Origin of the sequence: Pseudomonas sp. ICMP22404, assembly GCF_006227205.1 — a bacterium.
Taxonomy (GTDB): domain Bacteria; phylum Pseudomonadota; class Gammaproteobacteria; order Pseudomonadales; family Pseudomonadaceae; genus Aquipseudomonas.
Map to the genome: position 1 here is coordinate 55,864 of NZ_VCNG01000012.1, position 56,164 is coordinate 112,027.

Annotated in this window: 57 protein-coding genes (1 of these 57 cut by a window edge); 28 read left to right on the forward strand and 29 right to left on the reverse strand. The window is 60.1% G+C overall.

The window, feature by feature from the left end; all coding sequences use genetic code 11:
• Window positions 1-55 precede the first annotated feature (55 nt).
• Complete coding sequence (locus tag FGE05_RS20420; protein WP_024779525.1) at window positions 56-349, forward strand: co-chaperone GroES; 294 nt, start codon at window positions 56-58, stop codon at window positions 347-349.
• Between the two features lie 50 nt (window positions 350-399).
• Window positions 400-2,043: a chaperonin GroEL gene (gene groL / locus FGE05_RS20425; protein WP_024779526.1), complete on the forward strand. Its 1,644-nt coding sequence runs from the start codon at window positions 400-402 to the stop codon at window positions 2,041-2,043.
• Window positions 2,044-2,246: 203 nt separating this feature from the next.
• Here the strand turns inward: groL and FGE05_RS20430 are convergent, their stop codons facing one another.
• Both FGE05_RS20430 and FGE05_RS20435 read right to left on the reverse strand, forming a co-directional pair.
• The gene (locus FGE05_RS20430; protein WP_139647767.1) at window positions 2,247-2,990 is read right to left on the reverse strand and encodes a phosphatase PAP2 family protein; all 744 of its coding nucleotides are present in this window, start codon (window positions 2,988-2,990) and stop codon (window positions 2,247-2,249) included.
• A gap of 53 nt (window positions 2,991-3,043) precedes the next feature.
• Window positions 3,044-4,993, reverse strand: a complete 1,950-nt coding sequence (locus FGE05_RS20435; protein WP_139647769.1) for an LTA synthase family protein — start codon at window positions 4,991-4,993, stop codon at window positions 3,044-3,046.
• Between the two features lie 243 nt (window positions 4,994-5,236).
• Between FGE05_RS20435 and colR the strand changes: the two genes are divergently transcribed.
• The 5 genes from colR to FGE05_RS30155 all read left to right on the forward strand — a co-directional run bounded on the left by colR (window position 5,237) and on the right by FGE05_RS30155 (window position 8,914).
• Complete coding sequence (colR, locus tag FGE05_RS20440; protein WP_024779529.1) at window positions 5,237-5,920, forward strand: two-component system response regulator ColR; 684 nt, start codon at window positions 5,237-5,239, stop codon at window positions 5,918-5,920.
• On the forward strand, window positions 5,910-7,187 hold the full coding sequence (locus FGE05_RS20445; protein WP_139647770.1) for a HAMP domain-containing sensor histidine kinase: 1,278 nt from the start codon (window positions 5,910-5,912) through the stop codon (window positions 7,185-7,187). The genes colR and FGE05_RS20445 overlap by 11 nt, the downstream gene beginning before the upstream one ends.
• Before the next feature lie 113 nt (window positions 7,188-7,300).
• Window positions 7,301-7,969, forward strand: coding sequence for a class I SAM-dependent methyltransferase (locus FGE05_RS20450; protein WP_139647772.1), 669 nt, complete (start codon window positions 7,301-7,303; stop codon window positions 7,967-7,969).
• A 4-nt stretch (window positions 7,970-7,973) separates the two neighbouring features.
• Entirely contained in the window at window positions 7,974-8,684 is a 711-nt protein-coding gene (locus FGE05_RS20455; RefSeq protein WP_139647774.1) for a lipopolysaccharide kinase InaA family protein, read from the forward strand.
• Window positions 8,685-8,686: 2 nt separating this feature from the next.
• On the forward strand, window positions 8,687-8,914 hold the full coding sequence (locus tag FGE05_RS30155) for a hypothetical protein (RefSeq protein ID WP_139647776.1): 228 nt from the start codon (window positions 8,687-8,689) through the stop codon (window positions 8,912-8,914).
• Between the two features lie 110 nt (window positions 8,915-9,024).
• Here the strand turns inward: FGE05_RS30155 and FGE05_RS20465 are convergent, their stop codons facing one another.
• The 11 genes from FGE05_RS20465 to FGE05_RS20515 form a co-directional block, all read right to left on the reverse strand.
• Window positions 9,025-12,051: a multidrug efflux RND transporter permease subunit gene (locus FGE05_RS20465; RefSeq protein WP_139647778.1), complete on the reverse strand. Its 3,027-nt coding sequence runs from the start codon at window positions 12,049-12,051 to the stop codon at window positions 9,025-9,027.
• Between the two features lie 13 nt (window positions 12,052-12,064).
• A complete protein-coding gene (locus FGE05_RS20470; RefSeq protein ID WP_139647780.1) occupies window positions 12,065-13,213 on the reverse strand; it encodes an efflux RND transporter periplasmic adaptor subunit in 1,149 nt (382 codons plus the stop codon).
• 151 nt (window positions 13,214-13,364) lie between these two features.
• Complete coding sequence (locus FGE05_RS20475) at window positions 13,365-14,462, reverse strand: DUF1513 domain-containing protein (RefSeq protein ID WP_139647782.1); 1,098 nt, start codon at window positions 14,460-14,462, stop codon at window positions 13,365-13,367.
• Between the two features lie 2 nt (window positions 14,463-14,464).
• The gene (locus FGE05_RS20480) at window positions 14,465-15,529 is read right to left on the reverse strand and encodes an imelysin family protein (protein ID WP_139647784.1); all 1,065 of its coding nucleotides are present in this window, start codon (window positions 15,527-15,529) and stop codon (window positions 14,465-14,467) included.
• Window positions 15,530-15,555: 26 nt separating this feature from the next.
• Window positions 15,556-16,992, reverse strand: coding sequence for a di-heme oxidoredictase family protein (locus tag FGE05_RS20485; RefSeq protein ID WP_139647786.1), 1,437 nt, complete (start codon window positions 16,990-16,992; stop codon window positions 15,556-15,558).
• Between the two features lie 231 nt (window positions 16,993-17,223).
• Window positions 17,224-18,564, reverse strand: coding sequence for a cell wall metabolism sensor histidine kinase WalK (locus FGE05_RS20490; protein WP_139647788.1), 1,341 nt, complete (start codon window positions 18,562-18,564; stop codon window positions 17,224-17,226).
• Between the two features lie 66 nt (window positions 18,565-18,630).
• On the reverse strand, window positions 18,631-19,068 hold the full coding sequence (locus FGE05_RS20495) for a Spy/CpxP family protein refolding chaperone (protein WP_139647790.1): 438 nt from the start codon (window positions 19,066-19,068) through the stop codon (window positions 18,631-18,633).
• Window positions 19,069-19,361: 293 nt separating this feature from the next.
• The gene (locus FGE05_RS20500) at window positions 19,362-20,039 is read right to left on the reverse strand and encodes a response regulator transcription factor (RefSeq protein ID WP_139647792.1); all 678 of its coding nucleotides are present in this window, start codon (window positions 20,037-20,039) and stop codon (window positions 19,362-19,364) included.
• A gap of 7 nt (window positions 20,040-20,046) precedes the next feature.
• Window positions 20,047-20,457 carry a hypothetical protein gene (locus tag FGE05_RS20505; protein WP_055137744.1) on the reverse strand — a complete coding sequence of 137 codons (411 nt, stop codon included), beginning with the start codon at window positions 20,455-20,457 and terminating at the stop codon, window positions 20,047-20,049.
• A gap of 113 nt (window positions 20,458-20,570) precedes the next feature.
• Complete coding sequence (locus FGE05_RS20510) at window positions 20,571-20,870, reverse strand: YciI family protein (protein ID WP_139647795.1); 300 nt, start codon at window positions 20,868-20,870, stop codon at window positions 20,571-20,573.
• Window position 20,871: 1 nt separating this feature from the next.
• Window positions 20,872-21,468, reverse strand: coding sequence for a septation protein A (locus tag FGE05_RS20515; protein WP_139647796.1), 597 nt, complete (start codon window positions 21,466-21,468; stop codon window positions 20,872-20,874).
• Window positions 21,469-21,555: 87 nt separating this feature from the next.
• On the opposite strand from FGE05_RS20515, the gene FGE05_RS20520 reads away from it, so the two are divergent.
• The 5 genes from FGE05_RS20520 (at window position 21,556) to rluB (ending at window position 26,339) form a co-directional block, all read left to right on the forward strand.
• Window positions 21,556-22,419 carry a PHP domain-containing protein gene (locus FGE05_RS20520; RefSeq protein ID WP_139647798.1) on the forward strand — a complete coding sequence of 288 codons (864 nt, stop codon included), beginning with the start codon at window positions 21,556-21,558 and terminating at the stop codon, window positions 22,417-22,419.
• A gap of 13 nt (window positions 22,420-22,432) precedes the next feature.
• Window positions 22,433-23,062: an L-threonylcarbamoyladenylate synthase gene (locus FGE05_RS20525; RefSeq protein WP_024779546.1), complete on the forward strand. Its 630-nt coding sequence runs from the start codon at window positions 22,433-22,435 to the stop codon at window positions 23,060-23,062.
• Window positions 23,063-23,194: 132 nt separating this feature from the next.
• A complete protein-coding gene (locus FGE05_RS20530; RefSeq protein ID WP_173668659.1) occupies window positions 23,195-23,893 on the forward strand; it encodes a ScpA family protein in 699 nt (232 codons plus the stop codon).
• 11 nt (window positions 23,894-23,904) lie between these two features.
• Window positions 23,905-24,843 (forward strand): SMC-Scp complex subunit ScpB, encoded by a 939-nt coding sequence (gene scpB / locus FGE05_RS20535; RefSeq protein WP_139647800.1) that lies wholly within the window; start codon window positions 23,905-23,907, stop codon window positions 24,841-24,843.
• 278 nt (window positions 24,844-25,121) lie between these two features.
• Complete coding sequence (gene rluB, locus FGE05_RS20545; protein ID WP_139647804.1) at window positions 25,122-26,339, forward strand: 23S rRNA pseudouridine(2605) synthase RluB; 1,218 nt, start codon at window positions 25,122-25,124, stop codon at window positions 26,337-26,339.
• A gap of 221 nt (window positions 26,340-26,560) precedes the next feature.
• On the opposite strand, the gene FGE05_RS20550 is transcribed toward rluB, so the two are convergent.
• Window positions 26,561-27,526: a leucyl aminopeptidase gene (locus FGE05_RS20550; RefSeq protein ID WP_139647806.1), complete on the reverse strand. Its 966-nt coding sequence runs from the start codon at window positions 27,524-27,526 to the stop codon at window positions 26,561-26,563.
• 90 nt (window positions 27,527-27,616) lie between these two features.
• Entirely contained in the window at window positions 27,617-27,754 is a 138-nt protein-coding gene (locus tag FGE05_RS29910; RefSeq protein ID WP_003178782.1) for a hypothetical protein, read from the reverse strand.
• Between the two features lie 634 nt (window positions 27,755-28,388).
• Here FGE05_RS29910 and FGE05_RS20555 point away from each other — a divergent pair.
• Window positions 28,389-29,798: an amino acid permease gene (locus tag FGE05_RS20555; RefSeq protein WP_139647808.1), complete on the forward strand. Its 1,410-nt coding sequence runs from the start codon at window positions 28,389-28,391 to the stop codon at window positions 29,796-29,798.
• Between the two features lie 212 nt (window positions 29,799-30,010).
• Complete coding sequence (gene arfB, locus FGE05_RS20560) at window positions 30,011-30,424, forward strand: alternative ribosome rescue aminoacyl-tRNA hydrolase ArfB (protein WP_024779552.1); 414 nt, start codon at window positions 30,011-30,013, stop codon at window positions 30,422-30,424.
• Window positions 30,425-30,470: 46 nt separating this feature from the next.
• Here arfB and FGE05_RS20565 read toward each other — a convergent pair whose 3' ends face one another.
• From FGE05_RS20565 to FGE05_RS29915, 3 genes are all read right to left on the reverse strand, one after another.
• Window positions 30,471-31,670, reverse strand: a complete 1,200-nt coding sequence (locus FGE05_RS20565; protein WP_139647810.1) for an MFS transporter — start codon at window positions 31,668-31,670, stop codon at window positions 30,471-30,473.
• A gap of 93 nt (window positions 31,671-31,763) precedes the next feature.
• Entirely contained in the window at window positions 31,764-31,958 is a 195-nt protein-coding gene (locus tag FGE05_RS20570; RefSeq protein WP_139647812.1) for a hypothetical protein, read from the reverse strand.
• A 216-nt stretch (window positions 31,959-32,174) separates the two neighbouring features.
• On the reverse strand, window positions 32,175-32,318 hold the full coding sequence (locus tag FGE05_RS29915; RefSeq protein ID WP_162843596.1) for a hypothetical protein: 144 nt from the start codon (window positions 32,316-32,318) through the stop codon (window positions 32,175-32,177).
• 340 nt (window positions 32,319-32,658) lie between these two features.
• On the opposite strand from FGE05_RS29915, the gene FGE05_RS20575 reads away from it, so the two are divergent.
• Window positions 32,659-34,284, forward strand: a complete 1,626-nt coding sequence (locus FGE05_RS20575; protein WP_139647813.1) for a methyl-accepting chemotaxis protein — start codon at window positions 32,659-32,661, stop codon at window positions 34,282-34,284.
• Window positions 34,285-34,322: 38 nt separating this feature from the next.
• Here FGE05_RS20575 and FGE05_RS20580 read toward each other — a convergent pair whose 3' ends face one another.
• From FGE05_RS20580 to FGE05_RS20590, 3 genes are all read right to left on the reverse strand, one after another.
• The gene (locus FGE05_RS20580; RefSeq protein WP_139647814.1) at window positions 34,323-35,345 is read right to left on the reverse strand and encodes a transporter; all 1,023 of its coding nucleotides are present in this window, start codon (window positions 35,343-35,345) and stop codon (window positions 34,323-34,325) included.
• 170 nt (window positions 35,346-35,515) lie between these two features.
• A complete protein-coding gene (locus tag FGE05_RS20585; protein ID WP_053148111.1) occupies window positions 35,516-35,821 on the reverse strand; it encodes a PepSY domain-containing protein in 306 nt (101 codons plus the stop codon).
• Window positions 35,822-36,046: 225 nt separating this feature from the next.
• Window positions 36,047-37,174, reverse strand: coding sequence for a glycerophosphodiester phosphodiesterase (locus tag FGE05_RS20590; RefSeq protein ID WP_139647815.1), 1,128 nt, complete (start codon window positions 37,172-37,174; stop codon window positions 36,047-36,049).
• Between the two features lie 241 nt (window positions 37,175-37,415).
• Here FGE05_RS20590 and FGE05_RS20595 point away from each other — a divergent pair, with 241 nt between their 5' ends.
• Window positions 37,416-37,742, forward strand: a complete 327-nt coding sequence (locus tag FGE05_RS20595) for a DUF2025 family protein (protein WP_139647816.1) — start codon at window positions 37,416-37,418, stop codon at window positions 37,740-37,742.
• 125 nt (window positions 37,743-37,867) lie between these two features.
• Here FGE05_RS20595 and FGE05_RS20605 read toward each other — a convergent pair whose 3' ends face one another.
• Entirely contained in the window at window positions 37,868-38,182 is a 315-nt protein-coding gene (locus tag FGE05_RS20605) for an antibiotic biosynthesis monooxygenase (RefSeq protein WP_139647818.1), read from the reverse strand.
• Window positions 38,179-38,889: a CTP synthase gene (locus FGE05_RS20610; protein WP_139647819.1), complete on the reverse strand. Its 711-nt coding sequence runs from the start codon at window positions 38,887-38,889 to the stop codon at window positions 38,179-38,181. The genes FGE05_RS20605 and FGE05_RS20610 overlap by 4 nt, the downstream gene beginning before the upstream one ends.
• Before the next feature lie 14 nt (window positions 38,890-38,903).
• Between FGE05_RS20610 and FGE05_RS20615 the strand changes: the two genes are divergently transcribed.
• Window positions 38,904-39,851, forward strand: coding sequence for a LysR family transcriptional regulator (locus FGE05_RS20615; protein WP_139647820.1), 948 nt, complete (start codon window positions 38,904-38,906; stop codon window positions 39,849-39,851).
• Window positions 39,852-39,938: 87 nt separating this feature from the next.
• Window positions 39,939-40,472 carry a DUF1003 domain-containing protein gene (locus FGE05_RS20620; protein ID WP_139647821.1) on the forward strand — a complete coding sequence of 178 codons (534 nt, stop codon included), beginning with the start codon at window positions 39,939-39,941 and terminating at the stop codon, window positions 40,470-40,472.
• A gap of 28 nt (window positions 40,473-40,500) precedes the next feature.
• Here FGE05_RS20620 and FGE05_RS20625 read toward each other — a convergent pair whose 3' ends face one another.
• Window positions 40,501-41,109, reverse strand: a complete 609-nt coding sequence (locus tag FGE05_RS20625) for a TetR/AcrR family transcriptional regulator (RefSeq protein ID WP_139647822.1) — start codon at window positions 41,107-41,109, stop codon at window positions 40,501-40,503.
• Window positions 41,110-41,295: 186 nt separating this feature from the next.
• On the opposite strand from FGE05_RS20625, the gene FGE05_RS20630 reads away from it, so the two are divergent.
• Window positions 41,296-42,354, forward strand: coding sequence for an MBL fold metallo-hydrolase (locus FGE05_RS20630; RefSeq protein WP_139647823.1), 1,059 nt, complete (start codon window positions 41,296-41,298; stop codon window positions 42,352-42,354).
• Between the two features lie 20 nt (window positions 42,355-42,374).
• Here FGE05_RS20630 and FGE05_RS20635 read toward each other — a convergent pair whose 3' ends face one another.
• Window positions 42,375-42,692, reverse strand: coding sequence for a helix-turn-helix transcriptional regulator (locus FGE05_RS20635; protein WP_024779566.1), 318 nt, complete (start codon window positions 42,690-42,692; stop codon window positions 42,375-42,377).
• Window positions 42,693-42,840: 148 nt separating this feature from the next.
• Between FGE05_RS20635 and FGE05_RS20640 the strand changes: the two genes are divergently transcribed.
• Window positions 42,841-43,191 carry a hypothetical protein gene (locus FGE05_RS20640; protein ID WP_139647824.1) on the forward strand — a complete coding sequence of 117 codons (351 nt, stop codon included), beginning with the start codon at window positions 42,841-42,843 and terminating at the stop codon, window positions 43,189-43,191.
• A 22-nt stretch (window positions 43,192-43,213) separates the two neighbouring features.
• Window positions 43,214-43,909, forward strand: a complete 696-nt coding sequence (locus FGE05_RS20645; protein WP_139647825.1) for a hypothetical protein — start codon at window positions 43,214-43,216, stop codon at window positions 43,907-43,909.
• A 45-nt stretch (window positions 43,910-43,954) separates the two neighbouring features.
• Here the strand turns inward: FGE05_RS20645 and FGE05_RS20650 are convergent, their stop codons facing one another.
• From FGE05_RS20650 to FGE05_RS20665, 4 genes are all read right to left on the reverse strand, one after another.
• Window positions 43,955-44,941, reverse strand: a complete 987-nt coding sequence (locus tag FGE05_RS20650) for a hypothetical protein (protein ID WP_139647826.1) — start codon at window positions 44,939-44,941, stop codon at window positions 43,955-43,957.
• A 201-nt stretch (window positions 44,942-45,142) separates the two neighbouring features.
• Window positions 45,143-46,390, reverse strand: coding sequence for a ribonucleotide-diphosphate reductase subunit beta (locus FGE05_RS20655; protein WP_024776511.1), 1,248 nt, complete (start codon window positions 46,388-46,390; stop codon window positions 45,143-45,145).
• 486 nt (window positions 46,391-46,876) lie between these two features.
• Entirely contained in the window at window positions 46,877-47,092 is a 216-nt protein-coding gene (locus tag FGE05_RS20660; protein ID WP_139647827.1) for a hypothetical protein, read from the reverse strand.
• 32 nt (window positions 47,093-47,124) lie between these two features.
• Window positions 47,125-47,388, reverse strand: coding sequence for a DUF2790 domain-containing protein (locus tag FGE05_RS20665; RefSeq protein ID WP_139647828.1), 264 nt, complete (start codon window positions 47,386-47,388; stop codon window positions 47,125-47,127).
• 463 nt (window positions 47,389-47,851) lie between these two features.
• On the opposite strand from FGE05_RS20665, the gene acs reads away from it, so the two are divergent.
• The 7 genes from acs to FGE05_RS20710 all read left to right on the forward strand — a co-directional run.
• The gene (gene acs / locus FGE05_RS20670) at window positions 47,852-49,807 is read left to right on the forward strand and encodes an acetate--CoA ligase (protein WP_139647829.1); all 1,956 of its coding nucleotides are present in this window, start codon (window positions 47,852-47,854) and stop codon (window positions 49,805-49,807) included.
• Between the two features lie 665 nt (window positions 49,808-50,472).
• Window positions 50,473-51,246, forward strand: coding sequence for an ABC transporter substrate-binding protein (locus tag FGE05_RS20680; RefSeq protein WP_047701101.1), 774 nt, complete (start codon window positions 50,473-50,475; stop codon window positions 51,244-51,246).
• 90 nt (window positions 51,247-51,336) lie between these two features.
• Window positions 51,337-52,026, forward strand: coding sequence for an ABC transporter permease (locus FGE05_RS20685; RefSeq protein ID WP_025215109.1), 690 nt, complete (start codon window positions 51,337-51,339; stop codon window positions 52,024-52,026).
• A complete protein-coding gene (locus tag FGE05_RS20690; RefSeq protein WP_041023510.1) occupies window positions 52,023-52,721 on the forward strand; it encodes an ABC transporter permease in 699 nt (232 codons plus the stop codon). The genes FGE05_RS20685 and FGE05_RS20690 overlap by 4 nt, the downstream gene beginning before the upstream one ends.
• Window positions 52,722-52,777: 56 nt before the next feature.
• On the forward strand, window positions 52,778-53,542 hold the full coding sequence (locus FGE05_RS20695) for an ABC transporter ATP-binding protein (RefSeq protein WP_018612663.1): 765 nt from the start codon (window positions 52,778-52,780) through the stop codon (window positions 53,540-53,542).
• Window positions 53,543-53,655: 113 nt separating this feature from the next.
• On the forward strand, window positions 53,656-54,636 hold the full coding sequence (argR, locus tag FGE05_RS20700; RefSeq protein WP_139647831.1) for a transcriptional regulator ArgR: 981 nt from the start codon (window positions 53,656-53,658) through the stop codon (window positions 54,634-54,636).
• A gap of 377 nt (window positions 54,637-55,013) precedes the next feature.
• Window positions 55,014-56,164, forward strand: partial view of an aspartate aminotransferase family protein gene (locus FGE05_RS20710; RefSeq protein WP_139647832.1) — the 5' portion only. It continues 70 nt past the right edge of the window; only the first 1,151 of its 1,221 coding nucleotides appear in the window; the start codon lies at window positions 55,014-55,016; its stop codon lies off the right edge, out of view.

The window sequence follows — 56,164 nt, forward strand, 5'->3', positions numbered from 1 at the left end:
TAAACCCGCCGGGACTACACCGGCCGATGAAAACCAAAATTAGGAGAGATCGACAATGAAGCTTCGTCCTCTGCATGACCGCGTCGTCATCCGTCGCAGCGAAGAAGAGAAGAAATCCCTTGGCGGTATTGTCCTGCCAGGTTCGGCTGCCGAGAAAGCCAACCACGGTGAAGTTCTCGCTGTAGGTACCGGCCGTGTGCTGGACAACGGTGAAGTGCGTGCGCTGGCCGTGAAAGTGGGTGACAAGGTCGTGTTCGGCCCTTACTCCGGCAGCAACACAGTAAAAGTCGACGGCGAAGAACTGCTGGTCATGGGCGAGAGCGAAATCCTCGCTGTTCTCGAAGGCTGATTTCCCCGCTCATCTTCCCGCTACTACACAGTATTTAAGGAATATCGATCATGGCTGCTAAAGAAGTTAAATTCGGCGATTCCGCCCGCAAGAAAATGCTCGCCGGTGTCAACGTCCTGGCTGACGCAGTAAAAGCGACCCTGGGCCCGAAAGGCCGTAACGTAATCATCGAGAAGAGCTTCGGCGCTCCGACCATCACCAAGGACGGCGTTTCCGTAGCCAAGGAAATCGAGCTCAAGGACCGTTTCGAAAACATGGGCGCGCAGCTGGTCAAAGACGTTGCTTCCCGTGCCAACGACGACGCCGGTGACGGCACCACCACCGCCACCGTCCTGGCTCAATCGATCGTCAACGAAGGCCTGAAAGCCGTCGCTGCCGGCATGAACCCGATGGACCTCAAGCGCGGTATCGACAAGGCGACCATCGCCATCGTCAAAGAGCTCAAGGCCCTGTCCAAGCCGTGCGCTGACTCCAAGGCCATCGCCCAGGTAGGCACCATCTCGGCCAACTCCGACAACTCCATCGGCGACATCATTGCCGAAGCCATGGAAAAAGTCGGTAAAGAAGGTGTGATCACCGTTGAAGAGGGTTCGGGCCTGGAAAACGAACTGTCTGTCGTGGAAGGCATGCAGTTCGACCGTGGCTACCTGTCGCCATACTTCGTCAACAAGCCGGACACCATGGTTGCCGAGCTCGACGGCCCGCTGATCCTGCTGGTCGACAAGAAGATCTCCAACATCCGTGAAATGCTGCCAGTGCTGGAAGCCGTTGCCAAAGCCGGCCGCCCACTGCTGATCGTGGCCGAAGACGTTGAAGGCGAAGCCCTGGCGACCCTGGTTGTGAACAACATGCGCGGTATCGTCAAGGTGGCTGCCGTCAAGGCACCAGGCTTCGGCGACCGTCGCAAGGCCATGCTGCAGGACATCGCCGTCCTGACCGGCGGTACCGTGATTTCCGAAGAAATCGGCCTGAGCCTGGAAAGCACCACCCTGGAGCACCTGGGTAACGCCAAGCGCGTCATCCTGTCCAAGGAAAACACCACCGTGATCGACGGTGCCGGCGTTGAGACTGACATCCAGGCTCGCGTTGCCCAGATCCGTGCACAAGTAGCCGAGACTTCCTCCGACTACGACCGTGAAAAACTGCAAGAGCGTCTGGCCAAGCTGTCCGGCGGTGTTGCTGTCATCAAGGTTGGCGCCGGTTCCGAAGTTGAAATGAAAGAGAAGAAAGCCCGCGTTGAAGACGCCCTGCACGCCACTCGTGCAGCCGTCGAAGAAGGCGTGGTACCTGGCGGTGGCGTGGCGCTGGTTCGTGCCCTGCAGGCCATCAGCGAGCTGAAAGGCGACAACGCCGATCAGAACGTAGGTATCACCCTGCTGCGTCGCGCTGTCGAAGCACCGCTGCGCCAGATCGTTGCCAACTCCGGTGACGAGCCAAGCGTCGTGGTCGACAAGGTCAAGCAGGGTTCGGGTAACTACGGTTACAACGCTGCTACCGGCGAATACGGCGACATGATCGAAATGGGTATCCTGGACCCGGCCAAAGTGACTCGTTCGGCTCTGCAGGCTGCGGCCTCCGTTGCCAGCCTGATGATCACCACCGAGGCGATGATCGCTGAAATCAAGGAAGACGCTCCAGCTGGCGGCGGCATGCCAGACATGGGCGGCATGGGTGGCATGGGCGGCATGATGTAAGCCAGCCTTACCCCTGCACTGAAAAACCCCGCCTGCGCAAGCAGGCGGGGTTTTTTATTGGCTGGCTTTGGAAGTACTTTCGTTATTCAGCCAACTACTGTGGGAGCCGAGCTTGCTCGCGATAGCGGTGGATCCGTTTGCAATGATGTCGGACATCCCGCTGTCATCGCGAGCAAGCTTGGCTCCCACAGGTCCGATGCTGCTCAGGCATTGACCGGTTGTGCTTCGGCCAGGGGCTCTGCCCTCGTGGCCGGCCGATAGAGGACGAAGTAATAACACCCCAGGCTAATCAGCCAGCAGAACACCGCTGTCCACACGTTGTGCGAGAAGAAGTGTGCCCCTTGCATCATCCGGCCCACGGAGAACACCGTTCCCAGGGTGAAGGCAAGTATGAAGGCCCGTCGGGCCAGGCGCGGCTTGCGGTCGCGCAGTACGAAGAACAATGCGAACAGTGTAAATCCGGTGGCCGCATGGCCTCCGGGCCAGCATCTGCCCGGTTTGTGGGTGTCTGGCCGCGGGCTCAGCAGTTCACTGTAGGTTTCCTTGCCACCGAACTCCTTCAGGCTCCAGGGGCATTGCACCGCCGTCACCGCTTTCATCGGTGTGACGAAAGATGTCGCCAGCGCCAGGGAGAGCACCAGGCAGCCCAACTCACGTTTGAAGGGTTTAAGTCGGGTGACAAAAAAAGCGCTGATGAAGCCGATGACGGAAAACACCGAAAAGGCGATGACCACTTGTTTCGCCCGGTCATGGAGGATGTCTTCCAGGAAAAAACTGTGTCGTCCAATGAAGTCGCCAGCGGCCGGGTCATAGAACAGCTGGGCAAGGTTCATGTCCAGGTCGGTCCATTCCAGCAAGATCAGAATGATCGCCGTAACGACGGGAATACCCAGATATAGCCAGAAATTCAGGGGGCGAGGGGAAGAGCGTGGAACGCTTGACGGCATGACGGATCCTGCACAAAGAAAGCGCCCCAGGCCATCCTCCCGGGGCAGTTTGGTTAACGTTCGCTGACTTGCTCGGCACCCTCCATGGGTGCTCTCCAGCCAAGCAGCTGTTGCTTGAAGCCATAACTGGCGGTTTGGTAATACGTAATGGCGCGGCCGATCAAAGGATCGTCACTGGTTGCCCGGGACTCGCGGCTTTCGGTCAGTGCATCATCATGCCGACGCAGGCCCTGACGCGGGCTGAGGATCGCCAGATCCTTGCCGTCGAACAAGCCCAGATGCTGGTAATTGCCGACGACGACGCGGGGCGGTAACGGATTGTCCTGTAACAGGTTGCGACCGAAGAAGGTCGATCTGTAGTCCAGATTCAGCAACCCGAGCAAGGTCGGAGCCAGGTCAATCTGACTGGCGAGTTGGGCGTTTTCCCGTGGCTCGATCAGCTTTGGCGCGTAAATGAACAGCGGGATCTGATAGTTACTGATGGGCAGGTCTTCCTTGCCGGCGCTGCCAGCGGTGTGGTCGGCCACGAAGACGAAAATCGTATTATCGAACCACGGTTTCTGCCGTGCCTGTTCCAGGAACTGACCAATTGCATAGTCGGTGTACTTGACCGCTCCATCCCGTCCGTTGCCGGATTTGATATCGATCCGGTTATCCGGGTAGGTGTAGGGGCGATGGTTGGAGGTCGTCATCAATTGCAATAGAAACGGCTGCTGCTTGGCATAGTTGGCGTCGGCCAGTTTCAACGTCTGCGTGTACAAGTCCTCATCGGCCATGCCCCAGGCATTCTTGAAGTGGATTTCGGACTCCTCGACGCTGCTCTGATCGACGACACGATAACCGTTGCCGCTGAAAAAAGCGTTCATGTTGTCGAAGTAGCCGCGGCCACCGTAGACGAACACGCTGTCGTAACCGATCGCGCTCAATTGTTGCCCCAGGCTGGCAAAGCCGCTTTCCCGGCCGATCCGCTTGACGATCGAACGTCCTGGCGTCGGCGGAATGGCCAGGGTAATGGCTTCCAGGCCACGGTCGGTACGGGTACCGGTGGCGTAGAAATTACTGAAATACAGGCTTTGCTTGCGCAAGGCATCCAGGTTGGGGGTCAGGTCGCGTTTGTCACCGTTGCTGCCCAGGTACTTGGCGCTGAGGCTTTCGATGGTCACCAGCACAATGTTCGGTTTGCGGAGGGTGCCGGGATTGTCGATCATCCGCCGGATGTCTTGTGGGTCTTCACCGATGAAACGTGTATTGGGCTCGTTCAGTTCGGCGCGAATATGTTGGGCGACGGTCGCCGGGGCCAAGCTGCTGTAGAACTGTCCGTAGTCCAGTTCGTTGTTACGGAACGCAGCGAAGAACTGGTATGGCCCGTTGCTCGCCAACTCGTTCTGATAGGCGTTGCCGCCCTGGGCGCGTGGCGCATCCTGGCTGAGTAATTGCAGGCTCAGGCCGGCGACGGCGAGCAGGCCCAAGGCATTGACCAGGCGTCCGCGAACAGCGGGCAATGGGGCGTCCAGCGCGGCCTTGAGCGGTTTGCGCAAGGCCAGGCTCAAACCCACCGCCAGTACGGCGAGAATCGTCAGCAGGGTGCCGATCGGGTAGGACTCCAGTACGTTGTTCAACACCTCATCGGAATAGACCAGGTAGTCGACGGCGATGAAGTTGAAGCGCACGCCGAACTCATCCCAGAACAGCCATTCGGCCACCGAGGTGAACAGCATGGCGAACAAACTGACCGTCAACAGTCCCTGAAGAAACCAGCGATGGCCGCGACGGCGCCACAAGGCCGCAGGACAAAGCAATAGATACAGGCCCAGCGGCAGGATTGCGTAGGCGAGGAAGCCCAAGTCATACAACAGGCCAATGCCGAAGACCGAAAGGGCGCCACCACCGGATTCATCCAGGTGTGCCAACAGCAAAACGGTTCGGGTCAGCAGAAACACCACCAGCCAGGCGCCGGTGATCAGCAGCAAAAAGCGCATGGGCGCCATTTTCAAAAAGTCCATTTACTACATTCCCTATAGATCAAATCGATAGCGCGAAAGTGTTGCGCCCTCACTGTAGTCAGGTTGTGAACCGATAGTGAAAACTTCATCAATAATGTGATCGTCCGAAGCCGTTGACGCATGTCGTTTCCGGTCCGTGTGCCGAGTGGGCGCACGAATTAGCCACATCACTGGTCCTGAGTCTTCATTGGCCGTAAGCTGCGCGGGCCAAGACGGCCGTTAACCGTATACGCAGAGGTGCCCATGCGAATTCTATTGGTCGAAGACAACCGTGACATCCTGGCCAATCTGGCCGATTACCTGGGCCTCAAGGGCTATACCGTCGATTGCGCCCAGGACGGTCTGTCGGGCCTTCACCTGGCTGCGACCGAGCATTACGACCTGATCGTGCTCGATATCATGCTGCCGGGCATCGACGGCTACACCTTGTGCAAACGCCTGCGCGAAGATGCCCGGCGCGATACGCCGGTGATCATGCTCACCGCCCGGGATCAACTGGACGACCGCCTGCAAGGCTTCAAGTCCGGGGCCGATGATTACCTGATCAAACCCTTCGCCCTGTCGGAGCTGGCGGCGCGGATCGAAGCGGTCATGCGCCGGGCCCAGGGGGGCGGGCGGCGTGCGTTGCAGGTCGGCGATCTGAGTTATGACCTCGATACCCTGGAGGTGACCCGCGAGGGCAAGCTGCTCAAGCTCAACCCGGTCGGCCTGAAGTTGCTGGCGGTACTGATGCAGAAGAGTCCTCACGTGTTGCGTCGGGAAATCCTTGAAGAAGCCTTGTGGGGCGATGACTGCCCGGACAGCGACAGCCTGCGCAGCCATGTCCACCAACTGCGCCAGGTGATCGACAAACCGTTCGAAAAACCATTGCTGCATACCGTGCACGGTGTCGGTTATCGCCTGGCCGAGGGCCGCGATGGAGTTTAAGCAGAGCCTTGCCCAACGGATCATCATCGCGTTTGCCTTGATGAGCGCATTGGTGGCCGGAGCGTTCGCCATGGGAATCGTGGCAACGGTGCACCTGGTGGAGGAGAAGTTGATTTCCTCCGGGTTGGGCGGCGATCTGCAACGCCTGTTGCTGATGGACAGTGTCTCGGACTGGAATCATCGTCCGGAACCTGACCAGTTGTTCTATTTCAGCGGCGGCCAGGGTGATTTCGAACTGCCCAAGGATCTGCGCCATCTGGAGCCCGGCTTCCACGAGGTGTTTCGCGAACAATTGTCCTATCACGCCATGGTGGAGATCGTTGACGGCCGGCATTACGTGTTGCTGCAGGACCAGAGCGACTTCGAAGAACGCGAGCGGGTGCTGTTCGCCGTGGTGCTGGTGGGCTTCGTGCTCAGCCTGGCCTTGGCGGTGTTCCTCGGCTGGATCCTGGCACGCCGGGTGATGGCGCCGGTGGTGCGCCTGGCCCGGCAAGTGCGGCACCGCGACCAGCTCCTCGGACTCGCCCCTCCGTTGGCGCCTGATTATGCCGCCGATGAAGTGGGTGAACTGGCGGTGGCGTTCGACGCGACACTGGGGCGTTTACGCCAGGCCTTGACCCGCGAGCGGTTGTTTACCAGTGATGTCAGCCATGAATTGCGCACGCCGTTGATGGTCTTGGCGACCTCCTGCGAACTGTTGCTGGAAAACCCGGCGCTGGATCAACGTGGTCGTACCCAGGTCGAGCGCATCAGCCGCGCCAGTGAAGAGATGCGTGAGCTGGTGCAAACCTTCCTGATGCTGGCCAGGGCTCAGCGCGAAGATAGCGGCATGTCGCCTCGCCTGACCCTTGGTCAGGTGGCGGAAAATCTCCTTGGCGCATGGCGTGCGGCCATCGAATCCAAAGGCCTGACGCTGATTTTCGAGCCGGGCCAGCCTGTGGATACGCCCTATAACGCCACGTTCCTGACGGCGGTCATGGGCAACCTGCTGCGCAATGCCTTGCACTACACCGACCAGGGCTTCATTCGCCTCACGCTCTGTGGGACTGGATTCGTGGTGGAGGACAGCGGTGTGGGCATTCCCGAGGAGAAGCGCGAGGCGATGTTCGAACCGTTCGTGCGCGGCAATGAAAAGCGCGGCGAGGGTCTTGGGTTGGGGTTGTCGCTGGTGCAGCGGATTTGCGAGAACCAGGGGTGGGTGGTGAGCCTCAGCACGATGGAGCCTAACGGCTGCCGTTTTGAAGTGGAATTGAATCCGAAGGGGTGAGTGCGTTCTTGTAAAATCCTGTAACCATTGAGAAGGTTGCATGACTTTTTTTTCACAAAGCGATGACACACCGATTTATAAGGTTGGACCTGTCTGAAATGGAGGTCTCCTTAATGTCCAAACCCGTCAAGCTCGATTTTTCCGAAAAGTACGACGAGCAGCATGCCCAGAAATACTTCCATAAGCATCGAAGCGGCTTGAGTCGCCGTCTCTCCAATTGGCGAGATCAACAACTGGCCAAGCGTGCATTGGCACTTGCCGGTGACCCGGGGCTGGTATTGGATCTGCCTTGCGGTGCCGGACGCTTCTGGTCCTTGCTGGCCGAAAAACCGAATCGCGTTATCATCGGCGCGGACAATTCCGAGGCGATGATCAAGACTGCAATGGAGTCTCAACCCGCTGATGTCGTAAAACGGGTACAACCCTTGCACACATCTGCGTTTGACATCGCCTTGCCTGATAACGCCGTCGACAGCATTTTTTGCATGCGTCTGCTTCATCACATTGGTGAACCTGCGCATCGACTGGCCATTCTGAAGGAGTTCGCGCGTGTCAGCCGCGACAGCGTGATTATTTCATTGTGGGTCGATGGCAATTTCAAGGCCTGGAAACGCAAGCGTCAGGAGCGTAACCGTGGGCAGAAAGACTACCAGAATCGATTTGTGTTACCGGTCGCTACAGTAGAGGAAGAGTTTCGGCAGGCTGGGTTTCGTATCCAGGAACAACTGGACTTCATACCGCTCTATGCCATGTGGCGAGTTTATGTATTACGCAAGAGGTAACAGCATGGTTGCGCAGGTAGCAAACACCCAGGAGATTTCCCGCAACAGTTTCGACCATTTCTGGAGCATGCAAGGTGAGTGGGTAGAGGAGCCCAATGTGCGCCGTGGCGGCGAAAGTGGTGTACAGCGGATCATCGGCAAGGACGGCGAGCTGCTTTACGCCAAGCGCCAGACTGGACACATTTATCGCAGTTGGCTGCATCCGTTCGGTCGTCCGACCGTGCTGCGTGAACAGGACGCGCTCCTGGCGTTGCCTCGACTCAACGTCCGGGTACCCGAGCTGGTTTTCTGTGCGGCCCAACCGGACCCGGACCATAAATGGCGGGCGTTGCTGGTGACTCGTGCGCTTGAAGGTTTCGAGGAGATCGAGCACTGGTATGCCGGCGGCGGTCGCGAGCGTCATGGCGAAGCGGTGCATGACCAGATCCTTCGGGACCTTGCCGAAAACCTGGCCCGCATGCACAAGGGCCGATGGCAACACAGCTGCATCTACATCAAGCATGTTTTTGTGCGTGTGACCGGGGAAGGCGAAGCGGCGAAACCCGAAGTCGCCCTGTTGGATCTGGAGAAGTGTCGCCAGCGCCTGACTGCCCGACGGGCTGCATCCCATGACATGAAGCAGCTACGGCGCCATTCGTCGTTCAGCGATTCTGACTGGAAAAAACTCGTCTACTTTTATGAGACGGCGTTTGGCAGCGCTATCAAAGGCTTATAACGATGAAACTTGAAATTGCTAGAGGTGTGTTTTTGGTTGGAGCCCTGGCAGTTGCATCGATGGCGGTGGCTGTGTGGGAACAGCCCCGTTCTCAGGTACTCAGTGCCTCCAACTCTGACGCTCACTGCCCCTTACCGCGGGTGGCCAAGGCCAGCGAGGTCATCCGGCCGGATAATGACCTGTTGCTGTTCATGTTCAGTCTTTCCCAAGGCGTGAGGCCACAGAGTTGAGAGTTTCGGAGCCCAAATAAAGGCTGCCTTCGGGTAGCCTTTTTTATGTCTGGTTACTTATTGGGAAGGCAATTGTGGTGATGTGGCGAGGGGATCCTCTTCAATAGGGGTCAGGCTTTATCCGGCTTGGCCAGCAGCGTGTAGATGCAAGGCAATACGAACAGCGTGAACAGGGTGCCAATCGACATGCCGGTGGCAATGACCATGCCGATGTCGAAGCGGCTCACCGCTCCGGCGCCGGTGGCCAGGATCAGCGGCACCATGCCAAACACCATTGCGGCAGTGGTCATCAGCACCGGCCGCAAACGAATCGACGCGGCTTGCTCCACGGCTTCCCGTGGCGTCAGGCCCTGTTCCTTGCGCAACTGGTTGGCAAACTCAACGATCAGAATCCCGTGCTTGCTGATCAGGCCGATCAGCGTCACCAATCCCACCTGGGTGTATATGTTCATGCTCGACCAGCCGAGGAACAGCGGAATCAGTGCGCCGCAAATGGACAGCGGTACCGTCACCAGGATCACCAGGGGGTCACGAAAGCTCTCGAACTGGGCAGCCAGCACCAGGAAAATGATCGCCAGCGCCAGGGTAAAAGTGACCCACAAGGCACTGCCTTCCTGGACGAACTGACGCGAGGCCCCGGCGTAATCGAAGGCAAACCCTACCGGTGCTTCTTCATGGGCGATCTGGCGGACGGTCTGGATGGCCTCGCCCATGCTCACGATGGGGAAGCCGGAAATTCTCACCGCATTGAGTTGCTGGAACTGATTGAGTTGCCGCGGGCGGGCCCGGTCGCTGACCTTGATCAGCGTCGATAGCGGTAGCGATTCACCCTTGGCATTTTTCACGTAGTAATTGTTCAACCAGGCAGGATTGTCCCGGAATGGCCGTTCGACCTGGGCAATGACCTTGTAGCTGCGCCCTTCGAGGGTGAAGCGGTTGATCTCCGACTCCCCCAGCAAGGTGGCGAGGGTTCCGCCCAAGTCCTGCATCGAGACGCCCATCTGGGCTGCCTTGTCACGATCGATGTCGACGACGACTTCGGGCTTGTCGAAGGCCAGGTCAATGTCCATGAACGCGAACTTTCCGGTTTCCACTGCGCGTTTCTTGATCCTCTCGGCCACTTCCAGAAGCGTCGCGTACTCCTTCGGGGAGTTGATCACGAAGTCAAAGGGCAGGCCTTCACCGGTGCCGGGCAGGGAAGGGAGGTTGAAACCGAAGATCTGCAGGCCCGGGATGCTTTCCAGCTTGGCCTGGACATCAGGCAGGATTTCCATCTGGGTGCGGCTGCGTTCGTTCCAGGGCTTGAGCAGGAAACCGCCGATGCCGGATTGCACGCCGTTGTAGCCGTTGATCTGGAACGAAGAGTAGTACTCCGGGAATTCCTTGAAGATTTCGAGGAAGTGGCCCGTGTAGGTGTTCAGGTAGTCGAGGTTGGTCGGCTGCGGCGCCGTAGCCATCATGAAAATGATGCCCTGGTCTTCGTCGGGAGCCAGTTCGGATTTGGTAAACATGAGCAGTACCGGAATCAGCAACAGAACGATCACGGCGAACACCAGCACCACCGGCCGGGTATTGAGCGTGCCATGAAGCATGCGCTGGTAACGGGTCTTCAAGCGTTCGAAAACCATGTCCAGTCGATGGGCCAGCCCCGAAGGGTTCTCGTCGTGGCGCAGCAGCATGGCGCACATCATGGGCGACAGGGTCAGGGCGACGATCCCGGAGATCACCACGGCCCCGGCCAGGGTCAGGGCGAACTCCTTGAACAGGGCGCCGGTCAGGCCTTCGAGCAGGCCGATCGGCGCATACACCGCCGCCAGCGTGATGGTCATCGAGACCACCGGCATGGCGATTTCCCGAGCACCTTCCAACGCAGCATCGAACGGGCTTTTGCCTTCCTCGATATGCCGGTGGATGTTCTCCACGACGACGATGGCGTCGTCCACCACCAGGCCGATGGCCAACACCATGGCGAGCAGCGTCAGCAGGTTCATCGAGTAGCCCATCAACTGCATGAAGAACATCACGCCGATCATCGACAGCGGGATGGTCACCACCGGGATGAGTACCGAACGCAGGGCGCCGAGAAACAGGAACACCACGACGATGACGATCAGCACCGCTTCGAACAGGGTTTTCACCACCTCATCGATGGATGCCTGGATGAACAGGGTCGCATCGTAGGCAATCTCGGCCTTGAGGTTCACCGGCAACTGGGCCTCCATTTCCGGCATGATCTTGCGCACTTCCCGGATCACATCCAGCGGGTTTGCGCCGGGCGTGGCCTTGATCCCGATGTACACCGAGGGCGTACCACCGAAGGAGCTGATGGTGTCGTAGTTCTCGGCACCCATTTCCACCCGGGCCACATCCCGCAGCAAGACCCGGCTATCACCGTCGGTCTTGAGCGGTATCGCGGCAAAGGCCTCGGCGGATTTGAGTTCGGTGTTGGCATTGATGCTGGTGACCACGTATTCGCCCTTCACCTCGCCAGCCGCCGAGAGAAAGTTGTATTGGCGCACGGCGTTGGTCACGTCGGCGGCGGTCAGGCCGAATCCGGCGAGCTTGGCGGGGTCGAGCCACAGGCGCATGGCAAAGTCCTGGTTGCCAAGGATTTCCGCTTCAGCCATGCCCGGGAGTGTCGCCAGCTTGGGCTGGATCACCCGTGACAGGTAGTCGGTGATCTGCGGGTTGTTCAGTTCCTTGCTGAAAAAGCTGATGTACATCAGGGCCGAGGCATCGGCGGCTTCCCGGCTGAGCACCGGGTCCTCGGCATCCTGGGGCAGTTGGTTCTTGACCTCGTTGGCCTTGGCCAGCAGTTCGGTGAAGAGCCGGTCGCTGTTGGAGCCGATGCGGGCGTGGACTGATATCACCGAGAAGTTCTGGCGGCTGACCGAAGTCATGTAGTCGATGCCCTCGGCGCTGGCCAGGCTCTGCTGCATCGGCTGGGTGATGTAGCCCTGGATGGTCTCGGCGTTGGCCCCCGGGTAAGCGGTGGTCACCGTGATCAGGGCGTTTTCCATCTGTGGGTACTGGCGCAGGGGCAGCTTGCTCCAGGCCTGGAAGCCCAACAGCACGATCAACAGGCTGACCACGGTGGCGAGCACCGGGCGGCGGATGAACGGATCGGTAAAAGCCATGGGGATTCCTTGATCAGTCCGCGCGGCGCGGGCTGTTCTGTTCGGTCAGGGTCTTGTCGTCGCTGATGGCGATGTGGGTACCGTTATCCAGTCTGATCTGGCCGGCGATCACGACCTGTTCGCCGCTCTGTATGCCCTTGGTAACCAGCACCAGCCCGTCACGACGTTCGCCGGTCTCGACGAAGCGCCGTTCGACAATCAGGACCGGCTGGCCCTTGTCGTCCTTCTCGACACTGCCGTCGGCGGCTTTTTTCTGTGTGACCACGTACATGGAGTTGCCATAGAGGGTGTAGGTCACGGCACTCTCCGGCACGACAATTCCGGCCGCCACGTCCGGCAGGATCACCTGCAGGTTGGCGAACATGCCGGGCAACAGCTTGCCATCGGGGTTGGCGAGGGTGGCGCGTACCAGCACATTGCGGGTGCTGTCCTCGACCTTGGGGTTGATGGCACTGATGGCGCCGACGAACGTCTGGCCGGGGTAGGCCGAGACGCCGACGTTGACCGATTGGGCAACAGCCAGCCTTGGCACCGTTTGCTCGGGGACGTAGAAGTCGACGTAGAGGCTGCTGAGGTCTTGCAGGGTGGCGATGACCGTGCCGCTGGCAAGGTAGTCGCCGACATCCACCTGGCGAATGCCGATGGTGCCGCTGAACGGCGCGACGATGCGTTTCTTGTCCAGAGAAGCCTTGAGCTGATTGACCGTGGCCTGGTTCTTTTTCAACTGCGCCGAAAGTCGGTCGAATTCACCCTTGGAGATCGCCTGGCTGCCCACCAGTTGCCGGCCGCGGCCGAAGTCCAGTTGTGACAGGCCCAGGTCGGCCTCGGCGGTTTCCAGCAGGGCACTTTCGACCTCGCTGTCCAGTTGCAGGAGCGGCTGTCCGGCCTTGACCTTCTGTCCGGACTGGAACAGCACCTTCTGCACGGTCCCGGCAATCTCCAGGCTCAGGTCCACGCCTTGCAACGCCTTGAGACTGCCAACGGTAGGCAGCCGGCTCTGCCAGGGCTGCTCGGCGGCACTGGCCACGGCAACACCGATGGGTGGTTTCGGTACAGAAAACGACTGGATCTGCTGGTAGATGGAGAAGGCCTTGTAGCCGCCCAATAACAGCACCACCAACAGGACAACACCCAACATGATCAGCATGCGGCGTCGCAGCATGTTCCACTTCCTTGGACAGGCGTTTAAAAAGACATTCAGGCCGGCACATTACTCTGAGTGTGCGGGTGATTCCAGATCCTGCAAGGCCTACGTCGCGTAGGAATATTCCTGAAATACAGGGGGCTGCATCGATAGCTTCGCCCCCATTCAATCAGGCCAGATGCAAATGGTTGTCCCAGAGCCCCGCCGGCAGGTCCAATGGCTTTGCTACCAGTTGGGCCTGTCGGCAATCGTAATAGCGGCAACGCCCCTGACCCGAGGTCACGACGAAGCCATCCGCCACCGCACCCACCCCGGCGCAATCCGGCAGAGGGGCATCCAGGCGGACTTCACCACTGTCCAGGTCCCAGATGAAAAAGCGATTGCCACGAGGGGCCGTCAGGGCGACCAGGCGCAGGTCGCTGTGCACGGCGACACTGGCGGTGTAGTGCCCCATGGCTTGCAATTGCTGTTCGGCCACCGGAAACGCCTTGAAGGGCTGGCCCGGACGCTTGATCGCCACCAGCTCCGAGGATTCGTGGGCGTCCCCCATGAACTGCTGGCCGGAAACGATGGTGCCGTCACTGGCGATGCCCAGGTGGCGCACGCTGTTCATCTGCTGGGGGAGGGTCTCCTTGCTCAACAGCGTGCCATCGCGCTGCATGAGCACCAGGCTGGGCTCCATGGCGTCGAGGTTCATCTCGACCCGGCTCTCGGCTTCGGTGCGGATGCCGCCGTTGGCCACTACCAGGGTTTCGCCGTCGGGCATCCACGACACCTGGTGCGGGCCGATGCCGTGGGTGGGGATTTCGCCGCTGTGCACCAGCCGATCGCCTTCGAAGCGGTACACGCCCAGCAGGCCGCGTCCGGGATCCGAGGTGTCATTCTCAGTGGCGTACAACCACTCGCCGCTGCGATGGATCACCGCATGGCCGTAGAAATGCCGGTTCGGCAAGGACGTGATGGTCTGCAGCAATGTCCCGTCGCGCAGATCGATCAGGTAGCTTTTGGTGCCCGGGCGACGGGCAACGAACAGCGCAACCGGCTGCGATGGATGATTGACGATGTCATGGCAACGCTGGTCGACCTGGGTGGCAAACACCCGTGTGCCGTCCAGTCGATAACCCACGGCGTAGTGCTTGCCGTCGCCATCGTCCCGTGCCGAAAGCAGCAGCGCAGGGGTGTCCTTTTGCTTGAACAGCGTCCAGCCACCCAGGGTAACGGCGCCGAGCAGCAAGCTGCCCAGCGCCAGAGCCTGACGTCGAAACATGATCAGTCACCGTCGTTGGCATTGAAGCCCAGTTGGATGCCCAGCGCCTTGGCCAGTTCGCCTTCATGCAGGCGATGGACGACGTTGAGGCTGTCGTACAAATCATTGAGCTGCTGACGCCCGGCGTCGTCGTTGAGCATTTCGGTCAGCGAACGCTGGGTGCTGGCGAACAGCTTCAACGATGCGTCATAGGCGGCGTCGATCTTGTCGGCCAAGGGCTTCTGGTCGCTTGGCAACAGACCGCGCAGGCCTTTGTTATCAACACCGACCCAGACCGTCCTCGCCGCGTTGAGGCTGGCTTCCAGGCCTTGCAGCGACGACTGGCTGCGCCAGGCGTCGGCCTGGAAAGGTTGCGGCACGCCTTTGGTCTGACGGCCCATCGGGGTGCCGAGTTTCTTCTTCAATGTGTCGAGGGCAGTGACCTGGACCCGCAGCAGATCGGCGATCGCTTCGTGGGAATCGGCGTAGCGCTGGTTCGGGAACTTGCTCATCTGGGCGAGCATGCCGTCGTTGGTGTTCCAGCGCGACAGGATCTCTTCGGCCAGTTGCTTCTGACGTTCACCGATGGCCATCAGCAGTGGGCAATACTTGGCTTTCTGCGCGCTGTCGGCCATGTCGATCTTGGCGTCGAACAGCAGGTATTCGTAGGCCGAGAGGCCCTGGACCACGACGCTGGATTTGGCCAGGGCGGCGGCATCGATCTGTGGCTGGCTTTCGACCAGTTGCTCGACCTGACGGCCCACCAGGTTTTTCTTGTCCGGCCAGAACTGTACCTGCCAGGCGCGGTTGCCCTCGGCCAGCGGACCGATCAGCAGCGGTTGCAGCTCGGCCCAGGCCTTTTGTGCCTTGAGGAAGTCGGCGCGGGCGGTGTCCAGGTTTTCCTTGCCTTGGCAGAACGCCAGGGCGCTGCTCGCCAGTTGCCGGTCGGCATCGACCCAACGGCTGTAGGTCGGCAGGATCACTTGCTTGGCGATGGCGGCCGACGTGACGGCTTGCGGGTCCTGCGGCGAGCAGGCGCCGAGGGCGATGGCGGCGAGGCTGGTGAACAACAGCTTGGGACGGAACATGTCGGACTCCCGTTTCGGAAAATTGTTTAAAGGGAATTCAGGAAAGCCAGCAACGCGGCGCGTTGCTCGGCATTGAATGCTAAAACCTGGCGCTGTGCCGCTTGCGCTTCACCGCCATGCCACAGCACGGCTTCGAGCAGGTTGCGGGCGCGCCCGTCGTGCAGGAATTGGGTGTGGCCGCTGACGGTTTCGGTCAAGCCGATACCCCACAGCGGCGGGGTCCGCCAGTCACGGCCACCGGCCTTGAATTCGCTGCGGTTGTCGGCCAGGCCTTCGCCCATGTCGTGCAACAACAGGTCGGTGTAAGGACGGATGACCTGGTTCGCCAGCTCCGGCTCGGCGGCGTTCGGGGACGTGGTGTATTTCGGTGTATGGCAGGACTGGCAACCGACCTGGAAAAACAGATTCTTGCCGGCCAGCACCTGGGGTGAACCCACGTCCCGGCGCGCCGGTACGGCCAGGTTGCGACTATAGAACAGCACCAGCCGCAGGATGTTGTCGCTCACCTCTGGTTCGCCGTCCGGGCCGTTGCCATTGGGCGCGCGCTTGCAATCGACCTGGGCCTCGGTGCAGTCGTCGAACGGCCGCAGGCTTGTCGTCAGGCCCATGTCGCCGGAGAACGCGTGGACGTTCTGCTGGTTGAGGTTGGGTTGTCCGGCTTTCCAACCGAAACGTCCCATGACGGTTTTCTGCTGGGCATCGTCCCAGACCTGATTCGGTCGACCGGCAATGCCGTTCTTCTCCCGCGCCTGGGCCGCGGCGTTCGCCAGGATGGCTTCATCGGGAATGGCTTCCAGCAATCCCAGGCCGATCATTGGCGGCGCGACCCGGGCGGATAATCGTGTGTCAGGGTGCATCGGACCGTAGCCCAACTGGCTGATCTGCAGGCTCGGCTTGCGCAGTTCCACCACCGTGCCGTCGTTGAAACGCACCGGGACAGGCGCGTAGTCAACCCGCACCTTGCCTTCCGGGGCGACGCCGGGGACGGACATATCCTGTAGCTGCCCGCCGTAGACCGGCTCCGGCACCACGCCCAGGTGCTCGATGACCTTGGCGTAGGGCGGCGCATCGGGGATCGACAGGCGCACCAGCATCGACACCGCATTGGCCGTGTCCGGCGTTGGCGGATGGCCGCGACCGTCCTTGATATGGCAGTTCTGGCAGGCATTGGTATTGAACAGCGGCCCGAGGCCATCCCGGGCAGTGGTGGTCGACGGTGCGATCACCCAGGGGCTGCGGAAAAAACTGTTGCCGACGCTGAAGTCCACGCGCCGCGAAGGCGGGAGGTTGGCCGAGGGCAGGGAGAATGCGTTCTGGTCGGCCTTGCGTACCGTCGCGGCGCCGCCAGACCGGGCTTCACCGGGCTCGGCCTGGGTAAAGCGCGGCGCATCGTCGCAGGCACTCAGGCCCATGGCCGTGGCCAGTGCCATGAACAGCGCGCATAGAAGAGGCAACGACGGCATCGAGCATCCCGGAAGACGAGTGAAACGAGGGCGCAAAGTCTAACAGGATGGGGGACTTTGAATAAGAGGAATTATCGTTTGGTTTTGGGGCGGCAGTCCTGTCGCCACAATCCTGTGGGAGCGAGCCTGCTCGCGAGACGATGGTTCAGTCGATGATGATGTTGACTGACACGACCCCTTCGCGAGCAGGCTCGCTCCCACAATTGTTTTGCGGTGACTGCGGGCATGGGCTTAAGGCTGGACAACCGCCCCCGGCACCAACGGCAGTTCCAGGCTTGCGATGAACCCGCCCCCGGGATGATTGGCCAGTATCAACGTACCACCGTGGCGTTCGGCGGCACGGCGCGCAATGGCCAGGCCCAGGCCATGACCGGCGGCAGTCTGGCCCGGCGCACGATAGAACGGTTCGCCCAATTGGCCCAAGTGTTCGGCTTCCACGCCCGGGCCATGGTCGCGCACACTCACCATGACTCGTTCGCCCTGGCGCACCGCGCGCATCTCGATGGGTTGTCCGGCGGGATTGAAGCGCTGGGCGTTGCGCAGCAGGTTGTCTACTGCTCGCTCGATCATGGTCGGCCAGCCCTTTAGGGTCAGGTTCGGCTCGGCGTTCAGTTGTACGCTTTGCTCGGGAGAGGCCAATTGCGCATCTTTTTGCAGGGTGACCAGCAAGCCATTGAGGTCCACGTCTTCGGCGCTGGCGTTGTCGGCATCGACCCGGGCCAGTACCAGGATTTCACTGATCAACGCTTCCAGGCGATCGCATTCGCGGGTCAGGCGCGGCCATAGCGCTTCGCGCTCCTGTGGGCCGGCCCGCTCCGCCAATGCCAGGGCGATGCGCAGGCGGGCCAGGGGCGAGCGCAGTTCATGGGACACGTCCCGCAGCAACTGTCGCTGGCTGCCGATCAGGCTTTGCAAGCGCGCGCCCATGCGGTTGAAGTCTGTCGCCAGTACACCGAATTCGTCGCGGCGGTTGGCCAGTTTGGCGAGGCTGTTCTGCTGGTAGGTGGTCTGTCCCAGGTCATGCACGGCGCCGCGCAGTCGGTTCAACGGGCGAGTGATGGAGAGGGTCACCAGCAGACTGAACACGGTCAGTACCACCAGGGCGATCCCCAGGGCACTGAGGGGCCAGAGCAGGCTGTCACGGTGCCAGGCGTCCAGCTCGGGATGGGGGATGCGGTAGATGAACAGGTAAGTGTCGCCGGTCTTGGCGCTGGTGAACTCGTCGGTCAGGCGCCGCCAGGGCAGGCGTCGGTCGTCGTTGTTCTGTCGTGCCTCGAAGGCGGCCGCGCGATGGGGAAACGTGCCGCGCACCACCGGGTCGCCACTCTCGTTGAACACCTGAACGTCGATGTGATACTGGCGTTTGCGCTGCTGCAGAATATCCTGGGCGGCGTCTTCGCCCTGGCTTTCGTAGGTTTGCGTCCACTCTTCGGGCAGGGTGTTGAGCCCCGGATGGCGGCTGAGAATCCAGGCGTCCTGGTTCAGCATGTGCCCCAGCAGGATGGAGAGCCCAGCAACCAGCGTGATGGCCAGCCAGAAACTGGCCAGGATGCGCCAGAACAATGAACGCACGGTAAATCCTCGAAGACAGGGAAAACCCAGCGGCGCGCAGCCGCTGGGCTGGGGAGTATCAGCGCATTATTGCGCTTTTTGCGGCTGTTGCGCCTTCCAGGCCTTGAACTCCGCCCACTCGGCGCGACGCTCGGCCTGTTTCTTCTGGATCGCGTCGAACTCTTTTTGCTGCTCGGGTTTCAACAGACCACGGATCTGGGCGTCGACTTTCTGATGGCGGGCTTCCATTTCATCCTGCATGGCCTTCTGGTCGGCCGGCGACAGTTTCGCCAGGTATTTTTCTACCAGCTCCTGACGTTCATGGCGCTGTTCGCCCATGATCCTGCGGATCTGCTGACGTTGTTCGTGGGTCAGGTCCAGTTGGCTGTACGGGCCTCTGTCGTGCATCTGGCCGCCGTGACGCGGGCCGTCCATCGGCCCCATCGGACCAGCGCCTTCCGGCATGGCCATGGCCACGGTTGGCAGGGCGGCAGCGAACATCAGAGCGGTAAGGGTCTTGCGCATGGTGTGTCTCCTTGTCTCGTTCCCGGTCATTCCGGATGTGTGCAGATTACGGAGATCAAGGTCAGCGGCGGTCAGGGGTGGGTAAAGCTTGGGTAAAGAGGTTTTGGCGCGATCCTGACAAAAAGTCAGTGAAGTGAATGGTTTCTTTGTGGCGAGGGGATTTAGCGAAACGTCGCACCGCCCCGTTGGGGTGCGAAGCGCCCCCAAGTCTGTCTGCCACCGCGTGACATCAGATAGATCTTAAGGGGGCTGCTGCGCACCCCAGCGGGGATAAATCCCCTCGCCACAGGGGGTTAGAGGCTGTAGTAGTAACCCCGGCTGCGCAACGCCACGATGCGCGGGCGGCCGTCGGGATGGGGGCCGATTTTCTTGCGCAGGTTGCTCACGTGCATATCGAGGCTGCGGTCGTACAAGGTCAGCTTGCGGCCCAGGGCGATCTGCGCCAGCTCCTGCTTGTCCAGCGGCTCGCCCGGCTGCTTGAGCAGCGCTTCGAGCAGGCGGCTCTCGGACACGGTGAGGGTCTGTTCCTGTTCATCGATGCTGACCACACCACGTACCGGGCTGAAGGTCAGGTCGCCCAGTTCGATCTGGCTGGACACCGCCGTCGGATGACTGCGGCGCAGCACGGCGCGCAGGCGGGCGGTCAGTTCCCGTGGGTCGCAGGGTTTGGCCAAGTAGTCGTCGGCGCCCAGTTCCAGGCCAAGGATGCGGTCCAGCGGCTCGCCGCGGGCCGACAGCATCACCACCGGCAGTTCCGGATGGTCGTTGCGCAATTGCTTGAGCAATTCCAGGCCACTGCCGTCGGGCAGCATCACATCCAGCACCACCGCCGCCGGAGCGGTTTCGGTCAGGGCTTTGCGGGCACTTTGGCCATCGTGGCAGGCCCGTACCTGGAAACCTTCCTGACCCAGCCAACTGCCGAGGAGCTCACACAGCTCCTGGTCATCATCAATCAGTAACAGCTCGCTCATGAATCACTCAATTTAGCCATTGCCGACGCTGTCTACGTCCACCGCTGGCAAAGATACCGCAGAGTAGGGCCAATAGCGCTACCCCGGCGCCAATGACGAACCATTGCTGTTGATCGGTCAACAGGCGCGGCAGCGGGCTTGACTGGGCTTCCTTGAGTTGCAGCTTCAGACGCTGGTTCTCCTGGCGCAACCGGCTCACCAGTGCGGTTTCACGCTCGCCGTTGGCGTTCTGCAATTGTTGGGTCAGTTCTTCGCGCAGGCGTTCGCTGTCTTTCAAACGTTGCTGCAGCTCGGTGATCTGGCCGCCTGCGCTCAGGGACAAGGGGGTCGAATGACTGCCCTCGGTGCTTTCTTCGCCATGGGCAGGTGCCCCGATCGACAACATGACCCATAACAGGCACAACGGACCTTTGCGCATTGTCACTCCTGAATTCCAATCGAGACTAGACAGATTAGACAGGTTGTCGGCAGGCAAACGGGAACAATGAGCAGTTGAGCGCAATGAGCCATGAAGGCTCATTGCGCCGCGGGTTACGGCAGGACTTGCTTGAACGGCTTGACCACGACATTGGCGTAGACGCCGGCGGTCACGAACGGATCGGCCTCGGCCCAGGCTTGTGCGGCGCCCAGGGAGTCGAACTCGGCGACGATCAGGCTGCCGCTGAAACCTGCGGCGCCTGGGTCGTTGCTGTCCACCGCAGGGTGCGGGCCAGCCAGCACGATACGGCCTTCGGCCTTGAGCTGCTGCAGGCGCGCCAGGTGTTCGGGGCGGGCGGCCAGGCGTTTTTCCAGGGAGTTGGCGACGTCGGTGGCAATGATTGCGTAGAGCATGTCAGTCCTCGGTTTTTTGCGTGGGGGTGTCGGCATCGTGCAGATGACGGGACAGGTAGATGCCCTGGCCGATCAGGAACAGCAGCGTCATGCCCAGGCTGCCGAAGACCTTGAAGTCGACCCAGTAGTCCTGGAACGTGAACGCGACGAACAGGTTGGCGCCGCCGCAGAACAGGAAAAAAGCGATCCAGGCGATGTTCAGGCGGGTCCAGATCACGTCCGGCAGACTGACGGCATGACCCATGATGCGCTTGATCAGCAGGCTGTCGCCGATGAAATGACTGCCGATAAAGGCCAGGGCGAACAGCCAGTTGACCACCGGCGCTTTCCATTTGAGGAAGGTGTCGCTGTGGAAGGCCAGGGTCAGGCTGCCGAACACAAGGCAGGCAATCAGGGTCAGCCACTGGCTTTTTTCCAGCTTGCGCTGGGAGATGAACAACGCGCCGTAGACCACCAGGGAACTGATGATGAGCACCGCGGTGGCGCTGTAGATACCACCTACTGTGAGGGTCTGACCGGCAATGTCGACGGTGCGAGGGTCAAGTTTATAGGTGATGAAAAACAGCAGAAGCGGGATGAAGTCGATGAATTGTTTCACAATGGCAGCCAGAAGCAGGATGTGACGGCATAATAACAAACATCCCAGGCCGCGATAGGGCCAGCTGATTTGAGGTAACAAACCCCCGTGAATGTTGATTTGCACTGCCATAGCACGGCGTCCGATGGCGCCCTGGCGCCTGCAATTGTGGTGGCGCGGGCGTTCGAGCACGGCGTGCGAGTCCTGGCCCTGACCGATCACGACACCCTTGAAGGCCTCGACGAGGCCCGCTGCGCGGCGACGGCGTTGGGCGTGCAACTGGTCAACGGGGTCGAGTTGTCCTGCACTTGGGGTGGGGCAACCATCCATGTGCTGGGCTACGGTTTCGATGTCGATGCGCCGCCGCTGGTCCAGGCCATCGCCGAATTGCGCGACGGTCGCTGGCTGCGTGCCGAGGAAATCAGCCGCAAGCTGGCCCTCAAGGGCATGCCCGGTGCGCTGGAGGGCGCCCGGCAGATCCAGCAGGAGCTGGGAGACAGCGGCAATGCGCCGGCCCGGCCGCACTTCGCCGACTGGATGGTGCGCGAAGGTTTCGTCAAGGACCGTGCTGAAGCGTTTCGCAAATGGCTGGGGGCCGGCAAGCTGGGGGACGTCAAGCAGCATTGGCCTACGCTGGAGCAGACGGTTGAAACCCTGCGGGCCGCCGGGGCCTGGGTCAGCCTGGCGCATCCGTGGCACTATGATTTCACCCGCAGCAAACGTCGCCGCCTGATAGCCGACTATATTCAAGCAGGGGGCCACGCCATTGAGGTGGTCAATGGCCATCAGCCGGCCGAGCAGGTCGGCAGCCTGGCGATTCTGGCCCGGGAGTTTGGCCTGCTGGTCACGGCCGGCAGTGATTTCCATGGCCCTGGAGGCTGGTCCGAGATCGGCGAGTACCGCCCGTTGCCCGAAGATCTGCCACCGCTTTGGTGTAGATTCAAACATGATCTTGTTACCGACGCCGTCTGAACAGGTAGAACACGTGAGTCAATTTTTCCAGATTCATCCGGAAAACCCGCAAGCGCGCCTGATCAAACAGGCGGTGGAAATCATTCGAGGTGGTGGTGTGGTGGTCTATCCCACCGACTCCTCCTACGCCATCGGCTGCCAGATCGGCGACAAGAATGCCGTGGAGCGGGTCAGGCGCCTGCGCCAGTTGGACGACAAGCACAACTTCGCGCTGATCTGCAGTGACCTGTCGCAACTGGGCCTGTTCGCCAAGATCGACACCGGCACCTTCCGGCTGCTCAAGGCCCATTTGCCGGGCCCCTACACCTTTATTCTCAACGCCACCCGCGAAGTGCCGCGACTGTTGCTGCACCCGAAGAAACGCACCATCGGCCTGCGGGTGCCGAGCCATCCGATTGCCCTGGCGCTGTTGGCGGAACTGGGTGAGCCACTGATGAGCGTGACGCTGATCATGCCCGGTGAAACCGATCCCCTGACCGATCCCTACGAAATGCGTCAGTTGCTCGAACATCAAGTCGACCTGATCATCGACGGTGGTTACGGCGGTATGAAGGCCTCCACCGTGATCAACCTGGCCGACGGCGAGCCGCAGGTGGTGCGCGTCGGTTGCGGCGATCCAGCGCCGTTCCTGGTCGAGGCCTGAATGTCCGCCGTGGAAACCGTGGTGGACAGTGTGGACAGTCAGGCCGGCGCCCAGCAGGAGCTGCCGTTCGCCATGGTCTATGGCCAGGCGGTCACCGAAATGCCCCTGGACCTGTACATTCCGCCGGACGCCCTGGAAGTGTTCCTCGAAGCTTTCGAGGGCCCGCTCGACCTGCTGCTGTACCTGATCCGCAAGCAGAACATCAATATCCTCGACATCCCCGTGGCGGAAATCACCCGTCAGTACATGGGCTATGTCGAGCTGATGCAGTCGGTGCGCCTTGAGCTGGCGGCCGAATACCTGGTGATGGCGGCCATGCTGGCCGAGATCAAGTCACGGATGCTGTTGCCGCGTTCGGCCGAGGTCGAGGCGGAAGAGGACGATCCCCGCGCCGAACTGATCCGTCGCTTGCAGGAGTACGAGCGCTTCAAGGGTGCTGCCGAAGGCATCGATGGCTTGAGCCGGGTCGGGCGCGACGTGGTGGTGCCCAAGCTCGATGCTCCCGAGGCTCGGGCACGCAAGTTGCTGCCGGACGTGAGCCTGGAAGAGTTGCTGATGTCCATGGCTGAAGTCCTGCGCCGGGGCGACATGTTCGAAAGCCATCAGGTCAGCCGCGAAGCGCTGTCCACCCGCGAGCGCATGAGCGATGTGCTGGAACGGCTCAAGGGCGGCGGTTTTGTACCGTTCGTCGAGCTGTTCACCGCCGAGGAAGGGCGGTTGGGGGTGGTCGTCACGTTTATGGCGATCCTGGAGCTGGTCAAGGAATCCTTGGTCGAGCTGGTGCAGAATGAGCCGTTCGCAGCGATTCACGTGCGGGCACGAGCCGAATAACGAGCAAATCAATGAATCTGACTGAACCCCGCGAGCTGGCCCCCTTGCTTGAAGCTTTCCTGTTGGCCTCGGGAAAGCCGCAATCGATGGAGCGTCTGTTCGAGCTTTTCGAAGAAGGCGAGCGGCCGGAGCCGGCCGTGTTCAAGAAAGCCCTGACCCTATTGGGTAAGTCCTGCGAGGGGCGGGCTTTCGAACTCAAGGAAGTGGCCTCCGGTTATCGCCTGCAGATCCGCGAGAAATTCGCGCCCTGGGTCGGGCGTCTGTGGGAAGAGCGGCCCCAGCGTTACTCCCGCGCCATGCTCGAAACCATGGCCTTGATTGCCTACCGCCAACCGATCACCCGTGGCGAGATCGAGGACGTGCGGGGCGTGGCGGTGAACAGCCACATCGTCAAGACGTTGCTGGAGCGCGAGTGGATCCGAGTCGTCGGCTACCGCGACGTGCCGGGTAAACCGGCGATGTTCGCCACCACCAAGGCTTTCCTCGATCATTTCAACTTGAAAAACCTCGATGACCTGCCGCCGCTGGCCGAACTGCGGGAGTTGGAGCCCGAGCCGATGCTCGAGTTCGACGACGCCCCGGTGCCCCAGGGGTTGCAAGACCTGGCCGACGCCAGTGCCGAACCGGAGGAGCCCAAGGAAGAAACCAGCTTTCATTCGTTGCTGCTGGAACTGGACACCATGGAGGAGGGGCTCAAGACCGATTTCGACGACTTGCTGCGTGACGGTCCGGAACCTGAAGGCGAGGCGCCTGATCATGCAGTTGAACCCGCGGCCGAGGCTGAACCCGAAGAGGACATTCTCGGGGTTGCCGAAGCCCGGGAAAAACTGTTGGCTGCTGTTGCTGCCCTTGAGCCGCACGTACCCGAGCCTGAGTTGAGCGACGAAGAAGCCGAAGCCCGGGCGCTGGCTGAAGCGATCGAAAACGAACGTCGCCAGTTTGAGGATTGATCCAGCTGACATCGCCCCCCATGTGGGAGCGAGCCTGCTCGCGATTGCGGTCGTTAAGCTTGCATCAACGTTGGACATGCAGCCGCCAGCGCGAGCAGGCTCGCTCCCACAGGAGAATGCAGGGACGGTAGACCACCGATCGGCGGAAAAACCACTGAGCACCCATCGATCAACTAGTCTCTGATGCGCAAACCCCTCAACGGGCGTATGATTCGCGACCCTTTGGCGAACCCTTCGCCAAACGACCCTTTTCAAGACCACACCGGGAGGTGCCCAGCATGAAAGACCAAGACCAGAACGACAGCCACGAAATCGGCCCCGCAGGCGAGAAACTGCAGAAAGTCCTCGCCCGTATCGGCGTCGGCTCGCGCCGTGACGTGGAAGCCTGGATCACTCAGGGCCGGATCAAGGTCAACGGCAAAGATGCCACCTTGGGCCTGCGCGTCGACATGCACGACGCCATCACCATCGATGGCAAGGTGATCAAGCGCGAAGAGGCCGCCGAAACGGTGCGCCGCGTGATCATGTACAACAAGCCCGATGGCGAGATCTGCACCCGTGACGACCCGGAAGGCCGTCCGACCGTGTTCGACAAGATGCCGCGTCCGAAAGAAGGTCGCTGGATCAACATCGGTCGCCTGGACATCAACACCACCGGTCTGCTGATGTTCACCACCGACGGTGAACTGGCCAACCGCCTGATGCACCCGTCCTACGAGATGGACCGTGAGTACGCCGTGCGTGTACGCGGTGAAGTCGACGACGAGATGATCGAGCGCCTGAAGGCCGGCGTCGTACTGGAAGACGGCCCGGCGCGTTTCACCGACATCAAGCAGGCGCCGGGTGGTGAAGGTTTCAACCACTGGTACCACTGCGTGGTGATGGAAGGCCGTAACCGTGAAGTGCGTCGTCTGTGGGAATCCCAGGGGTTGGTGGTCAGCCGTCTGAAGCGCGTGCGTTTCGGCCCGGTGTTCCTCAACTCCGACCTGCCGATGGGCCGCTGGCGCGAAATGAGCCAGCAGGAAGTCGACATCCTGTCGGCCGAGGTGGGCCTTGCGCCTGTGGCAATGCCGCAGATGACCGCCAAGAGCAAGGACAAGCTGGAGCGGATGCAGCGTAAATCCTCGCGTCCGATGGGCAAGACCGAGCGCGTGCGGACTTTGCGTCCAGCGGCTGAGGGCGCGGCGCCTGGTCCACGAGCTCCCCGCCAGCCGCAGATCGAAGGCGAACGTCCGGCCCGCAAGCCGGGCCCACGTCAGGATGGCGAACGCGGCCCACGCACGCCACGCCCGGCCAACGGCCGGACTGAGCGTGGCGACGGTCGCGGTACGCCGGTGGCTGAACGTCCGGCCGACGTCAAGCGTCCGGCCAAGCCGACCTCGAAGAAACGCCCGGCCATTACCTTGGTGGATCGCGATGCGCCGTCGGGCAAGCGTCGTGGTGCACCGGCGGGCTCGGGGCAGCGTCCGGGGTTTGGTCGTCGTAAGCCGGAATGAGGCCGCTTTGAGTTTCTAGCGGCAAGCGGCAAGAAAAAACGCCAACCCTAGGGTTGGCGTTTTTTTTGGTCTGGCTTTAGTGATGGGGTGTAGCTGAGACCGCCATCGCGAGCAGGCTCGCTCCCACAGGGGAATGGTGACGAGCACAAGTTTTCCATTCAGTTGTGGGAGCGAGCCTGCTCGCGAAGAGGCCGGCATCACCAACCACAATCCCCAGCGGACTAAAGCACAAACCGCCCATCAAACATCGGCTCATTATCCAGCGCCAGCACACCGCTCTCGAAAATCAGATCCAGGTGATGACTGCCCTTGGCGCCGCCACCCAGTCCCAGGTGCAGGCCGCAATGGCGCTCCTCGAACCCGGCGTTTCGCGCATACAGGCTCTTGACCCCTTCGTTGGTGCCAATCCCCAACTCCTCGATGCGCCGGTTGGACGGGTTGGCGTCCAGGTATCGGTTGAAGTCATGTTCCAGGCCCGGCACTTCGGTGGCGATTTTCTGGATGGTGGAGTCTTCGATCCACAGTTCCAGCGGCGACTGCAGCACGCCATATTTGCGGGCGAACGGGATGGTGCTCAGGAATGTGCCGACGAAACTCACCCGACCATTGATGGTGTCGCTGTGGGTCGCGATTTCGCCGGGGGCCAGGTCGTAGTTGCCGAGGCCGTTGATGTCGGTCCACTTCTTGACGCTGTCCAGGGACGTGTCGAAGTACGAGCCGTGCTGGTCCTGGAAGCTCAATGTGCTGGCCTGGGACATGCGCTGGATGAGATGGCTGTTGAGCCCGGCGATACGTTGCGGGATGACGCTGAAGGTATCGTAGAAATAATCGCCGTAGTCCTTGAACAGCAGCGATTTCTTCCAGTTGTCCGCCATCACGGCTTGCAGGGCGCGGACAAAGTCCGGGCCGTCAGGCCGTGGATTAGGCAGGGTGGAAGAGTCGTAGAAGAAAATATACAGATCGCTGTCGGCGATGGCCTTGGACAAGCGCTCGGTGGGTTCAAGGTCCAGGCGCATGGCGCTGAACCGGAAGGGCGAGCCGCTGCCTGCCTGTTCGGCGATGGCGCCGGTCAGTGCTTCGTAGTCGGCGGTATGGCCGAGCAGTACCTTGGCGGGCTGGATACCGGCCAGGGCAGGGTGGTGTTCGAGGTAGTAAAGGAAATGAGAGATGGCTCGTTGTGTGTCCATACTTGTTTTCTTCCCTGATCGATTAGCGTCCCGGACAACCTGCTAAAAGTGGCGGAGCCGACCGGCCGGATCAACTCCGCCGGGTTGCGCTTACAGAGGCCACATCGCCGTGCCGAATGGAACGACGGCATCGGCTTGCATCATTTCTACGGCGGCTTCATGGGTTGGCGCTTCAAACCATTCGTCCAGTTGCAGTTCGGTTTCCAAGTCTTTGTCCAGTGCTTGCATAGTGAATCTCCTAGATGACTTTTACGGAAAGTTGCGGGCAATCCGGTGAGTGAAAGCTGACCGTAGATAGCACCGCAGAGGCTTGCCGGCACGATGCCTGGGCAAGTCGCTAAAACCTAGTCGACGGGTTTTTGGAATGCAAAAAATAATTTTATTTTTTTGATATGAACTTTTTGTTCTATTTTTCGCGGATTTTTTTACCTATTTAAAACAGCCACCTGCAAGGTTTATTGAATAGGAAGCTTCCTACCGTCAATTTGTAGACGGCTTACAGAAAATTCCTACATGGAAAAAATTCGTTACGCATCGTAAAGAAAAGCTGACGAAAAGGAGGCGGGCGCCCGGTTAGAAATTCTCCTTCATGTGAATGTAAGAAAAACCTTCCAGCCGGCCTTCCACGCGTTGTGTCAGAGGGTGTTGGCCGGCTTGTTTCCAATCGATGAGGAGGGTCAGATGCGCCTCATACCTTGTCAGGGTGTCTGGCAGCCAAGGGTCGGCGGTGTACAATGCGCCGCGTTTTACTGTGACCCTTCGCGTACCCACGCACCTTCAAGGTTATCCGCCTTGCTCATTCCGCCACGTCACAAGCGTGTCGGGTTCGATTTCGTCACAGATAAAAACAAACAGGTGACGCATGACCGGTGTAAATACAGGCGAGCTGAAACGCGGCCTGAAAAATCGACATATTCAATTGATCGCCCTCGGCGGCGCGATCGGTACCGGCCTTTTCCTGGGCTCGGCAGGGGTGCTGAAATCAGCCGGCCCGTCGATGATCCTGGGCTACGCCATCTGCGGTTTCATCGCCTTCATGATCATGCGCCAGTTGGGCGAAATGATCGTCGAAGAGCCGGTGGCCGGTTCTTTCAGCCATTTTGCCCACAAGTACTGGGGCGGTTTCGCCGGGTTCCTGTCGGGTTGGAATTGCTGGATTCTGTATATCCTGGTGGGCATGTCCGAGCTGACGGCGGTGGGCAAGTACATCCATTACTGGGCGCCGGACATTCCGAGCTGGGCTTCGGCGGCGGCGTTTTTCATCCTGATCAACGCCATCAACCTGGCCAACGTCAAAGTCTTCGGTGAAGCCGAGTTCTGGTTCGCGATCATCAAGGTCGTGGCGATTGTCGGCATGATTGCCTTGGGTAGCTACCTGCTGGTCAGTGGTCACGGCGGCCCGCAAGCGTCGTTGACCAACCTGTGGTCCCATGGCGGGTTCTTCCCCAATGGCGTGAGCGGCCTGGTGATGGCGATGGCGATCATCATGTTCTCCTTTGGTGGTCTGGAAATGCTCGGCTTCACCGCCGCCGAGGCCGACAAGCCGAAAACCGTGATCCCCAAGGCCATCAACCAGGTGATCTACCGGATCCTGATTTTCTACATCGGTGCCTTGGTGGTGCTGTTGTCCCTGACTCCTTGGGACAGCCTGCTGGCCACCCTCAATGCCTCCGGCGATGCCTACAGCGGCAGTCCGTTCGTGCAGGTGTTCTCGATGCTGGGTAGCAACACGGCGGCGCACATCCTCAACTTCGTGGTGCTGACCGCCGCGCTGTCGGTGTACAACAGCGGTACCTACTGCAACAGCCGCATGCTGCTGGGCATGGCCGAGCAGGGCGATGCGCCCAAGGCCCTGGCCCGGATCGACAAGCGTGGCGTGCCGGTGCGTTCGATCCTCGCTTCGGCGGCGGTGACGCTGGTGGCGGTCTTGCTGAACTACCTGATCCCGCAACATGCGCTGGAGCTGTTGATGTCGCTGGTGGTCGCGACCCTGGTGATCAACTGGGCGATGATCAGCTACTCGCATTTCAAGTTCCGCCAGCACATGAACCAGACGCGCCAGGTGCCGCTGTTCAAGGCGCTGTGGTACCCCTATGGCAACTACATCTGCCTGGCGTTCGTGGTGTTCATCCTGGGCGTGATGTTGATGATTCCCGGCATCCAGGTTTCGGTTTACGCGATTCCGGTGTGGCTGGTGTTCATGTGGGTGTGCTACGTGATCAAGAACAAGCGCAGTGCCCAGCATGAGTTGGCCGTGGCGGCTGCCAAGTAAGCATCCTTGAAATACCCCAAACCCGGCCGAGTGCCGGGTTTGTTTTTTCTGATTCACCCTCTGTGGGAGCGAGCCTGCTCGCGATGGCGTCGGGTCATAAGCGTCAATGGTGGCTGGCACACCGCAATCGCGAGCAGGCTCGCTCCCACAGGGATTGAGCGTTGTCCCTGGGATTCGGAGTATTCTGTGGGGCCTGATACCGGACACTTTTCATGCTGGCGATTTCCAACAACGTGCACATCCCCGATGCCGAGATCGAGCTGACGGCCATCCGCGCCCAGGGTGCCGGGGGGCAGAATGTCAACAAGGTGTCCAGCGCCGTGCACCTGCGCTTCGACATCCCGGCTTCGTCATTGCCCGAGTTCTATAAGGAGCGGTTGCTGGCCCTGCGTGACAGCCGCATCACCAGCGACGGCGTGTTGATCATCAAGGCCCAGCAGTATCGGACACAGGAACAGAACCGGGCCGATGCATTGGAGCGCCTGGTCGAACTGATCCTCAGTGCCACCAAGGTTGAGAAGAAGCGCCGCCCGACCAAACCGACCCTGGGGTCGAAGACGCGTCGCCTGGAATCCAAGAGCAAGCGTGGCTCGATCAAGGCCGGGCGGGGCAAAGTAGACTTCTAGTGGCCTGTGTGGCTAATTCGCGTACTCGAATTAACCGTACAGGCCACTAGCTTCTGCTCCTTTCCTCGCGATACCTCGGCGCCTGCCGGTACAGGTAGATGCTCAATCCCAAGCCGCCGATCGCTGCCAAGGCCGCGAACAGGAAGATCGAGGCAAAGCCAAACCCTGCCGCAATCGCACCGGCCAACGGTCCGGTGATCCCCAGCGACAAATCAATGAACAGCGAATAGGCGCCCACCGCCGCCCCACGGCTGGAAGCCGGCACCAGGTTGACGGCCTCGACACCCAGTGCCGGGAATACCAGCGAAAAACCGAAGCCGCTCAACGCTGCGCCCGCCAATGCCCACTGCGCATCCGGTGCCAGCCATAAGAGCAACAAGCCAAGGGTTTCCACCGACAGGCAGGCAATCGCGACCCGAAAGCCCCCCAGGCGATTGATCAGATTGCCGAACAGCAAGCGCGCGCCGATGAAGCAGGCACCGAACAGGCTCAGGCATAGCACCGCGTTGTCCCAATGCCGGGTCGCGTAGTACAGGGTAATGAAGGTGGCGATGGTGCCGAAACCGATAGAGCCCAGAGCCAGGCCGCAGCCATGGGGCAGGACGCGCCCCAGCACATGCATGAATGGCAGGCGTTCGCCGACAACGATGGGGGCGGCGGTTTTTGGCCAGGCCAGCGCGACCCCCAGCACGGCCAGCAGGATGATGCTGACGCCCATGCTCCATAGTCCCAGGGACTTGACCAGCCATACCCCCAGCGGCGCGCCAATCGCCAGCGCGCCGTAACTGGCAATGCCGTTCCAGGAAATCACCTTGGCCGTATTCGCTGCGCCGACCCGGCCAATGCCCCAGCCAATCGAACCCGAACCCACCAGGCTTTCAGCGCTGCCCAGCACCAGGCGACCGATCAGCAGGCTGATCAGGCTCAGGGTCGGCAGCTCATGGGTCCAGGCGGACGCCAGCATGAACACGCCGCTCAACCCACATCCGGCGAGGCCGAAGATGACGGCGCGCTTGCTGCCCAGGTTGTCGATGATCTTGCCTGCGTAAGGGCGGCTGAGGAGGGTGGCCAGGTACTGGACGCTGATCACCAGCCCGGCGATCACCGCGCCAAAACCCAATTCGCCGTGGACGAACCCGGGCAGCACGGCCAGGGGGATGCCGATATTCAGGTAGCCGATGAAGGTGAAGAGGACGATGGAAACGACTTGCAGCGTGACCGCCAGGGGGCGCTGGGAATCTGACATGGGAAAAGGTCCACGGAGCAGCAGGATAGATAGGCTGCTTATGATAACGGCGCGCGCGGGGATGAGGCGTGGGAAAGTAAAACTATTTGCCGGTCAGCCGTCGTTTTGCCCAGCGACCAGGTGTGTGGTGACCAGCGCGGCGAGGGCATTTTCCTCGGTGCCGAAACGGGCGAGCAGCGCGGCTTGTTTCTCGGGTGAAAGGCGCATCCAGATCTCGACCATTTTTTCAGTGGTGCCGATCAGCACACTGGCCTGGGCTTCGCTGAAGTTGGAGGTGTCATTGGTCATGGTCGGGGCTCGGGATTCAGGCAGTGTGGAAAGCGCATCTTAGGCTCTGTACGAAAAGTCTTGAGACGAAGGTCAGGCAAGGCGAAAACAGCCGAGGAAGCGCAGTGTACTGGAGTACATGAGCATTCCGAGGCTGTTTTCAACGCAGCATGAACGAGTATCAAGGCTTTTCGTCCAGAGCCTGCGCTTTCCACACGGTCTGGTGGTGCGGGTGGATCAGTCTTCGCTGTCGGCCTGGCGGCGTTCAGTGGCTTCTTTGGGCTCGGGCTGCCGGGCGTCTGGTTGCCCTCCGGCCTGTAGCGTGGTCGTCTGCTCAGTGTCGTGCAGGCTTGGGAAGGGGAGATTAGGAATCTCGTGCATATCGCGCTCCTCGCAAAGTCTGTTGGTAGATCTGGTAGATCCTCGCTTTTGTAAAGCCCGGGCAGGATACCGCAGGAGAGATGACAAAAAGACTTTTAAATCCCGTTGCACCGACAAATGGGATTGTCTGGACAGGTCAAGGCAAGCTCATCGATGGCCCTGCGAAAGCTGTCGATAATCGGATAAACGGCGCTCGCGAAGGCTCAAGAACGGGGCCAGCAGGCCGATGCGAAAGACAGTATTCCCGCATGCATGCCGTGACGCCGGTTGCTTGAGACATGGACGGTCTAGACGTACTGGGCCGTGGGCCCGGCTTTATCATTCCCGGAGATTTACTTCCATGTTCCTGCAAAAATCCCTGAGAGCCCAGATCCTGGCTTTGCTAGGTGGCAGCCTGTTGGCGATGCTGCTGATCGCCCTGGCCTCCTTTCATTTCCTTTCCAATGGCCTGCAGGACTATCGGCGCCTGATCGATGGGCCTTTGCATGCCTCGCAGTTGATCGACGAAGCCAACCTGCAATTCAAGGTGCAGGTCCAGGAGTGGAAAAACGTCCTGCTTCGCGGCAAGCAACCGGCGGATCTGGAGAAATACTGGAAGCAGTTCGAGGAGCGCCAGCGTGAAGTCCAGGGCATCCTGGGTACATTGATCGCGCGTGAAGGTGTCCCCGCGAACATCAGGACGCGTATCGAGCAACTGCGCAACGAACATCTTCAACTGGGGGCGGCCTACCAGAAAGGACGTGATGCATTCGTGGCGGCAGGTGGCGATCCGGCGGCGGGCGATGTGGCGGTCAAGGGGGTGGACCGTGCGGTCAGCGACCAGATGAGTGAGCTGGTGGTCGAGTTGCACAAGTTGGGCAACGAGCAGTCGGTGCTGATCAGTGCCGGTGCCGATCGTACGATTCTGTTGGGCATCGCGGTCATGCTGGTTTCTGGCCTGTTGATTGGGTTGCTCAGCCTTTGGCTGGTCAACCGCAATCTGGTGCAGCCGATCCGCAGCCTGATCGAATACGTTACCCAGCTGAGTCGCGGGCGTTTCGCCGATCGGGTGGTGAGTAACCGCCGGGACGAGTTGGGTGACCTGGCCCTCGCGGCCAATACCCTGCGTGACTTTCTGGCTGAGACCTTCACCCGCCTGCAACGCAGTGCCACGGAGCTGGACAGCGCCAGCGGTGAACTCAATGCCATCGCCAGCCTGATGAGCCAGGGCACCCACGAGCAGTTCGAACGGACCGATCAAGTGGCGACGGCGATGAACGAGATGTCCGCCACGGCCCAGGAAGTCGCTCGCCATGCCGCCGATGCGGCGCGGGCGGCGGACGATGCCGATCAGTCGGCGCAACAGGGCGAGAAGGTCATGCAGGGGACCATCCACACCATCGCCCGGATGCGGGGGGAAATCGCCAACACGGCCACGGTGATTCGCCGTCTGGAAGCCGACAGCGGACGCATCGGCAAGGTGCTGGAAGTCATCCGCGGAATCGCCGAGCAGACCAACCTGTTGGCCCTCAACGCTGCCATTGAAGCGGCTCGTGCCGGTGAGGCCGGACGCGGTTTCGCAGTGGTTGCCGATGAAGTGCGCAGCCTGGCCCAGCGCACGGCCTCGTCCATCATCGAGATCAACCAGATCATCCAGACGGTGCAAACCGGTGCAGTGGACGCGGCTCAGGCCATCGAGAGCGGGCAGTCGCGCAGCGAAGAGAGCGTGGAGCAGGTGACCCAGGCCGGCGCGATGCTCGAACGCATCACCCAGGCAGTCGAGGCGATCCGGGACATGAACCGCCAGATCGCGACGGCGGCGGAAGAACAGACGTCGGTGGCTGAAGACATTTCGCGCAATCTGACTGAAATCACCTGTATCGCCAGCACCAATCAGGACAACGTGCAACGCACCGAAGCGGCCAGCGGGAACTTGCACAGCCTGTCGGGGCAGTTGAATGAAGTGACGGCGCGGCTGAGTGCCTGATGCATCATGGCGAGGGTGCTTGCTCCCTCGCCACAGGCTCAATAATCGCGTCGCTTGCGAAATGCCCAGCGGCCGGCGATCAGGGTGAAGGTCGCCACCAGGGCCACGAGGATCCAGAAACCCTCGGGATCAGTGGCCAATGGTACGCCGCCGACGTTCATGCCAAAGAAACCGGCAATGATGTTGATGGGCAAGGCCAGTACCGTGACCACCGTCAGGGTGAACAAGGTGCGGTTGGTCTGTTCGTTGAGGTTGGCGGCGATTTCTTCCTGCAACAGCTTGATCCGTTCGCCCAGCGCGGTCAGGTCGTTGATGATCAGGGCGAATTCCTCGGTGGATTTGCGCAACTCCTTGACGTCCTCTTTTTGCAGCCATTGCGGCGGGCGGTTGAGCAGACGCAGTAATGAGCCCGGCTCCAGCGCCAACAGGCGTTGCAGGCGCACCAGCACCCGACGTTGGGCGCCGAGCTCGGCGCGATTGGTGGACAGTCGCGAAGAGAGCAACTGATCCTCGATCTGGTCGACGCTGAGGCTGGTCTTGCGCACGATCTGGGTCAGCACTTCCCCTTGGTCGCGCAGCAGATGGACGAGCAATTCCAATGGGGAGCGAAAGCACTCGCCGGCCTTGACCGATGAGCGCAGCTTGTCGACCGAGTGCAGGGGTTGCAGCCGTGCGCTGACAATCAATCGACTGTGGACGCAGACCCATAAGGTGGAGACGTCTGAGGAGACCATGTTGCTCAGGTTGAACACGACATCGTTCACCACCGCCAGCAATGCCGAGTCCACATGCTCGATGCGGGTCGAACGCGAGCCTTCGTGCAGTGCTTCGAAAAACTCCTGTGGCAAGGCCAGCTGACTTTTCATCCAGCGCTCGCAGGCGGCATGGGCCAGATTCAAGTGGAGCCAGAGAAATTCATCTTCATCTTGCGGCTGTTGCAGGCGTCGCAAGGCCTGGGCTGAATCGAGCTCCTGTCCACGCTCGCCAGGACGGAAGCGAAATCCGTAGAGCAGGCCGAACAGGTCCGGGTCGCGGTGGCTTTGGTCAATGCTGTGGTTCATGCAGTCTCGCTGGCGGGAAGTGCCTGTCGCGGCTACAGGTTCACTTGAGTGGCATCATCGCAAGCTTTCTTGATGGTTTTGTGACAGTTGTGGGTGGCCAGCGGATTTCTTCCAGGTAAAAAAAGAGCCGCGCAACGAGAAAGTTGCGCGGCTCTTTTTTGGCCGATGAATCAAGTATCCTGCTTGTTGCTCAGGACTTTACCGGTGGTGGCGTCGAAGTCGACATCGAACTCTTTGCCGTCAGCGGTCTTCAGTTCAACTTCATACTCATAACCGTTGAAGTGATTGTCCAGGTCGGTATCGGTGATGGTCGCGCCCGGGTGCAACTTCAGGGCTTCTGCATTCATCGACTCAAGGGATTTGATTTTGCCTTCCTTGACCAACTGGGGAATCTGGTCGATCCGCACATCGGCTTGGGCAAGGCCGGCAGTCAGGGTCAGGGCGGCGGCGGTAAACAGGGCAGTCAAAGTTTTCATAAGGTCTTTCCTTGGGTGTGTCGTTTAAGTGGGACCAGATTAACTGTGGCAACTTAATTCACCCTTAATTCGAAAAAACCTTTGCCCGGGACTGCTGAAGCAAGGTTCGTTGGGACAAGAACAGTGAACGCCTGTGGGAGCAAAGCTTGCTCGCGACGAACGATAATGCGGTTGTACTGAAACCGCACCGCCCGTATCGCGAGCAAGCATTGCTCCCACAGTTGATCAATAACCGTTCTTTTCCAGCAACTGCGTCACACTGCCAGTTTCGGGACGCTTGAAGTACTTGAGCAATTCACTGGCCCGGTTGGTGAAAATGCCATCCACGCCGGCATCCATCACTTTCTTGAAGTCCACCGGCTCATCCACAGTGTAGACATGCACCAGCAAACCCTGGTCGTGGGTGTACTGGTTCATCCATGGCTGCACCAGGTCTGCATAGCTCTGGCTGCCGCCATGGGTCAGCGCGGCGGACGGTCCGGTGCCGATGGCGCCCTGGGCCTTGGCGTACTGGACCCATTTCTCGAACTCGGCGCGGTCCTTGGGTTGCTGCTTGGCGTAGTAGGCCGCCTTGTCGGTTTCTCCGGACTCGGCAAATGTCACCTTGGACTTGGGCTCGATGTTGCCTTCGCCCACCCACAACAGCAGGACCTTTGGCACCTTCGGCATTTCTTTGTGCAGCAGTTCCAGGCTGCTCTTCTCGAAGGTCTGCAAGACCACTTTGCCCTTGCCTTGGCCTACGCCGGTAGCGCTTTTGGCCAATTTGGAACCGGCCGGACTCAGCCAGCCGCGGTCCTGCAATTTGTCCTTGAGGTCGCGTTCGATGCCGGGGAACAGTTTCGGCTCCTTGGTTTCGATGTACAGGCCCGGTTTGTGTTGCGGATTACTCTCGGCGATGTCGATGACTTCATCGAGGGTCAGGATCTTCAGCCCCGCGAACCCGGGGCGCGCGCGGTCCGGGTAGGCGGTGTTGAACCAGCTGCCGGCATCGAGGGTCTTGAGCTCGGCCATGGTGAATGCGTTGGCGCTGCTGTCCTTGCGCTCGGGGAACTTGGTCGCGACGTCCGTGGTACGCAGCAGGCTGTCATCGTGCAGGACGAACAGCACACCGTCCTTGCTGCGTTGAAGGTCCAACTCCAGGTAATCGGCGCCGAGGTCTCGGGCCAGCTTGTAGGACGCGGCGGTGGATTCCGGTGCATCGAACGAAGCACCACGGTGAGCGATCACCGCCGGATGGGGGATACCTTGGCGGGCGGCCAAGGCCTTGGGGTTCGGCGCCTCGGCGGCCTGTGTCTGACCGAAGCCGAGCAACAGGCTCAGCATCAACGCGCTACGGGTGAAGGTGACGGGCATGCTCGAGATCCTTTCGTCGTTGTGCAAAACCTATCTTTTAACAACTGAATGCTCTGAGCGCTATCGCCAAACCGATATAAAACCGTGGGAAACAGATTTTTCCCACGCCTTTGCGGGCAGGTTTGCAGTACCCTTGGTCGTAGCAGTTTCCCCGGCAGAGGGAAACCGGAACCAACATTTGCCTGCCCTGCGTGTAAACCATCGATCAGACGTCCCGCGGGACGCATCCATGAGGTTTACCATGCGCACCACTTCAACCTTCATCTGCCAGGCCGCCGACCAACTCAAGGGTTTTGTCGGCCTGAACCGCAAGACCGGCCAATACATCGTGCGCTTCAGCGAAGACGCCTTCGGCATGGACGTGGCCGACGACGGCATCATTCCTACCTGCGAATTCGTCTGGACGCCCGCCACGGACGGCACCATGACCCTCAAGCGCGAGCGAATCCAGCTGCTGCTGGACCAGAACATCGACGACCGCATCAACCTCACCGAACCTCTGCGGGTATACATGGCACGCAGCGACCTGCCGGAAATCGTGGCGATGCGGCAATTGGTCGAGGGCTGACTCCTTGCCGCAAATCCTGTGGGAGCGAGCCTGCTCGCGATGGCGTCGGCACAGTCGGCATGGATGCAGGCAGGCCCACCGCTATCGCGAGCAGGCTCGCTCCCACAGGGGATTTGTGGTGGATGTCAGGGCTGGCGTTGGAACGCGTAGTCCCGTTCGACCTTGCACACCCGTGTATGGCAATAGGCATACCAGGTAGAACGGCCACGCTCGCGGATTGCGCTGTGTTCGGGATGTTGCTTCCAGGCCAGAATCGCCGCCTCGCTGCTCCAGTACGACACGGTAATACCCAGGCCTTCTTCGCCCCGGGCCGATTCGATGCCGAGAAATCCTGGCTGCTCTCTCGCCAGCGCCACCATGCGCTCGGACGCTTCGGCATACCCCTGATCTCCCGCAGTACGCAGGGAGGTGAAAATCACGGCGTAATACTGACCGTTCATGGCATCTCCCTCGCACATGCCTGGACAAAGGCTTTGACGAGCGGCGGTACGCGATCTTCCAGCGCTGCGCGTTCGGGCTGGAACAGGGTTGCGACAAAGAATGGATGATCCCGCAGTTCCACGGCCCGCAGCTCGCCGGCTGAGTCCCGGGCGACGGCATGCAGGCGGTCGCTCAGCAGATCCCGCTCAAACGCCGGGTTGACCCCAAAGCGGCACCGGTAACCTTCGAACACTGTCCGGCGGCCATAGGCTTCGGCCATCAACGACTGCGCATCCAGCTGAAGGCTGTCGATGGTTTCGACCAAGGCACAACTCAGCGGCGTCAGAAGCGCCCGTTCTGCCTCGGGGGAGGTTTCGCCGTGAGCGGCATCGGTCCAGCCCATCACGTGGCGCGCGTATTCCAGCACGGCGTGCTGAAACCCACCGCAGGTGCCGAGGAACGGACGGCGCTGTTCGCGGGCAAAGCGAATGGCGTGCAAGGCGCCATGTTCGTTTCGGTAGGGGCTGCCGGGTACGCACCAAATGCCGTCGAAGTCGTCCAGAGAGGTAGCGTCGGTGATCAGATCCGTTGCCAACCATTGAAGGCCAATGTCATGGCCGGTTTGCCTGCTGGCTAGCTCAAGTGCAATGGGGATAGCCCGATGGGCCGTTATCTGCGGATCGTAGTCGCCGATCAGGGCGATGTGCAAAGGACGCTGGATTTTCATGGAGGGCACGCCGCTTGTTGATTCCTGGTCGCCACTATAGATTGGCGTTCGTGCACTCAATATTGGCGTTTAACCAAGTGATCAATGCAGCGACGCACTATCGTCTGGACTATCCCGATCTCTCCCTGATCCTGGCGTTGGTCCGTGGCGGCTCGCTGGCTCGGGCGGCGCGGTTGCTGAGCGTGGATGTGTCTACGGTGTTCCGCTCGGTGCGCCGGCTTGAGGCGGCCCTGGGCCAACCCTTGTTCGAAAAAAGCCGTGCCGGGTATTTGCCCACGAGCCTGGCCCAGACGCTGTCCGAACAGGCCGAGCGCGCCGAACAGGCTCTGGAGGCGGCACGTATCGGTGTGGAGCAGGGCGGTGAGGTGGTCACTGGCACCGTGCGTCTGACCTGTACCGATTCGGTCCTGCAAGCGTTGCTGCTGCCCGCGCTGGCGCGGTTCATGCCGGCCTATCCAGCATTGACCCTCGAATTGAGTACCTCGAACGACTTCGCCAACCTGAGTCGCCGCGATGCCGACATCGCCTTGCGCCTGACCCGTACGCCGCCGGAACATTTGGTGGGTCGGCACCTGGGCGATGTCGTCTACCGAGTCTGCGGGAGTCCGGCCTACCTGCCCGGCGCGAATCTGGATGACTTGGCGTCCCTGACCTGGATCGCGCCGGACGACTTCCTCCCCGATCACCCCACCGTGGCCTGGCGCCGACAACATCTACCCGCGGTGATGCCAGCCTATCGCTGCAACAGCATGCTCTCAGTCGCCGAGTTGGCGCGGGCCGGTTTGGGTGTCGCCGCGTTGCCGGACTTTCTGATCGGTGAAGACCAGGGCCTGATCCCCTTCGGCGAACCGCTGGAGGGATATGACACGGCGCTCTGGCTGCTGACACGTCCAGACTGCCGCGCCTTGCGTTCGGTGGTGACTCTGTTCGACGAGTTGGGGCGTAGTTTGCGGCAGCGCTGATGTTTCAACAGCGGAGCGCGCTGGGTTAGATGATGGTCGTCCAGCGGTTATAGTGCCTTATAGCACCAGTCCCAGGCGGAGAACATCATGGCGACCCCTTACCAACCCACCCCCACAGCTCCCGTTGATCACTTGCGTTTTCATCGGCCTCACGCGCATCTGGGACCCACCTTCGGCAATGATCGTTTTGCGTTGCGAGCGGAGGCGTTCGCGCGTTTTTTTGGCACGCCGATGTTCCTCGGCGCACAAACCCTGATCGTGCTGATCTGGATAGGCTTGAACCTGTCGGGCGTCGTGCATTTCGACGCTTACCCGTTCATCTTGCTCAATCTGGCGTTCAGTCTGCAGTCGGCCTACGCCGCCCCGCTGATCCTGCTGGCGCAAACCCGCCAGGCCGCTCGGGACAAAGCCCAGGCGGAAGCCGATGCACAACACCGTGAAGCCCTGGCCATTGCCAACACTGAGCGTCAAGCCCAGGCCGCGCACAATACGGCGCAACTACTCGAATTGTTGGAGCAGAACACCCGCCTGACGGAAATGACCAAGGCACTGACCGAGCGTATCGACAGCCTGACCACAGAAATGCACCAGAAATTTGTCAACACGCCCCCGGGGCGGTAATCCTCATACCGCGTTCGTGGCGGGGCGCTCAAGCCTGGTAACAAATCAGGAACATATCGAGAGCCGATTCGATCACCTGCACTTGTTCATCCAGGCTCAGGCTCGGTTGCCCCATGGAGATCTGTGGCCAGAATGCGAACGTCTTGATCAACCCGTGCATTTGCTGGGCAGCAAATATCGGTTCCACGGGCTTCAGTCGTCCATCGATCTGGGCTTGGCGAATCCAGGTGGTGAGGCCTTCTTCACGCTGCCCCATACGCGAAACCATGTTCTGGGCCCGCTCGGGAGAATGTATGGTCGCAGCGATGGCGATTCGTGCCAGATCGAGGAAGTTCTCGTCCGACATCAGCCGCAGCTTGGCTTGCAGCAACCGGCGCAATTGCTCACGCAAAGGCTCCAACGGGTTGTACGCCATCTCCTGCTCAGCGGTAATGCTGTTCCATAGACGATTCAGGATTTCGGCGAACAACTCTTCCTTGCTGGGAAAGTGGTTGTACACCGTACGCTTCGACACACCGGCGGTCGCCGCGATCCTGTCCATGCTGGTGATCTCGAAACCGCTGCTGCGAAACTCGGCAATCGCGGCCTGGAGAATGGCCTCGCGTTTTCGTTCGGTAAGGCGTTGCGGTACGGTCATGGGCATTCGTCGGTTGAAAAGGGGGAGTTACACTCGGTAGTTTACTTGCCTCCAGGATTCATGCAATCTAGAAACTACACCGAGTGGTGTAGATTTAGTGTGAGCGGCTGAGCGTAAACCTCGCAGCCACCCATGTCCCGCAACGGCGAAGCGCACTTTCGGCGACGCCCTTGGAGTTATCGCACCATGAGCATTCCTGCTTCCTCGACCGACAGTACGGCTGCCAGCCCTGCCTCCCGACACGAACAAGGGAAGTATCGCAATCACGCCCATACCCCGCGAGAAGGGTTCGGCCAGATGCTGCGTATCATCTGGAACATGCTGCTCCACAAACCGCGCACCACCCGTCCGGCGGGCGCCATCACCGTTCAGCCGCTGACACGCGCCGAGTTGCTGGCAGCACCGAACCAGAGTGTGTTCCGTCTTGGCCATTCCACGGTTCTGCTCAAGCTGCGCGACAAATTCTGGATCACCGACCCGGTTTTCTCTGACCGTGCGTCGCCCGTGCAATGGGCCGGTCCCAAGCGTTTCCATCAACCGCCCATCAGCCTGGAGGATCTACCGCCGATCGAGGCGGTGATCCTTTCCCATGACCATTACGATCACCTCGACCACCAGGCCATCCTCAAGCTTGCCGCCAAGACCCGGCACTTCCTGACGCCCCTTGGCGTGGGTGACACCCTGGTCAAATGGGGCATCGAGGCCAGCAAGGTTCGTCAGCTGGATTGGTGGCAAGGTACCGAAGTGGACGGCATCGAGTTCATAGCCACGCCGTCGCAGCATTTTTCCGGTCGCGGTCTGTTCGATGGCAACAGCACGCTGTGGGCGTCATGGGTGATGATCGACGGCGGCACGCGGATCTTCTTCAGCGGCGACACGGGTTATTTCGACGGTTTCAAACGCATCGGCGAGCGATACGGTCCCTTTGACCTGACGCTGATGGAAACCGGCGCCTATAACGTCGATTGGCCCCATGTCCACATGCAGCCGGAGCAGACCCTCCAGGCTCATATCGACCTCAGGGGCCGTTGGCTGTTGCCGATTCACAATGGCACCTTCGACCTGGCGATGCATGCCTGGTTTGAACCCTTCGACCGCATCCTGGCCCTGGCCTGGGAGCGCAACGTGTCCATTACCACGCCGCAAATGGGCGAAGCCTTCACCCTGACCCATCCCCAACGCGGCTGTGCCTGGTGGCTGGATGTGGAGACCTCGGCCTATGAAAGCCAGGCTGACGCGGCCTGATACCTGATGCAACGATCCCGCTATTCGATCATCGCGTAGTCGGGCCGTCCCGCCGGATCCGGTGTGGCGCCCTTGATGTTCATGCCACGCCCCGGTGCAAAGCCGGGGAAGAACACCAGGCCTTCGGCTTCAAGGCAGAACGCGAGCGCCAGGCGTGTCACATCGAGCAATTCGCCTCCCGCTTCGAAGCGCCGGATAGCCTTGACCGAAACCCCGGACTGCCGGGACAGTTCCTCGACGCTCCAGCCGAGCATGGCTCGGGCCTGTGCGCTGTGGGCAGGAGTGAATTGATAGACAGCGATGCGTTCCAGGGTGGTTTTGATTGCGAGAGAGGCCATGGGATACTCCAAAGCAGTGGATTCAAAAATACTGTGTTTTTGTACAGTTGTTTTGAGGCCGGATCAATCTCATTTTTTTGATGGGTGACCAGTGGCCTGCTCCAGCCAAGCGCTCGGTGTACCCTGGTGTCTAGCGAAGGAGGGTGGTATGTCGATTTCCGACAGTGACTGGAAAAATTACAATGAGCTTTACAAGCTGGCACTGGACCGCTTCTGCCAAGGGGTTCTTGCTGATGCCCAGACGATCGCTCAGAACGAAGCTCTATCGGCCCACGCTCGATACGCAACGCTGTATGGCCTCATACGCAATCGAGACAAGGACCTGGCGATGGCCTTCAACGGGCGTCGACGCAAAGAAGTTTCGCTATCTTTGAGGCTGATGGTCGCCTATGACCTGCTGAGCGATCAGGAGCTGATGGTTCTGAGCGACGAGTTACGAGAACGGATTTCCGACGCTGTTCGTCAGCCCTATGAAATCGAATGGGTCACAGACGCATAGTCCTTTTCAAGCAGAGAACAGCATGTTGATCTTCAATTGCACCGAAGCGGCTTGTAACTTCTTTAGCCGCGTGCACAAAGGCAAGAAAATCACTCCCATGGAGAAGCCACCGTCACCCGTTATCGAGGACGATGAGGTGGTTGAATTCGCCGAACAGTGGCTGGTCCATGCCATCACTGTGCAACGCAAGCACGTATTGTTCGTCATCCACGTGCATACACGTTATTGCATGATCTTCGCTGACGCCAAAAAAGCTGACGTGGAAGGTTTTATTCATCGGTTTTCCGAGCGTTGGATCAATGGCTTGATGCGCCACGCCGGGCAATATGACCTTTTGCACTGGATCGATGACGAGCCAATGATGGCCCGCTTCCAGGAAAGTTGTCATGAGTACGTTTTTTACAAGCGCGGCCATCGCGGTGCGCAAAAGCACATCAACGAAATCTCCTGGGTTTTCGAGGACTGCGCCGCAGAGTGGGGAACGTTGCCTTCTGATGAATTCTCCGCAGGCCGCTTTGATGGTGATATGAACAACACGCCGAGAAGCAGCAAGGGGCACAAGGACTATTACTTCCCCGATGAGGAAATGATCATTCACTGGTTGCGGCGTTATGGTGGCCTGGATGAGCCCAGCCTCCAGAAAGCCTGTGCACGACGTATGGAAGTGAAACGGGAAATGTGGGCATTCGAGCGGCAACTTGCCCAAGATGCACTATGAACAGAATACCGACGCGTGCAGGGTTGCTGTCAGCCCAAGGCGAGATCAGCTATCGGCCAACCCCGGCGCTTCACGAATGATGAAGTGATCCAGGTTCTCGATCTGGGCGCTGAACACCCCGAACGTCTGTTCGGGGTTTTTCTTGCTTGGCACCTGTTTCAGCTCCGGCGTCACGCCATAGAAGAAGCAGTACAGATCCCGCTCGCTCTCGGCGGCATGCTTGATCTCTTCCAGAAACGCTTTGCGCTTACGGTACTGATCGATCAGCTTCTTGCTCAGGTAAACGTTGACCGAATAGGGCCGCTTCTTCGCTTCGCCCGGTAACTTGACCCAGACCTTTTGCTCGAAGTCGACACGAAAACTGGCGCTGTGATAATCCTCGATCTTCTTGATCTTGCCCCAGTAGATCAGCCCCTTGTTGTCCAGCAGGTATTCGATCTTCTTGAAGAACGATGCATAGGGCGCCGTGTGCTCGCCAATCTTCAGCGGCCTACGCTTGAGCAGGTCCTTGTCCGCGAAGTTCGATACAAAGCACTCCACCGGATGGGCGAAGACACTGGTCTTGTCCGGCGCCGAATCACGGCTGGTGTGCTCGCCATGTCTGGCGGCTGAAGGCACTCGCTCATCGCGCGTCACGTCCGCCGCCACTGCCGGTCTGGAAGGCTTGCGCACATACTCGCGCCGGGTCAGTAACAGCTCCGAAGGAAAGTGTTCCTCCCGACCGTCATCCGCTTCCGACGCGTCCGTCTCCAGGCTTGTCGGAGTTTTCAGGCTGGCATAAGGACAACCCTCGACATGCCGCGTACTGGGGGTGTTCTTGAAGTGCGGTGTGCGCACGTAATTCACATTCTTGGCGTTGAACGTCACCAGCACATTCGCCGCATCGAACGCCGCTCGACAGGCATCGTTGGGACACTGGAATTGTTCCTTCGCCGAATCGAAATCCACCGTTTCGTCAAAATTCAAATCGCGCACGTCATAGATCGACAACTTGTCGTCGAGGCTGCGGCAGTAGGCGAGGTCGAATTTCATGGCGGGCTCGGGTCCTTGAGTAGAGGAGGGTATTAATAGCGGGTGGAGAGGTGGGTTGCACTGAATGTTTTCAATTCAAAATCGCAGCTATTCACCCACCAGTGGCCAGGGCGTGTAGGACAGAATGCAAAAAACCCCGTTTTCACGGGGTTTTTAGTTAAGCGTCAGCTGACAGGCCAGCTTGGGATTTTTCTCTCGACATCAATCCCAGCTAAGCGCACCACCGGTCTGATACTCAATCACCCGCGTCTCAAAGAAATTCTTCTCTTTCTTCAAGTCCATGATCTCGCTCATCCAAGGGAACGGGTTAGTCGTGCCTGGATACTCTTCTTTCAGACCAATCTGCGACAGACGACGGTTAGCGATGAACTTCAGATAGTCTTCCATCATCGCCGCGTTCATGCCCAATACGCCGCGAGGCATGGTGTCACGGGCGTATTCGATCTCCAACTGAGTCCCTTGCAGGATCATCTGGGTCGCTTCTTCCTTCATCTCGGCATCCCACAGGTGCGGGTTTTCGATCTTGATCTGGTTGATCACGTCGATGCCGAAGTTCAGGTGCATGGATTCGTCGCGCAGGATGTACTGGAACTGCTCGGCGACGCCGGTCATCTTGTTGCGGCGGCCCATGGAGAGGATCTGGGTGAAGCCGCAATAGAAGAAGATGCCTTCCAGGACGCAGTAGTAGGCGATCAGGTTGCGCAGCAACTCTTTGTCGGTTTCCGGGGTGCCGGTTTCGAATTTCGGATCGGAGATCGAACGGGTGTACTTCAGGCCCCAGGCGGCTTTCTTCGCGACCGATGGGATCTCGTGGTACATGTTGAAGATTTCGCCTTCATCCATGGCCAGCGATTCGATGCAGTACTGGTAGGCGTGGGTATGGATCGCCTCTTCGAACGCCTGGCGCAGGATGTACTGGCGGCATTCCGGGTTGGTGATCAGGCGGTATACGGCCAGGACCAGGTTGTTGGCGACCAGGGAGTCTGCGGTGGAGAAGAAGCCCAGGTTGCGCATTACGATGCGGCGCTCGTCGTCGGTCAGGCCTTCCGGGTTTTTCCAGAGGGCGATGTCGGCGGTCATGTTGACTTCTTGCGGCATCCAGTGGTTTGCGCAACCGTCCAGGTACTTCTGCCAGGCCCAGTCGTATTTGAACGGCACGAGCTGGTTGAGGTCGGCGCGGCAGTTGATCATGCGCTTTTCATCGACGGCGACACGGGCGGAGGCGCCTTCGAGTTCGGCGAGGCCTTCGGCAACGTCGAGTTTATCGAGGGCGGCCTTGGCGCGAATGATCGCGGCCGAGTCGCTGGCCGTCACGGCGCGGGCTTCGAGCGCGGCGGCACCGCCGGCGCTGTCGAGGCGGTCCATGTTGGCTTCAGAAGCGTGGCCGGCATTGGCGCCTTTTACAGCGACTTCGCCGTCTTCTTTGTCGAATTCGTCCCAGCTCAGCATGACGTGTCGTCTCCTGCGTGAGGGCCAGAAGCCTGGTGAAGGCCTGCTGGCGGCGGTGGATCTTGGAAAATCGTTTCTTGCAGCTGACGCAGGCAATAAACAGAAAAATGTACGGGTCATGCTGAAGCGGCTGTGAACGCGAAGAGGCGAGGGGCCTTTGCGTGGGCTTCAGGCTGGCTTGATCCCCTGTAAGGGAATATTGCAGGCCCGTTTAAGGCGGCATTATAAGGACTTTTTTGCCTACGTGGTGCGGCGAAATCGCCCACGGAGGGCGCGGTGGGGGGCTGATTCGCGTTGGAGCGAGGGTTTACAAGGCTTTGGCGGTTATAGATTTTTTTTGCATGAATCGGATGGCGTGTTTTTTTGATCAAAAAACGACCTGTTTTTGCGTTTTTACACTACATGTTGTGTTTGGGGAGGGTTTTCTTCGGTTCCAGACACAACCAGGCCCGACCGGAGTCGGGCCATGGAAACTGCCAATAATGATCAATCGGTATGGGCCGAGCCGGAGCGGTCGCTGCCATCGGCGGCGACGGTCCTCGGATCGGTAGGGGCGTGGTGGTCGGTATCGACCGTGGCGGCGTTGGCGAGGTCGTGACGGTTCATTGCGGCGGCTGAACCGGTGTGATCGAAGCCGTCGGCGGCGAAGCTATTGGCGGCCAGTACGGACAGGGCCAAGGCGCAGAACAGTTTGTATTTCAAAGTGGATAACTCCTGGTTCGTTCACACACTGGTTAGCCGTTGGAGCAACCGTTGCCCATGACGCTGTAGCGCAGGATATGGAGTTGGCCCTTGGAGTCTTGGTATTCCATTTTTGCCGGGACCACTTCGCAGACATCCGGGACCGCGCTCATGGAAATGACTTTGGCGATGTCCAGGTGGGTGGAGTAGGTGTATTCCTCAATGGCAGGTTTTTGCTGAGCGACATCGGTCGGGGCCTCGTCTGCCATCGCCATTGCGCTGAGGCTGCCGAGGACCAGAACCCATAAAGCTTTCATCTGATTTCACCTTTTCTGAGGTCGAGTGGGGGCACGCAACCTTTTTGGGGTTGCGTGTGGAGCAGGTTTGGGAAGTTTGATTAACGGCCTTCGTGGGGGCTGTGTTGCGTCAATCGTATTTGCCGGTTGGCGAGGTGGATTCTAGGGAGTGGGGGTGGATGCAAACAGACCGGGTTTTGATAAAGACTTTTGGTGGATTTGGTAATAATCGCCAGGAGTCGAAGACTTCCTGTTGGATCTGTTTTGGATTGGCTGGCGTCATCGCGAGCAGGCTCGCTCCCATGGGGGATCTATGTTGGTGACAAAAACAGGTATTCACTGAAATTCATGTGTGGATGGGTCTTGCACGTTAGTACCGACATTTTGTAGGGACTTGTTACTACCATCGTCGAATGGTTCTATAGGCCCGCCCCGGGCTACAACGGGACCATACAAAAACAACTATGTCACCGAGGTAAGAAACATGAGTGCGGCTTCTGTGTATCCCGTTCGTCCCGAGGTAGCAGCCAATACGCTGACTGACGAGGCGACCTACAAGGCCATGTACCAACAGTCGGTGGTCAACCCGGATGGTTTCTGGCGCGAGCAGGCCAAGCGCCTCGACTGGATCAAGCCGTTCACCACGGTGAAGCAGACGTCCTTCGACGACCACCATGTCGATATCAAGTGGTTTGCCGACGGCACCTTGAACGTTTCCTACAACTGCCTCGACCGTCACCTGGCCGAGCGTGGCGATCAGGTCGCGATTATCTGGGAGGGCGATGACCCGGCCGAGAGTCGCAAGATCACTTATCGCGAACTGCACGAAGAAGTCTGCAAGTTTGCCAACGCCCTGCGCGGCCAGGACGTGCATCGTGGCGACGTGGTGACGATCTATATGCCGATGATCCCGGAGGCTGTGGTCGCCATGCTGGCCTGTGCCCGGATCGGCGCGATTCACTCGGTGGTGTTCGGTGGTTTCTCCCCTGAAGCGCTGGCCGGTCGCATCATCGACTGCAAATCCAAAGTGGTGATCACCGCCGACGAAGGCGTTCGCGCCGGCAAGAAGATCCCCCTCAAGGCCAACGTCGACGACGCGCTGACCAACCCGGAAACCAGCAGCATCCAGAAAGTCATCGTGTGCAAGCGCACCGCGGGCAACATCAAGTGGAACCAGCACCGCGATATCTGGTACGAAGACCTGATGAAAGTCGCCGGTACCGTTTGCGCGCCGAAGGAAATGGGTGCTGAAGAAGCGCTGTTCATCCTCTACACCTCCGGTTCCACCGGCAAGCCAAAGGGCGTGCAACACACCACGGCCGGCTACCTGCTGTACGCCGCCCTGACCCATGAGCGCGTGTTCGACTACAAGCCGGGCGAGATCTACTGGTGCACCGCCGACGTCGGCTGGGTCACCGGCCACAGCTACATCGTCTACGGTCCGCTGGCGAACGGCGCGACCACGCTGCTGTTCGAAGGCGTGCCGAACTACCCGGACATCACCCGGGTGGCCCAGGTCATCGACAAGCACAAGGTCAATATCCTCTACACCGCACCAACCGCTATCCGCGCGATGATGGCCTCGGGCACCGCCGCCGTCGAAGGCGCCGATGGCAGCAGCCTGCGGCTCTTGGGTTCGGTGGGTGAGCCGATCAACCCGGAAGCCTGGGACTGGTACTACAAGAACGTCGGCAAGGAGCGTTGCCCGATCGTCGACACCTGGTGGCAGACCGAAACCGGTGGCGTGCTGATCAGCCCGCTGCCAGGTGCCACGGCGCTGAAACCGGGTTCGGCCACGCGTCCGTTCTTCGGCGTGGTGCCGGCCCTGGTGGACAACCTCGGCAACCTGATCGAAGGCGCGGCCGAAGGCAACCTGGTGATCCTCGATTCGTGGCCAGGCCAGGCGCGGACGCTGTACGGCGACCATGACCGTTTCGTCGACACCTACTTCAAGACCTTCAGCGGCATGTATTTCACCGGCGACGGCGCGCGCCGCGATGCCGATGGCTACTACTGGATCACCGGTCGGGTGGATGACGTGCTCAACGTGTCCGGCCACCGCATGGGTACCGCCGAGATCGAAAGTGCCATGGTCGCCCACCCGAAAGTCGCCGAAGCGGCGGTGGTCGGTGTGCCGCACGACATCAAGGGGCAGGGCATCTATGTCTACGTCACCCTCAATGCCGGCGAAGAAACCAGCGAAGCCCTGCGCCTGGAGTTGAAAAACTGGGTGCGCAAAGAGATCGGGCCGATTGCTTCGCCGGATGTCATCCAGTGGGCACCCGGTTTGCCGAAGACCCGTTCCGGCAAGATCATGCGCCGCATCCTGCGCAAGATCGCCACGGCGGAATACGACGGGTTGGGTGATATCTCCACGTTGGCCGATCCGGGTGTGGTGGCGCATTTGATCGAGACGCACAAGACCATGAACGTCGCCTGACGACGGTTTGTGATCCCTGAAAGCCCCGCCCGGTAAATGCCCGGCGGGGCTTTTTCTTGGGAGCTGACTGACGTTCCCACGCTCCGCGTGGGAATGCCTCTACGGACGCTCCGCGTTCGGCTCTCAGGGACGCAGAGCGTCCTTGGCTGCATTCCCACGCGGAGCGTGGGAACGATCAGTGTGGAAAGGTCTACGAATAAATATCGACGTTCCGCGTCAGATCTTTCGAAGCGTTACCGATGTTTCTAAATGTGTAACCAAAGGCACCCTACCGAGGCGATGGGAAACGCCAGGCCCCGTTTCAGGGCGTTCGCAGCCTCTCGATAAAATTTGCCGACACGCTGTGCTTGCCGGATTAGAAGGGTTTGCGAATAATGGGCCCGCAATTTGCAACGTGTATTGGTTTCCTTTCTTTCGCTCTTGCATGAATTTGCTGGGCTGTCAATGTGCTCGAACTGCTTTCTCGGTGCTTCTGTAATTTGTTGTCGCATTGAAGAAATATCGGCTTCGGGCCTGTCGTTAGAATGCCGATCACTCGCTCGTCGTGGCCTGCGTTGATAAAAACGCCCGCTTCCTAGGACGCAGCACCTACGTTCGTTTCACCCATTCGCATATTGGGCTGTTGCTCACTCTGCCGTTTTGCCCTTTACCGATGGAGTCCCAAGATGAAGAAACTTGTGCTGCTTGGCGCCCTGGCACTGTCCGTGCTGTCCCTGCCGACATTCGCCGATGAAAAGCCCCTGAAGATCGGTATCGAAGCGGCTTACCCTCCGTTTGCATCCAAAGCCCCGGACGGCAGCATCGTCGGTTTCGACTACGACATCGGCAACGCGCTGTGCGAAGAGATGAAGGTCAAGTGCGTGTGGGTCGAGCAGGAATTCGACGGCCTGATCCCGGCGCTCAAGGTGCGCAAGATCGACGCGATCCTGTCCTCCATGTCGATCACCGAAGATCGCAAGAAGTCCGTGGACTTCACCAACAAGTACTACAACACCCCGGCGCGTCTGGTGATGAAGGCCGGTACCCAGGTCAGCGATGGCCTGACCGAGCTCAAGGGCAAGAACATCGGCGTGCAGCGCGGTTCGATCCACGAGCGTTTTGCCCGTGAAGTCCTCGCCCCGCTGGGTGCCGAGATCAAGCCATACGGTTCGCAGAACGAAATCTACCTGGACGTCTCCGCCGGTCGTCTTGATGGCACTGTGGCAGACGCTACCCTGCTGGATGACGGTTTCCTGAAGACCGACGCCGGCAAAGGCTTCGCGTTCGTGGGCCCGGCCTTCACCGACGTCAAATACTTCGGCGACGGCGTAGGGATCGCGGTTCGCAAAGGCGATGCCTTGAAAGACAAGATCAACGGCGCAATCGCCGCGATTCGCGAGAACGGCAAATACAAGCAGATCCAGGACAAGTACTTCGCCTTCGACATCTACGGCAAGTAATACCGTCCCGCCACTCGTGCGAAATGGCGCAAGCAACAGGCTCCCTGCGGTTTGCGCCATTTTTTCATCCCACTTTCGAGGACCTGAATCATGTTGAAAGGCTACGGGGCTGTCATCCTCGATGGCGCATGGTTGACGCTTCAGCTCGCCTTGTCGTCCATGGCCCTGGCCATCGTCCTGGGACTGATCGGTGTCGCGTTGCGCCTCTCGCCAGTGCGCTGGCTGGCGTGGCTGGGTGACCTGTATTCCACGGTCATCCGCGGTATTCCCGACCTGGTGCTGATCCTGCTGATTTTCTACGGCGGCCAGGACCTGCTCAACCGCGTGGCGCCGATGCTCGGTTATGACGACTACATCGATCTCAACCCCCTGGCGGCCGGCATCGGCACCCTGGGCTTCATCTTCGGTGCCTACCTGTCGGAAACCTTTCGTGGCGCGTTCATGGCGATCCCCAAGGGGCAGGCCGAGGCGGGCATGGCGTATGGCATGAGCGGGTTCCAGGTGTTCTTCCGGGTGCTGGTGCCACAGATGATTCGCCTGGCGATTCCGGGCTTCACCAACAACTGGTTGGTGTTGACCAAGGCGACCGCGCTGATTTCGGTGGTGGGTCTGCAAGACATGATGTTCAAGGCCAAGCAGGCGGCGGATGCCACCCGCGAGCCTTTCACCTTCTTCCTGGCAGTGGCGGCGATGTACCTGGTGATCACCAGCGTCTCGTTGCTGGCATTGCGTCACCTTGAGAAGCGCTACTCGGTAGGCGTAAGGGCGGCTGATCTATGATCTTCGACTACAACGTCATCTATGAAGCCTTGCCGCTGTACTTCGGCGGTCTGCTGACCACCTTGAAGTTGCTGGCACTGTCGCTGTTCTTCGGTCTGCTGGCGGCGCTGCCCCTGGGGCTGATGCGGGTGTCCAAGCAGCCGGTCGTGAACATGACGGCCTGGCTCTACACTTACGTGATTCGCGGCACGCCGATGCTGGTGCAGCTGTTCCTGATCTACTACGGGCTGGCGCAGTTCGAGTTCGTGCGCGAGAGCTTCCTCTGGCCGTGGCTGTCCAGCGCGACATTCTGTGCGTGTCTCGCGTTCGCCATCAACACCAGTGCCTACACCGCTGAGATCATCGCCGGCAGCCTGCGGGCCACGCCCAATGGCGAGATCGAGGCGGCCAAGGCCATGGGGATGTCGCGCTTCACGCTGTACCGCCGGATCCTGCTGCCGTCGGCCCTGCGCCGGGCACTGCCGCAATACAGCAACGAAGTGATCATGATGCTGCAGACCACCAGCCTGGCCTCCATCGTGACCCTGATCGACATCACCGGTGCCGCGCGCACGGTAAACGCCCAGTATTACCTGCCGTTCGAGGCCTACATCACGGCCGGCGTGTTCTACCTGTGCCTGACCTTCATCCTGGTGCGCCTGTTCAAGCTGGCCGAGCGTCGCTGGCTGAGTTACCTGGCCCCGCGCAAGCACTGATAACGCGTCGACCCGATCGACTGCCCAACGACTGACGTTTTGTGAGAACCGACCGCATGTACAAGCTCGAAGTCCAAGACCTGCATAAACGCTATGGCAGTCACGAAGTGCTCAAGGGTGTGTCCCTGAAAGCTGCCGCCGGCGATGTGATCAGCATCATCGGTTCCAGCGGCTCCGGCAAAAGTACCTTCCTGCGTTGCATCAACCTGCTTGAGCAACCTCATGCCGGCAAGATCCTGCTCAACAACGAAGAGCTGAAGCTGGTGGCCGGCAAAGACGGCGCGTTGAAGGCCGCGGACCCCAAGCAGCTGCAACGCATGCGTTCGCGGCTGTCGATGGTGTTCCAGCATTTCAACCTGTGGTCCCACATGACTGCGCTGGAAAACATCATGGAAGCGCCGGTGCATGTCCTGGGCGTCGCCAAGGCCGAGGCTCGCGAGAAGGCCGAGCATTATCTGAACAAAGTGGGCGTGGCCCATCGCAAGGACGCCTATCCGGGCCACATGTCCGGCGGCGAGCAGCAGCGCGTGGCGATTGCCCGGGCGCTGGCGATGGAGCCGGAAGTCATGTTGTTCGACGAGCCGACCTCGGCCCTCGACCCTGAGTTGGTGGGCGATGTGCTCAAGGTGATGCAGGCCCTGGCCCTGGAAGGCCGAACCATGGTGGTGGTGACCCACGAAATGGGCTTTGCCCGCGAAGTGTCGAACCAGCTGGTGTTCCTGCACAAAGGCATCGTCGAAGAAAGCGGCAACCCGCGTGAAGTGCTGGTCAATCCGCAATCGGAGCGCCTGCAACAATTTCTTTCGGGCAGCCTCAAGTAATTGCTCCCGTTACGCACCTGATTTGGGTCATGCTGCGCACCACGTGCCAGATGGTCTAATTTGGTTGCAGCCGCTTTTGGCTTTAACACTGTTTTCGTTTCGGATCGCCCGCCATGACTGCCCATCGAATTGGTTTCCTGATTTGGCCCAGCACTAAAGCCTTGACGCTGGCGCTGGCTGAGGAGGCCTTGCGTGTCGCTCAGCGGGTGCATCCGGAAGTGGTCTACGAATTGTCGTTCCTGCAGGCCGAACCGGCGGGCGAGGGGGCCTGGCAGTTACCCGGCGAACCCTGGGCGGGCAAGCTCGAAGGTCTCCAGAAGCTTTTCCTGGTGGCCGATGAGCCCCCGGCTGCGCTGGCCTCCAACCTGAGTAGCGCGCTCAAGCAACTGGTGCGTGCCGGTTGTGTGATTGGTGGCTTGTCGGCAGGGGTCTATCCCCTGGCTCAATTGGGCTTGCTCGACGGTTACCGCGCCGCCGTGCACTGGCGCTGGCAGGATGATTTCTCCGAGCGCTTCCCCAAGGTCATCGCCACCAGCCATTTGTTCGACTGGGATCGCGACCGTCTTACGGCCTGCGGTGGCATGTCGGTGCTCGACCTGCTGCTGGCGGTGCTGTCGCGTGATCACGGTGCGGAACTGGCTGGGGCGGTGTCGGAAGAGCTGGTGGTCGAGCGCATCCGTGAGGGCGGCGAGCGCCAGCGCATTCCGCTGCAGAATCGTCTCGGCTCCAGCCATCCGAAGCTCACCCAGGCGGTGCTGCTGATGGAGGCCAACATTGAAGAACCGTTGACCACTGACGAAATCGCCCAGCATGTGTGCGTATCCCGCCGGCAACTGGAGCGGATCTTCAAGCAATACCTCAACCGCGTGCCGAGCCAGTACTACCTGGAACTGCGCCTGAACAAGGCCCGGCAGATGCTGATGCAGACCAGCAAATCCATCATCCAGATCGGCTTGTCCTGTGGTTTCTCCTCGGGGCCGCACTTCTCCAGCGCCTACCGCAACTTCTTCGGCGCCACGCCGCGGGAAGATCGCAACCAGCGACGCAGCAGCAGCCCGTTCGAATTGTCGTCGGTGCCGGCCGAGCGCGGTTAGGCAGCTCCCGCCGGAGGGCAGGGGGCGCAAAAGTAGGGCGGTCTACGCAAAACACCTGTGGGAGCGAGCCTGCTCGCGATGGCGTCGGTTCAGTTGGCATCGATGTCGACTGACATTGCGCTATCGCGAGCAGGCTCGCTCCCACAGGTGATCTGTGTCTGGCAATGGAAATGTGGACGTCGACGCCTAAAGTCCCCCGACAACGTTTAAACTGCGCCTTTGCGACGCTATTTGTCGCATTGCCATAAACCCAATGAAAACGGGGGTTGGCGCTATAAGAAGTTGTCGCTTGGCGGCAAGGCCGGGCTGAAAACTGTCCTTACAATCCTCACCAAGCTCGCCATTTCCAGGCGAGTGTTTCTCTTCAGGAGACTCCGATGTCCGTTGAGCAAGCCGCGGTACAACGCGCCGATTTCGACCAGGTAATGGTCCCCAACTATGCGCCTGCTGCCTTCATCCCCGTGCGTGGCGCCGGTTCCCGTGTGTGGGACCAGTCCGGCCGCGAGTTGATCGATTTCGCCGGCGGTATCGCAGTCAACGTGTTGGGCCACGCCCACCCGGCGCTGGTTGGCGCGCTCACCGAGCAGGCCAACAAACTGTGGCATGTCTCCAACGTATTCACCAACGAACCAGCGCTGCGCCTGGCCCATAAACTGGTCAACGCGACATTCGCCGAGCGTGCGTTCTTCTGCAACTCCGGCGCCGAAGCCAACGAGGCCGCCTTCAAGCTGGCCCGTCGTGTTGCGTTCGATCGTTTCGGCACGGAAAAGTACGAAATCATCGCCGCGCTCAACAGTTTCCACGGCCGCACGCTGTTCACCGTCAATGTCGGCGGGCAGTCGAAATATTCCGATGGCTTCGGTCCCAAGATCACCGGCATCACCCACGTTCCCTATAACGACCTGGCAGCCCTGAAAGCGGCCATTTCGGACAAGACCTGCGCCGTGGTGCTGGAACCGATCCAGGGCGAAGGCGGCGTGCTGCCGGCCGAGCAAGCCTACCTGCAAGGCGCCCGCGACCTGTGCGATGCGCACAATGCGCTGCTGGTGTTCGACGAAGTACAGACCGGCATGGGCCGCAGCGGCAAACTGTTCGCCTATATGCATTACGGCGTGGTTCCGGACATCCTCACCAGCGCCAAGAGCCTGGGCGGTGGTTTCCCGATCGCGGCGATGCTCACCACCGAAGCGCTGGCCAAGCACCTGGTGGTCGGTACCCACGGCACCACCTACGGCGGCAACCCGCTGGCGTGCGCGGTGGCCGAGGCAGTGATCGATGTGGTCAACACCCCCGAGGTGCTTGACGGCGTCAAGGCCAAGCATCACAAGTTCAAGGCCCGCCTGGAGCAGATCGGCGAGAAGTATGGCCTGTTCACCCAGGTACGCGGTCTGGGCCTGTTGATCGGCTGCGTGCTGAGCGACGCCTGGAAAGGCAAGGCCAAGGACATTTTCAACGCCGCCGAACAGGAAGGCCTGATGATCCTGCAAGCCGGCCCGGACGTGATCCGTTTCGCCCCGAGCCTGGTGGT

Coding starts and splice junctions, on each gene's coding strand:
- FGE05_RS20420 (WP_024779525.1), top strand. CDS start 56: ATGAAGCTTCGTCCTCTGCATGACCGCGTCGTCATCCGTCGCAGCGAA.
- groL (WP_024779526.1), top strand. CDS start 400: ATGGCTGCTAAAGAAGTTAAATTCGGCGATTCCGCCCGCAAGAAAATG.
- FGE05_RS20430 (WP_139647767.1), bottom strand. CDS start 2,990: ATGCCGTCAAGCGTTCCACGCTCTTCCCCTCGCCCCCTGAATTTCTGG.
- FGE05_RS20435 (WP_139647769.1), bottom strand. CDS start 4,993: ATGGACTTTTTGAAAATGGCGCCCATGCGCTTTTTGCTGCTGATCACC.
- colR (WP_024779529.1), top strand. CDS start 5,237: ATGCGAATTCTATTGGTCGAAGACAACCGTGACATCCTGGCCAATCTG.
- FGE05_RS20445 (WP_139647770.1), top strand. CDS start 5,910: ATGGAGTTTAAGCAGAGCCTTGCCCAACGGATCATCATCGCGTTTGCC.
- FGE05_RS20450 (WP_139647772.1), top strand. CDS start 7,301: ATGTCCAAACCCGTCAAGCTCGATTTTTCCGAAAAGTACGACGAGCAG.
- FGE05_RS20455 (WP_139647774.1), top strand. CDS start 7,974: ATGGTTGCGCAGGTAGCAAACACCCAGGAGATTTCCCGCAACAGTTTC.
- FGE05_RS30155 (WP_139647776.1), top strand. CDS start 8,687: ATGAAACTTGAAATTGCTAGAGGTGTGTTTTTGGTTGGAGCCCTGGCA.
- FGE05_RS20465 (WP_139647778.1), bottom strand. CDS start 12,051: ATGGCTTTTACCGATCCGTTCATCCGCCGCCCGGTGCTCGCCACCGTG.
- FGE05_RS20470 (WP_139647780.1), bottom strand. CDS start 13,213: ATGCTGCGACGCCGCATGCTGATCATGTTGGGTGTTGTCCTGTTGGTG.
- FGE05_RS20475 (WP_139647782.1), bottom strand. CDS start 14,462: ATGTTTCGACGTCAGGCTCTGGCGCTGGGCAGCTTGCTGCTCGGCGCC.
- FGE05_RS20480 (WP_139647784.1), bottom strand. CDS start 15,529: ATGTTCCGTCCCAAGCTGTTGTTCACCAGCCTCGCCGCCATCGCCCTC.
- FGE05_RS20485 (WP_139647786.1), bottom strand. CDS start 16,992: ATGCCGTCGTTGCCTCTTCTATGCGCGCTGTTCATGGCACTGGCCACG.
- FGE05_RS20495 (WP_139647790.1), bottom strand. CDS start 19,068: ATGCGCAAGACCCTTACCGCTCTGATGTTCGCTGCCGCCCTGCCAACC.
- FGE05_RS20500 (WP_139647792.1), bottom strand. CDS start 20,039: ATGAGCGAGCTGTTACTGATTGATGATGACCAGGAGCTGTGTGAGCTC.
- FGE05_RS20505 (WP_055137744.1), bottom strand. CDS start 20,457: ATGCGCAAAGGTCCGTTGTGCCTGTTATGGGTCATGTTGTCGATCGGG.
- FGE05_RS20510 (WP_139647795.1), bottom strand. CDS start 20,870: ATGCTCTACGCAATCATTGCCACCGACGTCGCCAACTCCCTGGAAAAA.
- scpB (WP_139647800.1), top strand. CDS start 23,905: ATGAATCTGACTGAACCCCGCGAGCTGGCCCCCTTGCTTGAAGCTTTC.
- rluB (WP_139647804.1), top strand. CDS start 25,122: ATGAAAGACCAAGACCAGAACGACAGCCACGAAATCGGCCCCGCAGGC.
- FGE05_RS20550 (WP_139647806.1), bottom strand. CDS start 27,526: ATGGACACACAACGAGCCATCTCTCATTTCCTTTACTACCTCGAACAC.
- FGE05_RS29910 (WP_003178782.1), bottom strand. CDS start 27,754: ATGCAAGCACTGGACAAAGACTTGGAAACCGAACTGCAACTGGACGAA.
- FGE05_RS20555 (WP_139647808.1), top strand. CDS start 28,389: ATGACCGGTGTAAATACAGGCGAGCTGAAACGCGGCCTGAAAAATCGA.
- arfB (WP_024779552.1), top strand. CDS start 30,011: ATGCTGGCGATTTCCAACAACGTGCACATCCCCGATGCCGAGATCGAG.
- FGE05_RS20565 (WP_139647810.1), bottom strand. CDS start 31,670: ATGTCAGATTCCCAGCGCCCCCTGGCGGTCACGCTGCAAGTCGTTTCC.
- FGE05_RS20570 (WP_139647812.1), bottom strand. CDS start 31,958: ATGACCAATGACACCTCCAACTTCAGCGAAGCCCAGGCCAGTGTGCTG.
- FGE05_RS29915 (WP_162843596.1), bottom strand. CDS start 32,318: ATGCACGAGATTCCTAATCTCCCCTTCCCAAGCCTGCACGACACTGAG.
- FGE05_RS20575 (WP_139647813.1), top strand. CDS start 32,659: ATGTTCCTGCAAAAATCCCTGAGAGCCCAGATCCTGGCTTTGCTAGGT.
- FGE05_RS20580 (WP_139647814.1), bottom strand. CDS start 35,345: ATGAACCACAGCATTGACCAAAGCCACCGCGACCCGGACCTGTTCGGC.
- FGE05_RS20585 (WP_053148111.1), bottom strand. CDS start 35,821: ATGAAAACTTTGACTGCCCTGTTTACCGCCGCCGCCCTGACCCTGACT.
- FGE05_RS20590 (WP_139647815.1), bottom strand. CDS start 37,174: ATGCCCGTCACCTTCACCCGTAGCGCGTTGATGCTGAGCCTGTTGCTC.
- FGE05_RS20595 (WP_139647816.1), top strand. CDS start 37,416: ATGCGCACCACTTCAACCTTCATCTGCCAGGCCGCCGACCAACTCAAG.
- FGE05_RS20605 (WP_139647818.1), bottom strand. CDS start 38,182: ATGAACGGTCAGTATTACGCCGTGATTTTCACCTCCCTGCGTACTGCG.
- FGE05_RS20610 (WP_139647819.1), bottom strand. CDS start 38,889: ATGAAAATCCAGCGTCCTTTGCACATCGCCCTGATCGGCGACTACGAT.
- FGE05_RS20620 (WP_139647821.1), top strand. CDS start 39,939: ATGGCGACCCCTTACCAACCCACCCCCACAGCTCCCGTTGATCACTTG.
- FGE05_RS20625 (WP_139647822.1), bottom strand. CDS start 41,109: ATGACCGTACCGCAACGCCTTACCGAACGAAAACGCGAGGCCATTCTC.
- FGE05_RS20630 (WP_139647823.1), top strand. CDS start 41,296: ATGAGCATTCCTGCTTCCTCGACCGACAGTACGGCTGCCAGCCCTGCC.
- FGE05_RS20635 (WP_024779566.1), bottom strand. CDS start 42,692: ATGGCCTCTCTCGCAATCAAAACCACCCTGGAACGCATCGCTGTCTAT.
- FGE05_RS20640 (WP_139647824.1), top strand. CDS start 42,841: ATGTCGATTTCCGACAGTGACTGGAAAAATTACAATGAGCTTTACAAG.
- FGE05_RS20645 (WP_139647825.1), top strand. CDS start 43,214: ATGTTGATCTTCAATTGCACCGAAGCGGCTTGTAACTTCTTTAGCCGC.
- FGE05_RS20650 (WP_139647826.1), bottom strand. CDS start 44,941: ATGAAATTCGACCTCGCCTACTGCCGCAGCCTCGACGACAAGTTGTCG.
- FGE05_RS20655 (WP_024776511.1), bottom strand. CDS start 46,390: ATGCTGAGCTGGGACGAATTCGACAAAGAAGACGGCGAAGTCGCTGTA.
- FGE05_RS20665 (WP_139647828.1), bottom strand. CDS start 47,388: ATGAAAGCTTTATGGGTTCTGGTCCTCGGCAGCCTCAGCGCAATGGCG.
- acs (WP_139647829.1), top strand. CDS start 47,852: ATGAGTGCGGCTTCTGTGTATCCCGTTCGTCCCGAGGTAGCAGCCAAT.
- FGE05_RS20680 (WP_047701101.1), top strand. CDS start 50,473: ATGAAGAAACTTGTGCTGCTTGGCGCCCTGGCACTGTCCGTGCTGTCC.
- FGE05_RS20685 (WP_025215109.1), top strand. CDS start 51,337: ATGTTGAAAGGCTACGGGGCTGTCATCCTCGATGGCGCATGGTTGACG.
- FGE05_RS20690 (WP_041023510.1), top strand. CDS start 52,023: ATGATCTTCGACTACAACGTCATCTATGAAGCCTTGCCGCTGTACTTC.
- FGE05_RS20695 (WP_018612663.1), top strand. CDS start 52,778: ATGTACAAGCTCGAAGTCCAAGACCTGCATAAACGCTATGGCAGTCAC.
- argR (WP_139647831.1), top strand. CDS start 53,656: ATGACTGCCCATCGAATTGGTTTCCTGATTTGGCCCAGCACTAAAGCC.